Annotated in this window: 51 protein-coding genes and 2 pseudogenes (1 of these 53 cut by a window edge); 40 read left to right on the top strand and 13 right to left on the bottom strand. The window is 72.6% G+C overall.

The genetic code is table 11. The features are described from left to right. Positions 1-997: the 5' portion of an ABC transporter substrate-binding protein gene (locus ACFPZN_RS32210; protein WP_378286049.1), read on the bottom strand. It extends 92 nt beyond the left edge of the window; only the first 997 of its 1,089 coding nucleotides appear in the window; the start codon lies at positions 995-997; its stop codon lies beyond the left edge, outside the window. Between the two features lie 155 nt (positions 998-1,152). On the opposite strand from ACFPZN_RS32210, the gene ACFPZN_RS32205 reads away from it, so the two are divergent. Then, positions 1,153-1,704 (top strand): MarR family winged helix-turn-helix transcriptional regulator, encoded by a 552-nt coding sequence (locus tag ACFPZN_RS32205; RefSeq protein ID WP_378286048.1) that lies wholly within the window; start codon positions 1,153-1,155, stop codon positions 1,702-1,704. A 35-nt stretch (positions 1,705-1,739) separates the two neighbouring features. Here ACFPZN_RS32205 and ACFPZN_RS32200 read toward each other — a convergent pair whose 3' ends face one another. Further along, complete coding sequence (locus ACFPZN_RS32200) at positions 1,740-2,474, bottom strand: cache domain-containing protein (protein WP_378286047.1); 735 nt, start codon at positions 2,472-2,474, stop codon at positions 1,740-1,742. A gap of 5 nt (positions 2,475-2,479) precedes the next feature. Further along, positions 2,480-3,238, bottom strand: a complete 759-nt coding sequence (locus ACFPZN_RS32195) for a FadR/GntR family transcriptional regulator (RefSeq protein WP_378286046.1) — start codon at positions 3,236-3,238, stop codon at positions 2,480-2,482. Between the two features lie 328 nt (positions 3,239-3,566). On the opposite strand from ACFPZN_RS32195, the gene ACFPZN_RS32190 reads away from it, so the two are divergent. From ACFPZN_RS32190 to ACFPZN_RS32155, 8 genes are all read left to right on the top strand, one after another. Beyond that, the gene (locus ACFPZN_RS32190; protein WP_378286045.1) at positions 3,567-5,102 is read left to right on the top strand and encodes an APC family permease; all 1,536 of its coding nucleotides are present in this window, start codon (positions 3,567-3,569) and stop codon (positions 5,100-5,102) included. A 28-nt stretch (positions 5,103-5,130) separates the two neighbouring features. Further along, entirely contained in the window at positions 5,131-6,351 is a 1,221-nt protein-coding gene (locus tag ACFPZN_RS32185) for a cytochrome P450 (protein ID WP_378286044.1), read from the top strand. A 40-nt stretch (positions 6,352-6,391) separates the two neighbouring features. Next, a complete protein-coding gene (locus tag ACFPZN_RS32180; RefSeq protein ID WP_378286043.1) occupies positions 6,392-6,580 on the top strand; it encodes a ferredoxin in 189 nt (62 codons plus the stop codon). A 1-nt stretch (position 6,581) separates the two neighbouring features. Continuing rightward, positions 6,582-7,829, top strand: a complete 1,248-nt coding sequence (locus ACFPZN_RS32175) for an NAD(P)/FAD-dependent oxidoreductase (RefSeq protein ID WP_378286042.1) — start codon at positions 6,582-6,584, stop codon at positions 7,827-7,829. A gap of 30 nt (positions 7,830-7,859) precedes the next feature. Continuing rightward, a complete protein-coding gene (locus ACFPZN_RS32170) occupies positions 7,860-9,257 on the top strand; it encodes a glutamine synthetase family protein (protein ID WP_378286041.1) in 1,398 nt (465 codons plus the stop codon). Then, positions 9,254-10,003, top strand: coding sequence for a substrate-binding periplasmic protein (locus ACFPZN_RS32165; protein ID WP_378286040.1), 750 nt, complete (start codon positions 9,254-9,256; stop codon positions 10,001-10,003). The genes ACFPZN_RS32170 and ACFPZN_RS32165 overlap by 4 nt, the downstream gene beginning before the upstream one ends. Positions 10,004-10,078: 75 nt before the next feature. Beyond that, on the top strand, positions 10,079-10,726 hold the full coding sequence (locus ACFPZN_RS32160) for a TetR/AcrR family transcriptional regulator (protein WP_378286038.1): 648 nt from the start codon (positions 10,079-10,081) through the stop codon (positions 10,724-10,726). 13 nt (positions 10,727-10,739) lie between these two features. Next, positions 10,740-11,954, top strand: a complete 1,215-nt coding sequence (locus tag ACFPZN_RS32155) for a cytochrome P450 (protein ID WP_378286037.1) — start codon at positions 10,740-10,742, stop codon at positions 11,952-11,954. A 24-nt stretch (positions 11,955-11,978) separates the two neighbouring features. Here ACFPZN_RS32155 and ACFPZN_RS32150 read toward each other — a convergent pair whose 3' ends face one another. Beyond that, positions 11,979-12,458 carry a DUF3515 domain-containing protein gene (locus ACFPZN_RS32150; RefSeq protein WP_378286036.1) on the bottom strand — a complete coding sequence of 160 codons (480 nt, stop codon included), beginning with the start codon at positions 12,456-12,458 and terminating at the stop codon, positions 11,979-11,981. Between the two features lie 13 nt (positions 12,459-12,471). Further along, positions 12,472-12,705, bottom strand: a complete 234-nt coding sequence (locus tag ACFPZN_RS32145; RefSeq protein WP_131758312.1) for an Lrp/AsnC family transcriptional regulator — start codon at positions 12,703-12,705, stop codon at positions 12,472-12,474. A 127-nt stretch (positions 12,706-12,832) separates the two neighbouring features. Between ACFPZN_RS32145 and ACFPZN_RS32140 the strand changes: the two genes are divergently transcribed. The 3 genes from ACFPZN_RS32140 to thiD all read left to right on the top strand — a co-directional run bounded on the left by ACFPZN_RS32140 (position 12,833) and on the right by thiD (position 15,543). After that, positions 12,833-13,753 carry a thiamine-phosphate kinase gene (locus ACFPZN_RS32140; RefSeq protein ID WP_378286035.1) on the top strand — a complete coding sequence of 307 codons (921 nt, stop codon included), beginning with the start codon at positions 12,833-12,835 and terminating at the stop codon, positions 13,751-13,753. 111 nt (positions 13,754-13,864) lie between these two features. Then, positions 13,865-14,668, top strand: a complete 804-nt coding sequence (locus tag ACFPZN_RS32135) for a cellulose binding domain-containing protein (protein ID WP_378286034.1) — start codon at positions 13,865-13,867, stop codon at positions 14,666-14,668. Positions 14,669-14,727: 59 nt separating this feature from the next. After that, positions 14,728-15,543 (top strand): bifunctional hydroxymethylpyrimidine kinase/phosphomethylpyrimidine kinase, encoded by an 816-nt coding sequence (gene thiD, locus ACFPZN_RS32130; protein ID WP_378286033.1) that lies wholly within the window; start codon positions 14,728-14,730, stop codon positions 15,541-15,543. A 94-nt stretch (positions 15,544-15,637) separates the two neighbouring features. On the opposite strand, the gene rpmB is transcribed toward thiD, so the two are convergent. Continuing rightward, on the bottom strand, positions 15,638-15,832 hold the full coding sequence (gene rpmB, locus ACFPZN_RS32125; protein ID WP_026341916.1) for a 50S ribosomal protein L28: 195 nt from the start codon (positions 15,830-15,832) through the stop codon (positions 15,638-15,640). A gap of 239 nt (positions 15,833-16,071) precedes the next feature. Between rpmB and ACFPZN_RS32120 the strand changes: the two genes are divergently transcribed. From ACFPZN_RS32120 to ACFPZN_RS32100, 5 genes and pseudogenes are all read left to right on the top strand, one after another. Further along, positions 16,072-17,703 carry a DAK2 domain-containing protein gene (locus tag ACFPZN_RS32120; RefSeq protein WP_378286032.1) on the top strand — a complete coding sequence of 544 codons (1,632 nt, stop codon included), beginning with the start codon at positions 16,072-16,074 and terminating at the stop codon, positions 17,701-17,703. Between the two features lie 21 nt (positions 17,704-17,724). Then, a pseudogene (locus tag ACFPZN_RS32115) lies at positions 17,725-18,270 on the top strand (OB-fold nucleic acid binding domain-containing protein); the annotation flags it as partial. A gap of 1,071 nt (positions 18,271-19,341) precedes the next feature. Then, positions 19,342-20,988: pseudogene (locus ACFPZN_RS32110) on the top strand (ATP-dependent DNA helicase RecG); the annotation flags it as partial. Between the two features lie 229 nt (positions 20,989-21,217). Continuing rightward, the gene (locus ACFPZN_RS32105) at positions 21,218-22,198 is read left to right on the top strand and encodes a HEAT repeat domain-containing protein (protein WP_378286031.1); all 981 of its coding nucleotides are present in this window, start codon (positions 21,218-21,220) and stop codon (positions 22,196-22,198) included. Between the two features lie 265 nt (positions 22,199-22,463). Beyond that, on the top strand, positions 22,464-24,275 hold the full coding sequence (locus ACFPZN_RS32100) for a serine/threonine-protein kinase (RefSeq protein ID WP_378286029.1): 1,812 nt from the start codon (positions 22,464-22,466) through the stop codon (positions 24,273-24,275). Positions 24,276-24,611: 336 nt separating this feature from the next. On the opposite strand, the gene ACFPZN_RS32095 is transcribed toward ACFPZN_RS32100, so the two are convergent. After that, positions 24,612-25,568 carry a hypothetical protein gene (locus ACFPZN_RS32095; protein WP_378286028.1) on the bottom strand — a complete coding sequence of 319 codons (957 nt, stop codon included), beginning with the start codon at positions 25,566-25,568 and terminating at the stop codon, positions 24,612-24,614. Between the two features lie 213 nt (positions 25,569-25,781). Here ACFPZN_RS32095 and rsmD point away from each other — a divergent pair, with 213 nt between their 5' ends. The 14 genes from rsmD to ACFPZN_RS32025 all read left to right on the top strand — a co-directional run bounded on the left by rsmD (position 25,782) and on the right by ACFPZN_RS32025 (position 41,288). Further along, complete coding sequence (rsmD, locus tag ACFPZN_RS32090; protein ID WP_378286027.1) at positions 25,782-26,360, top strand: 16S rRNA (guanine(966)-N(2))-methyltransferase RsmD; 579 nt, start codon at positions 25,782-25,784, stop codon at positions 26,358-26,360. A gap of 100 nt (positions 26,361-26,460) precedes the next feature. Further along, complete coding sequence (coaD, locus tag ACFPZN_RS32085) at positions 26,461-26,940, top strand: pantetheine-phosphate adenylyltransferase (protein WP_378286026.1); 480 nt, start codon at positions 26,461-26,463, stop codon at positions 26,938-26,940. A gap of 78 nt (positions 26,941-27,018) precedes the next feature. Continuing rightward, positions 27,019-27,630 carry a YceD family protein gene (locus tag ACFPZN_RS32080; RefSeq protein ID WP_378286025.1) on the top strand — a complete coding sequence of 204 codons (612 nt, stop codon included), beginning with the start codon at positions 27,019-27,021 and terminating at the stop codon, positions 27,628-27,630. A 93-nt stretch (positions 27,631-27,723) separates the two neighbouring features. Continuing rightward, positions 27,724-27,903, top strand: coding sequence for a 50S ribosomal protein L32 (gene rpmF, locus ACFPZN_RS32075; protein WP_378286024.1), 180 nt, complete (start codon positions 27,724-27,726; stop codon positions 27,901-27,903). A 365-nt stretch (positions 27,904-28,268) separates the two neighbouring features. Further along, entirely contained in the window at positions 28,269-29,045 is a 777-nt protein-coding gene (gene rnc / locus ACFPZN_RS32070) for a ribonuclease III (RefSeq protein ID WP_378286073.1), read from the top strand. 2 nt (positions 29,046-29,047) lie between these two features. Beyond that, entirely contained in the window at positions 29,048-29,926 is an 879-nt protein-coding gene (gene mutM / locus ACFPZN_RS32065) for a bifunctional DNA-formamidopyrimidine glycosylase/DNA-(apurinic or apyrimidinic site) lyase (RefSeq protein ID WP_378286023.1), read from the top strand. Positions 29,927-29,931: 5 nt separating this feature from the next. After that, positions 29,932-30,225: an acylphosphatase gene (locus tag ACFPZN_RS32060; RefSeq protein ID WP_378286022.1), complete on the top strand. Its 294-nt coding sequence runs from the start codon at positions 29,932-29,934 to the stop codon at positions 30,223-30,225. A gap of 178 nt (positions 30,226-30,403) precedes the next feature. Then, the gene (locus ACFPZN_RS32055; RefSeq protein WP_378286021.1) at positions 30,404-30,604 is read left to right on the top strand and encodes a hypothetical protein; all 201 of its coding nucleotides are present in this window, start codon (positions 30,404-30,406) and stop codon (positions 30,602-30,604) included. A gap of 660 nt (positions 30,605-31,264) precedes the next feature. Next, positions 31,265-34,957: a chromosome segregation protein SMC gene (gene smc, locus ACFPZN_RS32050; RefSeq protein ID WP_378286020.1), complete on the top strand. Its 3,693-nt coding sequence runs from the start codon at positions 31,265-31,267 to the stop codon at positions 34,955-34,957. A gap of 106 nt (positions 34,958-35,063) precedes the next feature. Further along, positions 35,064-35,489: a globin domain-containing protein gene (locus tag ACFPZN_RS32045; RefSeq protein ID WP_378286019.1), complete on the top strand. Its 426-nt coding sequence runs from the start codon at positions 35,064-35,066 to the stop codon at positions 35,487-35,489. A gap of 79 nt (positions 35,490-35,568) precedes the next feature. After that, positions 35,569-36,732: a signal recognition particle-docking protein FtsY gene (ftsY, locus tag ACFPZN_RS32040; RefSeq protein ID WP_378286018.1), complete on the top strand. Its 1,164-nt coding sequence runs from the start codon at positions 35,569-35,571 to the stop codon at positions 36,730-36,732. 313 nt (positions 36,733-37,045) lie between these two features. Further along, complete coding sequence (locus ACFPZN_RS32035; RefSeq protein ID WP_378286017.1) at positions 37,046-38,392, top strand: ammonium transporter; 1,347 nt, start codon at positions 37,046-37,048, stop codon at positions 38,390-38,392. Beyond that, entirely contained in the window at positions 38,389-38,727 is a 339-nt protein-coding gene (locus ACFPZN_RS32030) for a P-II family nitrogen regulator (RefSeq protein WP_378286016.1), read from the top strand. The genes ACFPZN_RS32035 and ACFPZN_RS32030 overlap by 4 nt, the downstream gene beginning before the upstream one ends. An 8-nt stretch (positions 38,728-38,735) precedes the next feature. Next, positions 38,736-41,288 (top strand): [protein-PII] uridylyltransferase, encoded by a 2,553-nt coding sequence (locus tag ACFPZN_RS32025; RefSeq protein ID WP_378286015.1) that lies wholly within the window; start codon positions 38,736-38,738, stop codon positions 41,286-41,288. A 109-nt stretch (positions 41,289-41,397) separates the two neighbouring features. Here ACFPZN_RS32025 and ACFPZN_RS32020 read toward each other — a convergent pair whose 3' ends face one another. Together ACFPZN_RS32020 and ACFPZN_RS32015 are read right to left on the bottom strand one after the other, a co-directional pair. After that, on the bottom strand, positions 41,398-42,303 hold the full coding sequence (locus ACFPZN_RS32020) for a hypothetical protein (protein ID WP_378286014.1): 906 nt from the start codon (positions 42,301-42,303) through the stop codon (positions 41,398-41,400). Positions 42,304-42,369: 66 nt separating this feature from the next. Next, positions 42,370-43,632: an RNA polymerase sigma factor gene (locus ACFPZN_RS32015; protein WP_378286013.1), complete on the bottom strand. Its 1,263-nt coding sequence runs from the start codon at positions 43,630-43,632 to the stop codon at positions 42,370-42,372. Between the two features lie 248 nt (positions 43,633-43,880). Here ACFPZN_RS32015 and ffh point away from each other — a divergent pair, with 248 nt between their 5' ends. From ffh to lepB, 7 genes are all read left to right on the top strand, one after another. Continuing rightward, positions 43,881-45,455: a signal recognition particle protein gene (gene ffh / locus ACFPZN_RS32010; RefSeq protein ID WP_378286012.1), complete on the top strand. Its 1,575-nt coding sequence runs from the start codon at positions 43,881-43,883 to the stop codon at positions 45,453-45,455. A gap of 626 nt (positions 45,456-46,081) precedes the next feature. After that, positions 46,082-46,546 carry a 30S ribosomal protein S16 gene (gene rpsP / locus ACFPZN_RS32005; RefSeq protein ID WP_378286011.1) on the top strand — a complete coding sequence of 155 codons (465 nt, stop codon included), beginning with the start codon at positions 46,082-46,084 and terminating at the stop codon, positions 46,544-46,546. A 1-nt stretch (position 46,547) separates the two neighbouring features. Beyond that, positions 46,548-46,790: an RNA-binding protein gene (locus ACFPZN_RS32000; RefSeq protein WP_151568089.1), complete on the top strand. Its 243-nt coding sequence runs from the start codon at positions 46,548-46,550 to the stop codon at positions 46,788-46,790. A 2-nt stretch (positions 46,791-46,792) separates the two neighbouring features. After that, entirely contained in the window at positions 46,793-47,317 is a 525-nt protein-coding gene (rimM, locus tag ACFPZN_RS31995) for a ribosome maturation factor RimM (protein WP_378286010.1), read from the top strand. Continuing rightward, a complete protein-coding gene (gene trmD / locus ACFPZN_RS31990) occupies positions 47,314-48,102 on the top strand; it encodes a tRNA (guanosine(37)-N1)-methyltransferase TrmD (protein WP_378286009.1) in 789 nt (262 codons plus the stop codon). The genes rimM and trmD overlap by 4 nt, the downstream gene beginning before the upstream one ends. 131 nt (positions 48,103-48,233) lie before the next feature. Further along, the gene (gene rplS / locus ACFPZN_RS31985; protein WP_067461562.1) at positions 48,234-48,584 is read left to right on the top strand and encodes a 50S ribosomal protein L19; all 351 of its coding nucleotides are present in this window, start codon (positions 48,234-48,236) and stop codon (positions 48,582-48,584) included. Positions 48,585-48,736: 152 nt separating this feature from the next. Continuing rightward, on the top strand, positions 48,737-49,627 hold the full coding sequence (gene lepB / locus ACFPZN_RS31980) for a signal peptidase I (protein WP_378286008.1): 891 nt from the start codon (positions 48,737-48,739) through the stop codon (positions 49,625-49,627). A 118-nt stretch (positions 49,628-49,745) separates the two neighbouring features. On the opposite strand, the gene ACFPZN_RS31975 is transcribed toward lepB, so the two are convergent. After that, entirely contained in the window at positions 49,746-50,690 is a 945-nt protein-coding gene (locus ACFPZN_RS31975; RefSeq protein WP_378286007.1) for a helix-turn-helix domain-containing protein, read from the bottom strand. 1,585 nt (positions 50,691-52,275) lie between these two features. Here ACFPZN_RS31975 and ACFPZN_RS31970 point away from each other — a divergent pair. Continuing rightward, a complete protein-coding gene (locus ACFPZN_RS31970; RefSeq protein ID WP_378286006.1) occupies positions 52,276-53,016 on the top strand; it encodes a ribonuclease HII in 741 nt (246 codons plus the stop codon). Next, the gene (locus ACFPZN_RS31965; protein ID WP_378286005.1) at positions 53,013-53,327 is read left to right on the top strand and encodes a DUF2469 domain-containing protein; all 315 of its coding nucleotides are present in this window, start codon (positions 53,013-53,015) and stop codon (positions 53,325-53,327) included. The genes ACFPZN_RS31970 and ACFPZN_RS31965 overlap by 4 nt, the downstream gene beginning before the upstream one ends. Here the strand turns inward: ACFPZN_RS31965 and dprA are convergent. Genes dprA through ACFPZN_RS31950 form a run of 3 tightly spaced genes read right to left on the bottom strand, consistent with a single transcriptional unit; the run spans position 53,321 to position 56,382 of the window. After that, complete coding sequence (gene dprA, locus ACFPZN_RS31960; protein WP_378286004.1) at positions 53,321-54,472, bottom strand: DNA-processing protein DprA; 1,152 nt, start codon at positions 54,470-54,472, stop codon at positions 53,321-53,323. The genes ACFPZN_RS31965 and dprA overlap by 7 nt on opposite strands. Continuing rightward, positions 54,469-56,028 (bottom strand): YifB family Mg chelatase-like AAA ATPase, encoded by a 1,560-nt coding sequence (locus ACFPZN_RS31955; protein ID WP_378286003.1) that lies wholly within the window; start codon positions 56,026-56,028, stop codon positions 54,469-54,471. Before ACFPZN_RS31955 ends, dprA begins: the two co-directional genes overlap by 4 nt. Continuing rightward, positions 56,029-56,382 carry a YraN family protein gene (locus ACFPZN_RS31950; protein ID WP_378286002.1) on the bottom strand — a complete coding sequence of 118 codons (354 nt, stop codon included), beginning with the start codon at positions 56,380-56,382 and terminating at the stop codon, positions 56,029-56,031. Positions 56,383-57,019: the final 637 nt, after the last annotated feature.

Here is a 57,019-nt window from a genome sequence, read left to right as displayed (position 1 = left end):
ACTGCTCCATCACCTGGATGGTGCTCTTCCAGTCCGCCTCGGCCGTGCAGCCGAACGGCTGCCCCTTGGTGCGGTCGGTGGTCAGCAGCCCGGCCGAGGACTGCCACTGCTGCTTGACGACCTCCTTGGACAGGGTGCTCGTCGTGGCCACCTTGAAGAACGAGGCGACCGCGCCGTCGAGGTTCTGGTTGGTGGCCTGGACGGCCTCGGCGGTCGCGGCGAGGAACTTGCGGACGGCGTCCGGGTTCTCCTCGGCGAACTTGTCGGAGGTCACGATGCCGGAGCTGAGCACGTCCAGGCCGGCGTCGGCGTAGCCGAGCGCGACCAGGTCGCACTTGCACTTCTCCTTCATGTTCGGCTCGGTCACGTTGAGGAGGCCGAAGGTGAACTGCGCGGTGCCCTGGACGAACAGGCTGTCGCGGGTCGGCACGTCCACCTTGTTCAGCTTCACCGAGTCGGGGTCCAGGCCGGTGGCCTTGGCGAAGGCGGGGAAGACGGTCTCGGGCGCCGAGCCGGCGGTGAACCCGGCGGTCTTGCCGGCCAGGTCCTTGGCGGTGCGGATCCCGGAGTCCTTCTTGGCGAAGATCGCCAGCGGGGAGCGCTGGACCATCCCGGCCACCATCTGGACGGGCATGTTCTTGCCCGCCGCCTGCACGAGCGCGCCCGCGTCGGCGTAGCCGAGGTCGTCGGAGCCGTTGGCGACGGTCTGCAGCGTGGTGGCCGAGCCCTTGCCCGGGTTCAGCGTCACGTTCAGGCCGTGCTTCTCGTAGATGCCCTGGTCGACCCCGGCGACCAGGGGCAGGACGGCCCCGGTGTAGAAGACGTCGGTACGGACGTCCAGCTTGACCCGTCCGGAGGAGTCCTTGGTCTCGCCGGACCCTCCGCACGCGGTGAGCGCGAGGGCGGCGGCGGTGGCGACGGCGGCGCCCGCCAGGGAGCGGCTCCGCCGGCTCCGGCGCCGCGATCGCGTACGGAGCGTGGCAACAGGTGTGTGCATGGTGACCTCATCCAGGCGCTTTTACTTGGGGGGAAGTATCTGGGAGTTAAATTACTTGTGTCAAGGTATCTTAGAAGCGCGGCTTTTCCGCTAGGCTGCCCCCACCCCGGAGCCCACCCCGGAACCCCACCCCGGACAGATCCACGGACGGTGCCATGGACACGGTCGAGAAGGTCCTCGACGACTGGCGGCGCGAGCGCCCCGACCTCGACCCGTCGCCGATCGGCGTCTTCGGGCGCCTGCGCCGGGTCGCCGAGCTCTCCCGGCACGAGCTGGAGGGCTACCTCGCGCCCTACGGGCTGACCCCCAAGTCCTTCGACGTCCTGGCCAACCTGCGGCGCGGCGGGCCGCCGTACCGCAAGACCCCCTCGGAGCTGGCCGAGTCGTCCCTGCTGTCCAGCGGCGCCATGACCGGGCGGCTCGACAGCCTGGAGAAGGCCGGGCTGATCCGGCGCAGCCCGCACCCCGGCGACCGCCGGGTGATGTTCGCCGAGCTCACCCCGGCCGGGATCGAGCTGATCGACGAGGTGTTCGCGCTGCACCTGGCCAACGAGGAGACGCTGCTGGAGGGGCTCGACCGGGCCGCCCGCGAGGAGATCGCCGGGGCGCTGGCCCTGCTGGAGCGCACCATCCAGGACGCCGTCGCCAAGCGCGAGGCCGAGGCCGTCGCGGCGCGCGCGCCGCGCCCCCGCCGCCGCCCGCGCTGACCGTCCCCGCTGCCCGGTCCCGCTGCCCGGTCCCGCTAGGGGGTGAGCAGGTAGAGGCGGAGCTCGCCGCAGCGGCTCAGCGTGCCGCCGCCGCCCGGCACCTCCACCGGCGCCGCCGCGCGCTCGGCCGCCTCCATGTCGAGCCTGCGCAGCAGCGCGCCCGTCAGATGCCGGGCGGAACGGGAGATGATCACCCGCCCCTGCGAGTTGAGCAGGATCGCGCCCGGCGGCAGCAGCGGCAGCACGGTCTTCTCCACCCGCCGCAGGTAGAGGTCCGCGCCGGTGATCCCGAGGAACCCGCCGCCGTCCAGCACGGGCGTGGACATCGTCAGGATGTACTGGTCGGTGCCGTGGTAGTCGACGTACGGCCCGTGCACGTTCGGCCCGCCCGTGTCCCGCGGGACGGTGAACCAAGGCCGCCCGGTGTAGTCGTAGAAGCCGCGGCCGGCCGGATCGAGGTCCACGACCAGGCGCTCGGGATCGGGGCCGTCCCCGGCCTGCCACCACTCCAGCCACAGCGGCGCGTCCGCCAGCAGATCGGGCGCGGCGACGAAGCCGGTGCCGGTGACCAGCGGCGCGTGCTCGCCGAGGATCCCGAGGATCTCCAGCCGGAGCGGGGCCAGCTCCTCGTGCGCGGGACGCGCCCCGCGCGCGGCGGCGTCGTGGACGAGCCCGACCACGTGCGCGCTGAGCCGCTCCACGGACCGGAGCACGCCGTCGAACACCCGCCCGACATCCCGGGCGGCGGAGTGTGCGAGAGATTCGGTCACCGGGTTCACCCCAACGGTTCTACGAGACTCAGGTGGAGCTCCACAAGCCGTTCCAGCGACTCGTTCACGTGCCGCCGGGCGAGCCGGGCGGCCAGCTCGCCGTCCTCGGCGGCGATGGCCGCGACGATCTCGCGATGCTGCAGGTCGAGCCGCCGCCGGGTGTGGACGTCGGCGCCGGGCAGCCACAGCAGCGGCCCGATGTCGGTCTGCGTCCGGATCTCCTCGCGGGTGAGCCGGGCGGACTGGGCGGCCGCGGCCACCTCCACGTGGAAGCGGCCGTCGGTGTGGTGCTGCCGCTCGATCCCGGCGGCGCCCGCGAACGCCTCCGCGGCCTCGCCGAGCCGCTCCAGGTCGTCGGGGGAGGCCCGCTCGGCGGCCAGCAGCGCGGCCCCGGCGGCCAGCGTCGAGTAGTGGTCGCCGATGTCGCGCAGATCGGCCACGGTGAGGTCGCTCAGCCGGCGGCGCAGGCGCTCGGCGGTCTCCTCCTGCTTGGGGGCGCGCACGAAGCTGCCGCCTCCGCGCCCCCGCCGCGTCACGATCAGGCCCTGCTCGCGCAGCTCGCTCAGCGCCTCCCGGACCGTCACCGTCGCCACGCCCAGCCGGGCGGCCAGGTCCGGCTCGCTGGGCAGCTGCTCGCCGTCGGCCAGCAGCCCGAGGGAGATCGCGTCGGCCAGCCGGCGGGTGATCGTCTCGGCCCGGCCGCGGCTCTCCAGGGGCGCGAAGACGGCGAGCCGGGCGGTCGCGGCCGCGTCCGGTGCGGGCATCGTTCTCCCTTCCACGTTCTCGGGCGGTGGCATGCCGAAGAGATCTCGCCGGAGCCCTTGCCAGAAAATATCTGGCGCCATATCTTTTCGGCCAGAGGGTACCCGCGACTCTCGGCAGTGGCCTCGCCGACCGTCAGTTTCGCAGGCCGGGACCCGGACCACCGGGCCGCCCGGCCGGGACCGTCCACCGACACCGTCCGACCACCGAACACCGACCGTCCGCCGCCGCGCGACCGCTTGCGCGATGGGTTCCGCCCCCCTGTCGACAGGTGCCGGCGCACGGTGCGCGCACACCGCCGACAAGGCCCGCTGACAAGGGAGGACCCCGGTGTCCACCGCACGCGAACCCGCCGCGGCGCCCCCGGCCGCGGAACCCGGCGACGCCGACTCCGCACGCCTGGCCGCCCTCGGCTACGAGACCCACTTCAAGCGCGACATGAGCCTGTGGGCCAACTTCTCCCTCGGCTTCACCTACCTGTCCCCGGTCGTCGGCGTGTACGCGCTGTTCGCGTTCTCGCTGGCCACCGCGGGCCCGCCGATGATCTGGGCGTTCGTCATCGCCGGCGTCGGACAGCTGCTGGTCGCCCTGGTGTTCGGCGAGATCGTCTCCCAGTACCCGGTCAGCGGCGGCATCTACCCGTGGGCCCGCCGGCTGTGGGGCCGCCGCTGGGCCTGGATGAGCGGCTGGGTCTACCTGTTCGCGCTGCTGGCCACCATCGCCAGCGTCAGCTACGGCGCCGGACCCTACGCCGCCGCGATGCTCGGGTTCCGGCCCACCGCCACCACCACCATCGTGTGCGCCCTGGCCATCCTGGCCGTCGCCACCCTGATCAACCTCTCCGGCACCCGCTGGCTGGCGCTGGCCGCCATCATCGGGTTCGCCGCCGAACTGCTCGGCGCGCTGGCCGTCGGGATCTGGCTGCTGGCGACCGAACGGCACCACGGCCTCGGCGTGCTCTTCGACGGACAGGGCACCGGCTCGGGCGGCTCGTACGCGGCCGCGTTCCTGGCCGCCTCCCTCATCGGCATCTTCCAGTACTACGGCTTCGAGGCGTGCGGCGACGTGGCCGAGGAGGTCCGCGACCCGGCCCGCCGCATCCCCCGCGCGATGCGGATGACGATCTACGTCGGCGGCGCCGCCGCCACCTTCGTCACCCTCGCCCTGGTGCTGTCGGTGGCCGACTTCGGCGCCGTCATCTCCGGCGCCGACGCCGACCCCGTCACCACCGCGCTCACCGCCGCGTTCGGCTCCGGCATGGTCAAGGTGATCCTCGGCATCGTGCTGATCTCGTTCGTGTCGTGCGCGATGAGCCTGCAGGCCGCCGCCAGCCGGCTGACCTACGCCTACGCCCGGGACGACATGATCGTCGGCAGCCGGGTGCTGGCCCGGTTCTCGCGGGCCCGGCACGTCCCGCCGTACGCGCTGCTGCTGGCCGCCGTGCTGCCCGCCGTGCTGGTGATCGGCTCCAAGCTCTCCGCCGACGCCCTCACGAAGATCATCTCGTTCGCGTCGCTGGGCATCTACCTGGGCTTCCAGATGGTCGTGCTGGCCGCGCTGCGCGCCCGGCTCAGGGGCTGGCGGCCCGCGGGGCACTTCACCCTCGGCCGCTGGGGCCTGGCGGTCAACATCGCCGCGCTGGTGTACGGCGTCTCCGCGATGGTCAACATGTCCTGGCCGAGGACGCCCGAGGCGCCCTGGTACGACGACTACATCGTCCCGCTGTCCGGCGCGGTCGTGATCGTCCTGGGCCTGGTCTACATGGCCGCGACCCGCCACTACGGACGCGGTGACGCCCCGGCCGGAGACGCGATCCCCGCGGCCGGGCGCGCCGCCCCCGCCACCGATCCCCTCACGACCCCATGAGCGACCCCATGAGCACTTGGAGGAGGCCATGAGCCCGACCACCGCCGCGACCGCGCCGTACTTCAACATCGCCGACCCCGCCTTCTCGGTGCAGTCGGAGGAAGTGCGGCGGGCCCGCGAGGACGGCTGGTACGCGCGCACCAACTACGGCATCGCCGTCCTGCGCTACGACGAGGTCAGCCGTCTCCTCAAACACCCCAAGCTGCGGCAGGGCAGCGCCAAGTGGCCCGAGCACCACGGCATCACCACCGGGCCGTTCGCCGACTGGTGGTCCAACTGGGTGCTCAACAAGGAGGGCGAGGACCACCACCGGCTGCGCCGCCTGATGAACCCCGCGTTCTCCCGGCGCCTGATCAGCGGGCTGGTGCCGCGGTTCCGGGCGCTGGCCGGCGAGCTGGTCGACTCCTTCGCCGAACCGGACCGCTGCGAGTTCGTGTCGGAGTTCGCCGAGCCGTACGCGGCCAGGGTCATCGCGATCATGCTGGGGCTGCCCGAGTCGGAATGGCCGGTGATCGCCCGCGAGTCCGCGACCATCGGCCTGGCCATGGGCGTCACCATCGCCGAGGACCTGCCGAAGATCGAGGCCGCGCTGGACGGCCTGTACGGCTACGTCGACGAGCTGATCGACGACCGGCTGCGCGAGCCCCGCGACGACTTCGTCACCCGCCTCGTCCAGGCCGAGCGCGACCAGGACCGGCTCAGCCGCGTCGAGCTGCGCGACTCGATGATCCTGCTGATCTTCGGCGGGTTCGACACCACCCGCAACCAGCTCGGGCTGGCCATGCAGACCTTCCTGAGGCACCCGGACCAGTGGGCGTTGCTCGGCGAGCGGCCCGACCTCGGCGCCGCCGCCGTCGAGGAGGTCATGCGGGTCGCCCCCACCACCACCTGGGTGACCCGGGAGGCCCTGGAGGACTTCGAGTTCCAGGGCGTGGACATCGCCGGCGGCACCACCGTGCACCTCTTCACCGAGTCCGCCGGGACCGACCCGCGCGCCGTGCCGGACGGCTCCTTCGACATCACCGCCGAACGCCCGCCCCACTACGGGTTCGGCGGCGGCGCGCACCACTGCCTCGGCCACTTCGTCGCCCGCTGCGACATGAGCGAGGCGCTCCCGCTGCTCGCCCAGAGAATGCGCGACCCCCGACCCGGTGGCCAGGCCCGCTCCCTGCCGCTCAGCGGCAACACCGGCCCGATCACCCTGCCCATCGCCTTCACCCCGCCCACCCGCCAAGCCGAGGGAGGCTGACCACCCGCATGGCAGCCGCCCGCACGGAAGGAGTTCCCCGATGAAGGTCGTCGTCGACCTGGACCTGTGCCAGGACCACGGGCAGTGCGCCATCGCCGCGCCCGACGTCTTCAGCATCAACGAGGACGGGAGGCTGGAGTACGACGACTCGCCCGGTGAAGCCCTGCGCGGCGACGCCGAGGACGCCGCCGACGTGTGCCCCGTCCAGGCCATTTCGATCGAGGACTGAGATGGCCGGACACGTCGTCGTCGTCGGGGCCGGGATGGCCGGGCTGCGCGCCGCCGAGCAGTTGCGCGCCGCCGGATGGGACAGGGCGATCACCGTGGTCGGGGCGGAGGAGCACCTCCCCTACAACCGGCCGCCGCTGTCCAAGGAACTGCTGGCGGGCAGGATCGGGCGGGGCGGCGTCGCCGAGGCGCACGCCGCCACGGAGTTCCGGCGCCGCAAGAGCGTCGAGGACGTCACCTGGCGGCTGGGCACCCCGGTCGCGCGGGCCGCGCTGGGCTCCCGCAGGCTGACCCTTGCCGACGGCACCGACCTCACCTACGACGGGCTGGTCGTGGCCACCGGGCTGCGGCCGCGCCGCGCCGTCATCCCCGGGCCCGAGTTCGGCCGGCACGTGCTGCGCACCCTCGACGACGCGCTCGCGCTGCGCGAGCGGCTCGCTCCCGGCCGCTCCGTGGCCGTCGTCGGCGGCGGGTTCATCGGCTGCGAGGTCGCCGCCACCGCCCGGCTGGCCGGCTGCGACGTCACCGTGGTCGAGCCCTGCCACGAGCCCATGGAACGGTCGCTCGGCCCCGAACTGGGCCGCGTGCTGCGGCAGCACCATGAGGACCAGGGCGTCCGGTTCGTCACCGGCCGGATCGTCTCCGAACTGCTGTCGGACGGGCCGTGCGAGCGGGTCGCCGCCGCCGTCCTCGACGACGGCACCCTCGTCCCGGCCGACCTGGTCGTCGAGTCGGTCGGCTCCCGCCCCAACGTCGAATGGCTCCAGGGCAACGGGCTGGACCTGCACGACGGCGTCCTGTGCGACAACCAGCTGCGGGTGGAGGGACTGCCCGGCGTCGTCGCCGTGGGCGACGTGGCCCGCTTCCCCAACCCGCGCTACGACGACGTGCCGCGCCGGGTCGAGCACTGGTGCGTCCCCAACGACACCGCCAAGCGCGCGGCCACGACGCTGGCCTCGCACCTGGGCGTCCGGCCGCAGGACGACAGCCCCTTCACGCCGCTGCCCTCGTTCTGGAGCGACCAGTACGGCGTGCGCGTGCAGAGCTACGGTGCCCCCGCGCTCGGCGCCCGCTGCGTGCTCCTCGACGGCGGGCTCGACCACCCCCGGGCGCTCACCGGCGGCGTCGCGATGGCGTACTACAGCGACCGGCAGATGGTCGGGGTGGTGCTCGTCGGCATCCCCGCCTCCGAGCACCGCCGGTACCGCGAGCTGCTGAACGGCGGCCTCGCCCCCGCTGCCGCCGCCTGACCCCCACTCACCCCCCAGGGAAGGTTCCCGATGTCAACGACGACGGCTCTCGACGAGCACAAGGAACGCAACGCCGACGAGGCCGCGCTGCGCGACCTCACCGCGCGGGTCGAGGAGTCCGGGGTCGAGTTCGTCTACTACCAGACCGTGTCGCTGACCGGCCGCGTGGTGGGCAAGGTCGTCCCGGCCCGGCACCTGCGCCGCAACCTGGAACGCGGCGTCAACCTGCACCGCACCGCCATGTCCGACCTCCAGGTCGACCGGTTCGGCGCGCTGCTCGGCGGCGGCACCGAGGCCGCCGAGTTCACCGCGATGCCCGACCCCGAGACCTTCGCCGTGCTGCCGTGGGACACCACCGTCGGCCGGTTCCTGTGCCGCGTGTACGAGCCCGGCCACCGCCCCGAGGTCGGCGGCCGCCCGCTGGCCACCGACGCCCGCTCCAACCTGCGCCGGGTGCACGCGGCGTTCACCGAGGCGACCGGGCTGCGGCTGCGCAGCGGCTGCGAGCCGGAGATGACGTGGACCGGCCCCGGCCTGGACGTGCACGTCAAGCCCGGGTCGAGCCCCTCGTACCACGTCGACAGCCTGGAGGTGATGCGCCCGGTCTACCAGCGGGTGATCCGGTACGCGCAGGCGCTGGGCTTCGACATGATCGAGGGCGACTACGAGGACCCGGGGCAGCTGGAGCTGAACTGGCTGTTCGACGACGCCGACGCCACCGCCGACCGGGTCGTCACCTACCGGCAGATCTGCCGCCAGGTGGCGCGGGAGCTGGGCGTCACGGCCAGCTTCATGCCCAAGCCCGCCGCCGGGGTGATGGGCAACGGCTGCCACCACAACCTCAGCCTGTGGCGCGGCACCGGGGACGACGCGGAGAACGTCCTCGCCGACCCCGGGGTGACCGAGATGCACCTCACCGACCTCGGCAGGCACGCGGTCGGCGGGATCCTGAGCCACGCCGCCGGGATGATGGCGCTGATGGGGCCCACGGTGAACTCCTACAAGCGGTACTGGGACGCCGGCCAGTTCGCCCCCTCGCAGATCAACTGGGGCATGGACAACAAGACGTGCACGGTGCGGCTGTCGGCCAACGGGCGGCTGGAGTGCAAGCTGCCCGACGCCAGCGTCAACCCCTACCTCTCGCACGCCGCGCTGATCTCCGCGATCAAGGACGGCCTCGACCACGCCATCGACCCCGGCCCGCCGCAGGCCGGCAGCAGCTACGAGGGCGCCCCCGGCAAGTTCGAGCCGCTTCCCCTGACTCTCCGGGACGCGCTGGACGCCTTCGCCGCCGACTCGGTCGTCCGCGGCACCTTCCCCGAGGAGATGGCCGAGCTGTACCTGGAGCTCAAGGGCGACGAGTGGGCCCGGTTCTGCGGCCACATCACCGACTGGGAGCGCGAGATGTACACGGAGCACCTCCCGTGACCGACCGTCGTGTCGCCTGTGGGGGACGACCCCCCACACCCCCCGCGAGGCCGTTGCGCCTGGCCTGCATCGACGCCGAGGCGCCGCCGCTGTTCTCCCGCAGCCAGGACGGGGTGACCCGGCACGGCTACGAGCCGGACGCGGCGGCGCTGGTCGCGGAGGTGCTGGGCCGCCCGCTGGAGTGGGTGTTCACGCCGTGGGCCGAGTTCGTCCCGGCGCTGCGCGCGCACGAGGTCGACGGGGTCTGGTGCGGGCAGGGCATCACCGAGGCCCGCCTGCGCCAGGTCGACTTCACCCGGCCCTACGCCGTCTTCAACGAGTCGGTGCTGGTGCGGCGGGGCGCCGGGGTGACCGGGCCGGACGGGCTGCGCGGCCTGCGGGTGGCCGCGATCGACGGCAGCACCAACATGGCGCTGGCCGCGACGTTCGGCGGCGCCGTCACCGTCCCGTTCGGCGGCGAGACCGACGACGTCTTCGGCGACATGCTGGCCGCCCTGCGCTCCGGCGAGGTGGACGCGGTGGTCGACGACGACGTGGTGTTCGTCCCGCTGGGGGAGGACCCGGACTTCGAGCTGGCCTTCACCGTCCCGACCGGCAACCGCTGGGGCGTCGCCGTCGCCAAGGACCGGCCCGGGATCCGCGCCGACCTGGACGGGGCGCTGGCGGCCGTGATCGCCGACGGCCGCCTGGAGAAGGCGTGGCGCTCCTGGATGCCCGCCCTGCCGTACCCGTTCGGCAAGGACTGACCGCCGGAAGGGGCGGGTGGGTGTGGCGGCCGGGCGCTTGCCGGGCCCGCGGCGGCTGAACTAATGTCTGGACACGTGTCCGGAACACAGCGGCTGATCACCGAGCCCACCCGCCGCCGCCTCACCGAACGGCAGGCCGACACCGTCCGGCGGCTCACCGACGCCGCGGTCGAGGAGGTCCGGGGGACCGGCTACGACGGCCTCACCGTGCGGAACGTGGCCCGGCGCGCGGGCGTCGCCCCGGCCACCGCCTACACCTACTTCGCCTCCAAGAACCACCTGATCACCGAGGTGTTCTGGCGGCGGCTGTCGGCGCTGCCGCCGGTCGGCGCCGGCGGCGCGCTCCGCGACCGGATCGTCGCCGTGCTGCGCGAGACCGTGCTGCTGGTCTCCGACGAGCCCGAACTGGCCGCCGCCTGCACCACCGCCATGCTCGGCACCGACCCCGACGTGCGGGAACTGCGCGAACGGATCGGCCTGGCCATCCGGGAGCGGCTGCAGACCGCCATCGGCGACGGCCCGTCCGAGGGTGAAGGCTCGTCCGAGGGCGAGGGCGAGGGCGGCGGCATCGGCGATCCGGCCGCCCGCTCCCGGATGGTCCACGCGCTGGAGATGGCCTACACGGGGGCGCTGGTGCACGCGGGCATGGGCTACCTCTCCTACGCGCGCGTCGCCGACCGGCTCGCCGAGACGGTCGAGCTCATCCTGCCCGACCCCCAGTGAGGTGACGGCCACCGTGAAACCGTCCAGCAGCGACACGTCCAACAGCGACCTTGCCTACAGCCCCTTCGACTACGCCATCCACGAGGACCCCTACCCGACCTACGAGCGGCTGCGCGAAGAGGCCCCGCTCTACCGCAACGACGACCTCGGCTTCTGGGCGCTGTCCCGGCACGCCGACGTGTCCGCGGCCTTCCGCGACCACGCGACCTTCTCCAACTCCAACGGGGTCTCCGTGGAACCGAGCGCCTGGGGGCCCCACGCCCACAAGACCTCGTCGTTCCTCGCCCTGGACCCGCCCAGGCACACCCGCATGCGCGCCCTCGTCTCCAAAGGATTCACCCCGCGGCGGGTCAGCGCGCTGAGCGACGACATCCTCCGCCTCACCCGCCGCCACCTGGAACCCCTCCTGGACAGGCGCGAGGGCGACTTCGTGGCCGACTTCGCCGGGCTGCTCCCCATGGACGTCATCTCCGAGATGATGGGCGTCCCCGAGAGCGACCGCGCCGAGGTCCGGCGCCTCGCCGACCTGGTCGTGCACCGCGAGCGGGGCATCGACGACGTCCCGCCCGCGGGCGTGGAGGCCGCCCTCACCCTCGTCGGCTACTACGAGGGGATGCTCGCCGAACGGCGCGCCCGGCGCCGCGGCGACCTGACCTCCGCGCTGCTGGACGCCGAGATCGACGGTGACCGGCTCGCCGACCGCGAGATCATCGCCTTCCTCTTCCTCATGGTCGTGGCCGGCAACGAGACCACCACCAAGCTGCTGGCCAACGCCCTCTACTGGGGCCGCCGGAACCCCGACCAGGGCGCCAAGCCGTTCGCCGACCCCGACCGCGTCGGAGATTGGGTCGAGGAGACGCTGCGCTTCGACACCTCCAGCCAGATGCTCGCCCGCACCGCCGCCAAGGAGACCACCTGGCACGGCCAGGTCGTGCCCGAGGGCGGCCAGGTGCTGCTTCTGGTCGGCTCGGCCAACCGCGACCCGCGCGTGTTCGAGAGCCCCGACTCCTACGACCTCGACCGCGACACCTCGCGCCTCATCAGCTTCGGAGGCGGACGGCACTTCTGCCTGGGCGCCGGGCTCGCCCGCCTGGAGGCCCGCATCGCCCTGGGCGAACTGGTGCGGACCGTGTCGTCGTACGAGGTGGACCACGTGGGCGCCCGGCGCGTCCACTCCGCCAACGTGCGCGGCTTCGCCGCCCTCCCCGTCAGCCTGGACGTGCGATAGCGGCGGCGGGCGACGGGTCCCCGATCAGATCTGGCCCTCGGGCTTCTTCGGGATCGTCGCCGAGATCGCCTGGCCCAGCTCGATCAGCACATCGCCGGGCGGGCTGTACTTGCTCGGCACCGTCACCTCGACGTACGCCTGCCGGGACACCGCCGTGAACGTGACCGGACGGCCCGCGGGCTCCCCGAACCAGTCGACCTCGTTGATCGTCACCAGCTGCGAGGTCGGCTGCAGCGCCGCGGGCCGCGGCACCCCGCAGCGCAGCGCGATCGCCGGGGACCCCCACGCCGCCGTCAGCGGCGACTCGGGCGAGGTGTCGCGCCGGGACTGCCCGTGCACCTGCTCGGGCAGCCGCAGCCCCGCGCACAACCGCTCGCCCGCCGCGTCCGTGGACGGCACCGGCACCTGCACCGCCCCCTCCGCGCACCCGGCCGGCAAGGCCCCGGCCAGCAGCGCCGCCAGGACGAGCGGCAGCGACCGGGAACGCACGAACCTGGAACGCATTGGGAGAAGACGGTCAGATGTGGACGATGGGGCAGGTGAGCGTGCGGGTGATCCCTTCGACCGCCTGGATCTGCGCGACGACGAGCTTGCCCAGCTCGTCGACATTGCGCGCCTCCGCTCGGACGATCACGTCGTACGGCCCCGTCACGTCCTCCGCCAGGGTGACACCCGGGATGCCGGCGATCTCGCCGGCCACCTCGGCAGCCTTGCCGACTTCGGTCTGGATGAGGATGTAGGCCTGCACCATCACGTCCTCCCCGGGCGGAGAAAAAGCCGTCGGACGGTCACCGTATCGTGTTACGCGGCCCGGCGGGCGCCGGGGGTTGGGCGAACGGCGCGCGGCGGCCGGCCGGCGGGCGAGAGATCGGGGGCGGATGAGCAGCATCGGGGAGCTGGGCGAGTTCGGGCTGATCACACGGCTGACCGACCGCCTGCCGCAGGGGCCTGCCGTCGAACTCGGCCCCGGCGACGACGCCGCGGTCGCCCGCGCGCCCGACGGGCGGGTGGTGGCCACCACCGACCTGCTCGTGGAGGGCCGCCACTTCCGCCGCGACTGGTCCGGGCCGTACGAGATCGGCTGCAAGGCCGCCGCGCAGAACCTCGCCGACGTCATCGCGATGGGCGCCCGGCCCACCGTGCTGCTGGTCGGGCTGGCCGTCCCGGCGGAGACCCCGGTGGAGTGGGCCGAGCAGCTCTACGCCGGGCTCGGCGAGGAATGCGAGATGACCGGCACCTCCGTGGCCGGCGGCGACGTCGTGGCCGCCCCCCGGATCCTCCTGGCGGTCACCGCGCTGGGCGACCTGGGCGGCGAGCCGCCGCTGACCCGGTCCGGGGCGCGCCCCGGCGACCTGGTGGTGGTGCGGGGGCGGCTCGGCCACTCCTCGGCCGGCCTGGAGCTCCTCGAGAACGGCCGCGACGAGCCCGCCGAACTGGTCGAGGCCCACCGGCGGCCGCGGCCCCCCTACACCGCCGGAGCCGAGGCCCGCGCGATGGGCGCGACCGCGCTGCTGGACGTCAGCGACGGCCTTCTCCAGGACCTCGGCCACATCGCCAAGGCCAGCGGTGTGCGGATAGAGGTCGACACCGCCGAGGTGCCCGTGCCGGCGGTGCTCGGCCCGGGTGGCCTTCGCCACGTCCTCACCGGCGGGGAAGACCACGGTTTCGCCGCCACCGTGCCCCCGGGGGCCGCGATCCCGTCGTCCTGGACGGTGGTCGGCAGGGTCACCGAGGGTGCGGGAGTGCTGGTCGACGGCGGTGCCTACCGGGGTGCCGGCTGGGATCACTTCCGTGACTGATCGGGAGGGAATCCTTGCCGGAGCGTGCGGGACGCCGCGCGCGCCTTTGCCGGTCTGGTAGGCATGCTTGGTGCGTGTTTGGTATACATCCTGTGATCGAAGAGGGATGGGATGGGACGACACACCAGGCTTGAGCGAAGCGAGGACGAGACCGCCCCGGACGAGGCGGAACCCCCCTCCGGCTCCATGAGCCCGTCCGCCTACGGCCCTCCGCCCCACGGCTCCGCGCCGTACGGCGTCCCGCCGCAGGCTCCTTACGGGCTCCCGCCGCAGGCTCCCCACGGCGTCCCGTCACATGCCCCACACGGCGTCCCGCCGCAGGCGCCCCCCGGCCCCCGTCCCCCGGTCGCCCCCGAACCTTCCGGATCCTCCAAAGGATCGTCCAGGCAATCCCCGCTGCGGGTGCTCTCCTCGGTCCCGGTGCCGCTGCTGCCGATCGTCGCGCTGGTCCTGGCGGTCGGGGTGGTGTCGTACGCGCTGAGCACCCAGCAGATCTCCCTCAACTTCGCCGGCGGCGCCCCCAAGGAGCCGGCCCAGGCCCGCGAGGGCCAGGTCTCCCAGCGCGGCCCCGGCGACCGCGCCAGCCGCGGCGCCCAGCGCGCCGACGGGCTGGTCGTCCGGTTCAAGATGGGCACCGTCTCCTCGACCGGGTTCCGGTTCACCGCCACGATCGCCAACCGCGGGCAGCGCAGCGTGCCGAAGTGGGCGATGGCGTTCCGGATCCCCGGCGCCACGATCGTCTCCGCGAGCGGCGCCACCGTGGTCCGCACCGGCGAGCTCGGCTGGGTGCGCAGCCCCACCGGCGCTCCCGCGCTCGGCCCGGGCCAGTCGGTGAGGATCACCTTCGCGGCGCAGGGCAAGGCCGGCGGGCCCTCCTCGTGCACGATGAACAGCCTGCCCTGCGCGCGCGTGTGACCGCGCGGGCCCGCGGGCCGCGCAGGTCCCCGGGCCGCGAACGGCCTTAAAGTGGCGCTATGACGCAGAATTCGCCGCAGGCCCCGCCGCTCGTGCTCACCATCGCCGGATCGGACTCCGGCGGCGGCGCTGGGATCCAGGCGGACCTGAAGACCATGCTGGCCCTGGGCACCCACGGCATGAGCGTCATCGCGGCAGTCACCGCGCAGAACTCCCTCGGCGTCCAGGGCTACTGGGAGCTGCCGCCCGAGGCCGTGCGGGCCCAGCTCGACTCGGTGCTGTCCGACATCGGGGTGCACGCGATCAAGACCGGCATGCTGGCCTCGACCGCCCTGGTCGAGACCGTCGCCGAGGTGCTGGCCGGCGCCACCGCGCCCGTCGTGGTCGACCCGGTGGGCGTCTCCAAGCACGGCGACTCGCTGCTGGCCGCCGACGCGGTGGACGCGGTCCGCACCGTCCTGCTGCCCACCGCGACCGTCGTCACCCCCAACCTGTGGGAGGTCGAGCAGCTCACCGGCGTCAAGGTGGTGGACGAGTCGCAGCTGCGCGAGGCCGCCGAGGCGGTCCTGGCGCTGGGCCCGCGGTGGGCGCTGATCAAGGGCGGGCACCTGCCCGGCGAGGCCGCCGACCTGCTCTTCGACGGCGAGCACGAGCACCGCTTCACCGCGCCCCGCCACGACAACCGGCACACCCACGGCACCGGCTGCACGCTCGCGTCCGCGATCGCCTCGCAGCTGGCGCTGGGCGACGACGTGCCCACGGCGGTCGGGAAGGCCAAGGAGTACGTCACCGGCGCGATCGCCGCCGGCTTCCCGCTGGGCTCGGGCATCGGCCCGGTCGACCACGGCTGGCGCCACCGCGCCGGCACCGGCTGACCGGCGCCGGGAACGCAGAAGGCCGGCTCATCGGAACGCGATCCGATGAGCCGACCGGTGGCCTGGCGGTGCCGCCCCCGCGGGGCGGTGCGCGTCAGACGGTGGGCTTGACGACCTTGCCGGCCTTGATGCAGGACGTGCAGGCGTTGATCCGCTTGGTGCCACCGTTCACGACGGCGCGCACGCGCTGGATGTTGGGGTTCCAGCGGCGCGGGGTGCGGCGGTGCGAGTGGGAGACGCGCATGCCGAAACCGGGTCCCTTGCCGCAGACGTCGCAGACGGAAGCCACGGGTAACTCCAAGTGGGTGTCGATGCTCTGAACCGGAGCGACCGCCGTGCCGGATCGGGCACCGGGGGCGCGCAGGAAGCGTTCCGGAAGAAACGCAGAACTCAGATTAGCCCACCGCTCGTTCCCTACGCGAATCGGCCCGCGGGCGCAAGCGCCCTTCCGGTTCCCCTGGGACCGCTCCGCACGGTACAGAGGTATCCGCGGAAACGGCGGCGCGGGATCGGCGAGCGGAGCTGATTGTGGGCGAAGTCCTCGACGGGGCGGCGGTACGGCGGTGGAGCAGGCTCGCGGCGGAGGCGCTGGGCCGCACTCGGGGGGAGATCGACGCGCTCAACGTGTTCCCCGTGCCGGACGGGGACACCGGCACCAACCTGCACCTGACCCTGCTGTCGGCGGCCGACGCGGTGGACGAGCTGCCCGAGGGCGCGGGCACGGCCGAGACGTGGCGGGCGCTGACCCAGGGCGCGCTGGTCGGCGCCCGGGGCAACTCGGGGGTGATCCTGAGCCAGTTCCTCCGCGGCCTCGCCGAGATCGTGGGCCGGCCTGAGACGGCCGGGGACGGCCTCGCGTTCGCCGAGGCCCTCGGGTACGCGTCCGTGCTGGCCCGGAACGCCGTGGAGCGCCCGGTGGAGGGCACGATCCTGAGCGTCCTGGAGGAGGCGGCGGTCGCCTGCTCCGACGCGGCGGCCTCCGGCCCGGCGATCGACGCGGACTCCCCGGGGCCGGGGCTGGCCGGGGTGGCGCGGGCGGCGGCGGCCGGGGCGCGGCAGGCGCTCCGGCGCACCACCGGGCAGCTGGAGGTGCTGGCGCGCAGCGGCGTGGTGGACGCGGGCGCGGCGGGGCTGTGCGTGGTGCTGGACGCCCTCACCGCCGTGCTCACCGAGGAGTATCCGGAGCGGTACGAGGTGCCCGCGCGGGCGGCGGGCGAGGCGCCCGTCCGGGAGCAGCGGGCCGAGGGGGCGGGGCCGGGCTACGAGGTCATGTACCTGCTGGACGCCCCGGACGAGTCCGTCCCGGACCTGCGCGAGGTCCTGGACGGGCTGGGCGACTCGCTGGTCGTGGTGGGCGGCGACGGGCTGTGGAACGTCCACGTGCACGCCGACGACGCGGGCGCGGCGATCGAGGCGGGGCTGGCGGCGGGCCGTCCGCACCGGATCCGGGTGACCTACCTGCACGCGGCCGAGGGCGAGCAGCAGCCGCAGGCGCCGTGCACGGGCCGCGCGGTGGTGGCGGTCACGGCGGCGGAGGGCCTGGCCGCGCTGTTCGAGAGCACCGGGGCCCGCGTGGTGCTGCGCGAGCCCGGCGCGGTGCCGCCGCTGGCGGTGCTGGCCGAGGCGATCCTGGCCGCGGGCGACGAGGTGACCGTGCTGCCCAACGAGCCCGAGGTGGTGGCGCTGGCGGAGGCGGCGGCCGAGCGGGCCCGCGACACCGGGGCGCGGATCGCGGTCGTCCCGACCAGGGCGTCGGTGCAGGGCCTGGCCGCGCTGGCGGTGCACGACCCGCTGCGCCGGTTCGCCGAGGACGTGATCGCGATGACCCGGGCGGCGGGCGCGACCCGGTTCGGGCATCTGGAGGTGGCCGCGGAGGAGGCGTTCACCAGCGTCGGGCTGTGCCAGCCGGGGGACGTGCTGGGGCTGATCGAGGGGGACGTGGCCGTGATCGGGACCGGGCAGGCGGAGGTGGCCCGGCAGGTCCTGGACCGGATGCTGTCGGGCGGCGGCGAGCTGGTGACGCTGATCTCCGGCACGTACGCGCCCGCGGGCCTCACCGGGGAGCTGGAGGAGCACCTGCGGGTCCGGCACCCGGACGTGGAGGTGGGCGTGTACGACGGCGGCCAGGTCCGCTACCCGCTCCTCATCGGCGTGGAATGACGGGTCCCGCGCATAGGGTCGGTGGTGCGCGGTAGAAAGGTCGACGTGGCGAAACTCGACGAGTCGTTGCACAGGGTGCTGGGGGACAGGACCGCCAAGGTGCTGGCCAAGGGCCTCGACCTGCACACGGTCGGCGACCTGCTGCACCACTACCCGCGCCGCTACGCGCACCGGGGCGAGCTGACGCCGCTGAACGAGCTGGAGGACGGCGAGCACGTCACGGTCATGGCCGAGGTGGTCAAGGTCCAGGGCCGCACGCTCAGCCGCAGCCCCGGCTACGTCCTGGAGATCACCGTCACCGACGGCACCGGCGAGCTGAAGCTCAGCTTCTTCGGGCGCAAGGGCTCCTACCGGCCGGAGAAGGACCTGGCGCCGGGCACCCGCGGCCTGTTCGCGGGGAAGATCAGCACCTACCGGCCGCGCAGCGGGCGCGGGCAGCGGCAGCTGGCCCACCCGCAGTACAAGGTCGTGCCGGACCGGGCGGGCCAGGACGCCGCGGACGCCGCGCAGGAGTGGGCGGACGAGATCATCCCGATCTACCCGTCCACCAAGGGCCTGGACATCGAGACGATCGGCAAGTCGGTCGGGATGGTCCTGGACGGCCTGGAGCCGGGCGCCGACCCGATGCCGGAGCTCACGCTCAAGCGGCACGGCTTCGTCGGGCTGCGCGAGGCGTACGAGGGCATCCACCGTCCGCGGTCCTGGGAGGAGCTGGGGCGCGCCCGCAAGCGGCTGAAGTGGGATGAGGCGTTCGTGCTGCAGGTGGCGCTGGCGCAGCGGCGGATGGCCGCCGCCGCACTGCCCGCCAAGGCGCGGCCCGCGATCGAGGGCGGCCTGCTGGACGCGTTCGACGCCCGGCTGCCGTTCGAGTTGACGGCGGGCCAGCGCGAGGTGGGCCGCGAGATCGCCGAGGACCTCTCTCTCGAGCACCCGATGCACCGCCTCCTGCAGGGCGACGTCGGCGCGGGCAAGGCGCAGCCTCTGGATGCCCGGATCCTGACGCCGACCGGCTTCCGTCAGATGGGAGATCTCGCCGTCGGCGACGAGATCATCACCCCGTCGGGGGAGGTGACGGTGGTGACGGGTGTGTTTCCGCAGGGGGCGCGCGAGGTGTTCAGGCTGGTCTTCTCGGACGGGACGGCGGTCGAGTGCGATGACGAGCACCTCTGGGCCGTCAAGACGGACACGGGCTGGCACCGGGGCAGCGCCCTCAAAGTCCTCACCACTCGCGAACTACGTCATGACCTGCTGCGGAAGTCCGGAAACGCCAAGTGGTACGTGCCGCTGATCGAGCCGCCCGAACTGGATCGTCCGGAGGGGCCGGAGGGGCGCCCCGTCGATCCCTACCTCCTGGGCGTGCTGCTCGGCGATGGCTGCCTGCTGTACGGGCGGGTCACGATCAGCACTCGTGACGACGAGATCCTCCGAGCCGTTTCGGAGTCGATGCCGGACGCCTGCCGGATTCGGCAGAGCGAGAGCCGTCCACTGGACTGGTTCGTGCTCGGTGAGCGCCGGGGCGCCGGAAATCCTCTACTCGCTGCCTTGCGTGAACTCGATGTCTACGGAAAGGGCTCGTACGAGAAGTTCGTCCCGGCCTCGTATCTGGTCGCTCCCGTCAAGGAGCGGCACGCGCTGCTCCAAGGTCTGCTGGACACCGATGGGACTTTGCGAGCCGAAGGGCGCGACGTCAGCTTCACCTCGGCCTCCAGGAGGCTCGCCGAGGATGTCGCATGGCTGACCCGCTCGCTGGGCGGGTACGCGCGGTGCAGACCGGTCACCAAGGTGGGGAAGCGGTTCTGGATCACCTCTGTCAAGCTTCCGAATGCCTTCCCGCCATTCAGGTTGGCACGGAAGGCCGACAAGGTGCGGCCCCTTTCCAAGTATGAACGCAGGCGCAAGGGGCTCCGCTCGATCGAGCATGTGGGGCGCAAAGAGGTGCAGTGCATATCTGTGGCGCACCCCGACCGCCTTTATGTGACGGACGGCTGGACACCGACCCACAACACCGTGGTCGCGCTGCGGGCGATGCTGCAGGTGGTGGACGGCGGCGGGCAGGCCGCGATGCTGGCGCCCACCGAGGTGCTGGCCCAGCAGCACTACCGCTCGATCACCGGGATGCTCGGCGAGCTGGCCCAGGCGGGGCAGCTGGGCGGCGCCGACACCGCGACGCGGGTGGCGCTCCTCACCGGTTCGCAGGGGGCCAAGGCGCGCAAGGCGACGCTGCTGGAGGCGGCGTCCGGCTCGGCCGGGATCGTGGTCGGCACGCACGCGCTGCTGGAGGACCACGTCCAGTTCGCCGATCTGGGCCTGGTGGTGGTGGACGAGCAGCACCGGTTCGGCGTCGAGCAGCGGGACGCGCTGCGCGAGAAGGTGGCGGGCGGCCGCCCGCACGTGCTGGTCATGACGGCCACGCCGATCCCGCGCACGGTCGCGATGACGGTCTTCGGCGATCTGGAGACCTCGGTGCTGGGCCAGCTCCCGGCGGGGCGGGCGAAGATCAACACGCATGTGGTGCCGCCGGAGAAGCCCGCGTTCCTGGCCCGCACCTGGGAGCGGATCAAGGAGGAGGCCGCGCAGGGGCGGCAGGTCTACATCGTCTGCCCGCGGATCGGCGGGCAGGAGGGCGACGAGGGCGACGTCCGCGACGCGGCGCCGCCCGAGGACGGCGAGCGGCGCTCCCCGCTGGGGATCATGGAGCTGCTGCCGCACCTGGAGGAGCTGCTGGCGGGGCTGCGGATCGGGGTGCTGCACGGCAAGCTGCACCCCGACGAGAAGGACGCGGTGATGCGCCGCTTCGCCGCGGCGGAGCTGGACGTCCTGCTGGCCACCACGGTGATCGAGGTCGGGGTGGACGTGCCCAACGCCACCGGCATGGTCATCATGGACGCGGACCGGTTCGGGGTCTCGCAGCTGCACCAGCTGCGCGGCCGGGTGGGCCGGGGCACGCTGCCGGGGCTGTGCCTGCTGGTCACCGACGCCGAGCCGGAGAGCAAGGCGCGGGAGCGGCTGAACGCGGTCGCCTCCACCACCGACGGTTTCAAGCTGTCCCGGCTCGACCTGGAGCAGCGCCGCGAGGGCGACGTGCTCGGCGCGAGCCAGGCGGGCCGCTCCTCCAGCCTGCGGCTGCTGACGCTGCTGCGCGACGAGGAGGTCATCCGGCACGCCAGGGACGAGGCCGCCCTGCTGGTCGAGGCCGATCCCGACCTGGCGGAGCACCCCGGGCTGGCGGCGGAGCTGGCGGCGCTGCTGGACGACGAGCGCACCGATTTCCTGGAGAAGACCTGACCTTGGCGTCGGTCAAGGGCGGGCGGGGAACGTGACATGGTTCTCGTCAAGTTCCCTACTATTTCGGTTGACTAAATAGGGAACTGCGCGCACGATGAAGGGGTGAATCCGGTCCAAGCCCTCACCGTGCGCCGCCACGTCGACTTCCGTCGGCAGGCGAGCGCGCTGTGTTCCGCTCGTTGATCCGCTCTTTCCCCAGGATCCGACGGCTTCCCGGAGGCACATCGTCATGACCGTCACCCACGAGAACGACCAGACCCGCCAGAACGACGCTCCCCGCACCGACGGCGAGACGCGCCGGACCGACCGGACTCCCCGCACCCGCGTGGACGAGCTGCACGCGGGCGCGGGGGCCCTCGGTCCCGCCGCCATCGAGGACCACCTGCGCGACCCCGAGCCCGAGGTCCGGGCCGCCGCGGTCGACGCCCTGGCCGGGGCCGCGCGACGGGGCGACGACGTCCCGCGCGGCACCGGCGACGCCCTCGCCTGGGCCCTCGCCGACGAGCACCGCGACGTGCGCCGCGCCGCCGCGGGCCTGCTGCGCGACCTCCCCGAGGTCTACTTCGGCGACGACGGAGTCAAGGCGCTCCTCCTCGCCGCCGCCCGCGGCCGCGAGGAGGACGTCCGCGCCACCGCCGCCGAGCTGCTCGCCGGGCTCACCGCCGGGGCCGGCGAACTGTACGCGCAGGGCCTGCACGACGGCGAGGCCCACCTGCGGGTGCAGGCCGTGCTCGGGCTGATCTCCCTGCACGCGGTCGACCAGGTCGCCGAGGCCGCCGACGACCCCGCCCGCGAGGTGCGCGTCGCGGTCGCCGAGGGCCTGGCCAGGCTGGCCCGTCCCGCCGGGCTGCCCGCCCTGGAGGGCCTCCTCGCCGACCACGACCCGGTGGTGCGGATGGCCGCGCTCGACGCCGCGGCGGAGCTCGGCGTGCCCGAACCCCTGGAGGGCCGCGTGGTGATCTCCATCGCACATTCGAGTTGGCAGGTTCGGCGCCGCGCCGCGTTCGCGCTGGCCGAGGCCGATCCGGACACCGCCGTCCAGCCGCTCGTGAGTGCTCTGCGCGACCGCATCGTGGACGTCCGGCGCGCCGCCGTCCAGGCCCTGGAACAATGGGCTTCGGATCGGCCCGAGGTGGTCACCGCCTTGACCGAGGCGTTGACCGATCCCGATCCGGGTGTGCGCACGCAGGTACGCTGGGCGCTCGCCTAGCAGGCCGCGGCACCGCGAGGAGCCACGGCGGGCCGCACAGGCCGCGCCGTCACAGACGCGGGCGGGACGTTCCGGGGTGGGGGCGTCCCGCCCGCTTCGCCGTTCAGCGCCTTCTTTCTCCGTGTTCGCGGCGGTACTATCCGCGAGAATCCGTGAGAACCAGGCAGTCGATCACAGACGTCTAACGAGTTACGGCCGATGATGGGCCCCGGAGCCCGTGCGGGTAGAGGTCTCGTGGCGGCTTCGCGGCGTACGGAGGACATCGATGACGGCGGTTCGCCCCCTCCTGCCGAGCGATCCGGTGAGGCTGGGGCCCTACGACCTGGAGGGGCGGCTGGGCGAGGGCGGCCAGAGCGTCGTCTTCCTCGGCCGCGGTGAGAACGGCCGCGAGGTGGCGATCAAGCTGCTGCGGGCGGCGCTGAGCCAGAACCCCGAGTGGCGGGCGCGGTTCGAGCGGGAGCTGCGGCTGATCGGCCGGGTCGCCGGGTTCTGCACCGCCCAGGTCGTCGACCACGACGTCGCCGGCGAGCTCCCGTACGTGGTCAGCGAGTACGTGCCGGGCCCCTCGCTGACCGAGCTGGTCACCGGCACCGCACCGCGCACCGGCACCGACCTCGACCGGCTGGCGATCGGCACCGTCACCGCGCTGGCGGCCATCCACCGCGCCGGGATCCTGCACCGCGACTTCAAGCCGGCCAACGTGCTGATGGGCCCGGACGGCCCGCGCGTGATCGACTTCGGGATCGCGCGGGTGCTGGGCGCGGCGGCGGCCAAGGGCAGCGGGGTGGTGGGCACCCCCTCGTACATGGCGCCCGAGCAGGTCACCGACACCGAACTGGGCTCGGCCGTCGACATGTTCGCCTGGGCCTCGACCATGCTGTTCGCGGCGACCGGGCGGCACCCGTTCGGGAACGACACCATCTCCGCGGTCTTCCACCGGATCCTGCACTACGAGCCCGACCTGTCGCCGCTTCCCGACACGCTGCGCGCGATCGTCTCCGCGTGCCTGGCCAAGGACCCGAGGCACCGTCCCGAGGCCCAGCAGGTGCTGCTCGACCTGCTCGGCCGCCAGGACACCCTGTCGGACGAGCCCGACGGCGCGCTGACCACCGGCGCCTCGTTCGCCGGCGGCGTCGCGGGCGCGGGGTTCCCGGGCCTGCCGGGCGTCGGCGGCACCGGACCCGGCGGGGGAGCGGGCCGGCCCGGCCCCGGACCCGCGCAGCCCGTCACCCATCCGCCGGTCCACACCATGTCGCCGGGCGGTCGCGGCGGGCGCTGGCGGATCGCCGTCGCCGTCGCGGCGCCGCTGCTGCTCCTGGGCGCCGGCGGCACCGCCTACGCGCTGATGTCGGGCGGCGGGGGCACCACGCCGAAAGGGCCCGCCCCCTTCGCCGACACGCCCGCGCCGCCCGGCGAGGCGGCGGCCGTGCTCGGCACCACCGGCGAGTCGCTCAAGGCGGTGCTCAGCTTCGACTACCGCCGGATCGACCAGGACGTGGCCGGCGCGCACGCCCGCGTCACCCAGCGCTACCGCGCCGAGTACGACCGCCAGCTGGCCGCCGACAGCTGGCGGGTCCAGCTGCGCAACAACCGCAGCACGGTCGGCACCGAGGTCACCGACTCGGCGGTCGTGGCGGCCACGCGCGACACCGTCACCGTCCTGTCGAACGTGAAACGGACGGTCAGCTCGGCGAACGCCCGGCCCACACTGCTGAACGAGCCGATGCGGGTGACCATGGTGCGCCAGGGCGGCTCCTGGCTGCTGGACACCCTGTACCTCCTCAAGGCGGACTCCGTGCCGGCCCTGACCGCGGGCGGCGGCGCCACCGGCGGCTGGCCGGGCGCCCAGGGCCGCGGGGTGGCCGACGCGCTGGGCCGGCACCAGACCCTCAAGGAGGGCTCGGTCGTCGAGACCGCACTGCGTCCCGGCGCCTCCGCCGGGCAGCTGAACGCGCTGGTCACCGTCGCCGAGTGCGACAGGGCCGCGTGCAAGGCCACCGACAAGGTCTCCATGTACCGCTTGGTGGCCCACCAGTCCAACGGAGCCTGGCAGGTCATCAAAAGTGAACGCCTCTGAAGGGGGGACCACCGAAAACCAAGAGGGGCCGCGCGGCACGAAACCGCGCGGCCCTTCCCTTGCCTCCCAAGTGACAAGCTCAACCGTCAGCCCAACCCCGAACGGACGCTCAAGCGCTGCGATCGCGTCCGAAGGCAGTTCCGAGCCTGCGAGGAACTGATCGCGGAGCGAGCCGCCAGGCGAGTTCGAAGCGATGCAGCGATCGCCGCATGCGCGACAAGCGACGAGCCGCCAGGCGAGGAGCGCAGCTCGCGCATGCAATAGACAAGGGTTAGTCCTCTTGCGCCCTGCGGCGGCGTGTGGACGCGACGGCGACGCCGCCGGCCGCCACCGCGGTCAGGCCGAGGAGGGCCAGGGGGATGCTGTCGGTCCCTGTGATGGGCAGGTCCTTCGGCGGTGCGGGAGCGGCCCCGGCCGCCGTGCCCGAGCCGATGCCGGCCACCGGGAGGTCCGGGAGCAGCGGCGAGGACGGCGGGAGGTCGGGCAGCCCCGGTGACGGGCTCGGCTGGCCGGGCCCCGGCGGGACGGCGGGCTGGGCGGCGTGGGGGGCGTGGGGGGCGTTGGCGGGGTCGGGGGAGTGGGCGGCGTGGGCGGTGCGGGAGAGTCGGCGCAGTTCGCCGCGCCGACGCACACGTCCACCGAACCGTCCGCGTCGACCCCCGCGGGCGTCGCCTTCAGGGCGCCGCGGGTGGCGACGCCGAGGCCGGCGTCCCCGAGCCGGGTGCCGAGCTTCAGCCCGCCCTCGGCCTCCGGATCGCCGATCGAGATGTCCTCGGCGGAGAGCCTGCCGTCGGCCTCCAGCTTGAGCCCGGCCGGGCCGAGCAGGGTGTTCAGGCCCGCGTCGACGACCAGCTTGCCCTTGGCCGTCTTGCGCTCCACGTCCAGGTCGGGCGTGATCTCGACGCGCAGGTGCCCCGGCGCCTGCCCGCTCTTGGCCTTCTTGGTGGACGCGGCGCCCTTGCCCTTCTTGCCCTTCTTGGCGGGGGTGGTCTTGCCGCCGGATCCGGACGTGGTCTTGGTGACCGTCCGCTTGGCGGCCGGCTTGGTGGCGGGGGGCGTGGAAGAGGCGGACGACGAGGTGGAGCGCGACGTCTGACCGGACGGCGACGAGCCGCCGCCCGTGAGGGCGCCGGTGAGCCCGTCGAGGGTCCCGGTCAGGGCGCCGGTCAGATCGGCCAGGGGGGAGCCGGTCCTGGTCGAGGCCCCGGTGTCGGCATGGCCGACCCCGCTCATGGCCACCAGACCCAGCACCGTCGCGCCCGCCGTCACCGCCAGTCTTCTACCGTGGTGCACGAGGTACTCCTGGGGGGTATCGTGTTCGACAACCTGCGTTCACATTTGCACGCGACGTAGCGAATGTGAACCGCATTCGCTTGTTTTGGGCGCACGTTCACAACGTTGCGCCTGGATAACTGTGTATTTATTTCCCAAAAGGCGCATAAGGGGATTTATCGCTATCTCTGGGGTCCGGGTCGGGGCGCCCCGCGCCGCCCCGATACTTGAGCAATGACCAGGGTCATCGCGGGAAGCGCGGGCGGGCGGCGGCTGGCCGTGCCGCCGGGACGCGACACCCGTCCCACCAGCGACCGCGCCCGCGAGGGCCTGTTCTCCACCGTGCTCGCGCTGCTCGGCCCGCTCGACGGGCTGCGCGTGGCCGATCTGTACGCCGGGTCGGGCGCGGTGGGGCTGGAGGCCCTGTCGCGCGGCGCCGCGCACGCCCTGCTGGTGGAGTCGCACCCGCGCGCCCTCAAGGTCATCCGCGAGAACGTCCGGTCCCTCGGCCTGCCCGGCGCCCTCGCGCGGGGGGACAAGGTCGAGCGCCTGGTCCGGCGCGCGCCCGACGCGCCCTACGACCTGATCTTCGCCGATCCGCCCTACGCCCTGGGGGACGCCGCCGTCACCGCGCTGCTGGAGTCGCTGCGCGACCACGGCTGGGCCGCGCCCGACGCCCTCGTGGTGGTCGAGCGCGCCTCGCGCGGGGCGCCGCTGCGCTGGCCCGACGGCTACGCCGCCGAGCGCGACCGGCGCTACGGCGAGGCCGTCTTCTGGTACGGGCGGGCGGCCACCGAACGGTCTTCGGCTTGACGCGAGCCCGGTGCCGGACCGCTCCGGACCGGTTTGGTACGTTCACGGCGCAGGGCCCCACCTGCACGGAAAAGCCCAGACGCAAGGATGGAGCCACCTCGTGCGCCGTGTCGTTTGCCCCGGCTCGTTCGATCCCGTCACCAACGGCCATCTCGACATCGTCAGCCGGGCCTCCCGCCTGTTCGACGAGGTGGTGGTCGCCGTGATGATCAACAAGACCAAACAGGGGCTCTTCACCGTCGACGAGCGGATCGAGATGCTGGAGGAGGTGACCAAGGAGTACGGCAACGTCAAGATCGACAAGTGGCACGGGCTGCTGGTGGACTTCTGCCGGCAGAACGACATCCCGATGATCGTCAAGGGGCTGCGCGCCGTCAGCGACTACGAGTACGAGCTGCAGATGGCGCAGATGAACCACCGGATGGCCGGGGTCGAGACGATGTTCATGTCGACCAACCCCCTGTACTCCTACCTCTCCTCCAGCCTGATGAAGGAGATCGTCAAGTACGGCGGCGACGTCTCCGGGCTCATCCCCGAGGCGGTGCACGCCCGGCTGGCCGAACGGCTCCAGGAGACCTGACCGACCGGCCGCGAGTTGGGGAGAGGTCCGTGCGTTCGGTACCCTGGGACATCGGCCTGACCGACGGCCGCGATCCCCATGGCTCACGAAAGCAGGATTCCGCTGTCTCGCCTCGATCCGAACGCTCCGCTCGTGCTCGACACCCGGGCTCTGAGCAGGCAACCCGGATCGTCCCGCGAGCAGGTTCTCCGCGTTCCGGCCCCGGAGGATTTCGGCATCGAGATGGTGGGCGTGCCCGCGGGCGCCGCGATCGAGCTCGATCTGAGGTTCGAGGCGGTGCTGGAGGGCGTGCTCGTCACCGGAACGGCGCGGGTGCCCCTCAAAGGGGAGTGCGCGCGCTGTCTGGACCCGATCGCCTCGACCTTCGAGGCGGACTTCCAGGAGCTCTTCGTCTATTCTGACACCCGCTCCGGCGGGCACGCGGACGACGACGAGCTCCGCCTCGAGGACGATCTGATCGATCTCGAGCCTGTGCTCCGGGACGCGGTGGTGCTCGCACTGCCGCTGTCGCCGCTGTGCCGGGACGACTGTCCCGGCCTGTGCCCGGAGTGCGGCGTCCGGCTGGCGGACGCCGAGCCCGACCACGGCCACGCCGTCGCCGACCCTCGCTGGGAGGCGCTGCGGGGCCTGGCCGGCGGCGGACCGTCCTCCGACGGGGGTGCCCCTGGCGGCACCTCTTCCGGGGGCTAGCGGGCGCCGTCGCTGACATCCCCCTCGGGGGCGGTGGAGGTACGCGCCCCCACCGGGCATTCGACCGACGAGAACGAAAGCAGGAGGGCTGACGTGGCCGTCCCCAAGCGTAAGAAGTCGCGCAGCAACACGCGGCACCGGCGTGCGCAGTGGAAGGCCACCGCGCCGACCCTGGTCGACTGCCCGACGTGCCGCGACAAGAAGCTGCCGCACACGGCCTGCTCGACGTGCGGGACCTACGACCGGCGGCAGGTCATCGCCCCGTCGTCCTGAGGTAGGACTGATCCCGGCACCGGGGGGCGGATCCGCGCACGGCGCGGCCGCCCCTTCCGTGCCGGGACCGCATCCATCACCCAGCACACGATCACCCGACCATCCGGCGGGTGGCACCGGTGCGGTGAACGGCGGAGGGCCGGCGCCCGAGGCCGTGGTGCACGCCGGGGATGTCGATCGTCCGGCGCGCACCTCGTCTTCGTGGACCCTCTCCTCGGCCGCGCGACCGCGCCGTCCCGGGCTCCCGGCCGTTCCGGGCGTCCCGGCGCCGTCCGCCGCCATCGGCACCGCCGCGCGCGGTGCGAGGCCTCCGAGGAGGGCCTGTGAGCGGTAAGAGGACCGAACCGGCGCCCGACCGCGCGGAACTGACCCGCGCGCTCGGCGTCGAGGTCACCGACGACCTTCTGGAACGCGCGCTGACGCACCGTTCCTTCGCCTACGAGAACGGCGGCCTGCCCACCAACGAGCGCCTGGAGTTCCTGGGCGACTCGGTGCTCGGCCTGGTCGTCACCGACACCCTGTACCGGGGGCACCCAGACCTGCCCGAGGGGCAGCTGGCCAAGCTGCGCGCCGCCGTGGTCAACATGCGCGCCCTCGCCGGGGTCGCGCGCGCCCTGAGCGTGGGCGACCACATCCGCCTCGGCCGCGGCGAGGAGGGCACCGGGGGCCGCGACAAGGCCTCCATCCTCGCCGACACGCTGGAGGCCCTCATCGGGGCGGTCTATCTCGACCGCGGCCTGGACGAGGCGTCCGCGCTGGTGCACCGGCTGTTCGACGCGCTGATCACCCGTTCGGCCGGGCTGGGCGCGGGGCTGGACTGGAAGACCTCGCTGCAGGAGCTGACGGCCGTCGAGGAGCTCGGCGTCCCGGAGTACCACGTCTCCGAGAGCGGCCCCGACCACCAGAAGACCTTCCGCGCCGCGGTGCGGGTCGGCGGCACCACCTACGGGTCGGGCGAGGGCCGCAGCAAGAAGGAGGCCGAGCAGCACGCCGCCGAGGCCGCCTGGAACGCCATCCGCGAGATGGTCGTCGCGCGCGAGTCCGCGGCCGCCGGCGGCGCCACCACGGGCACGGACGGCGCCGAGGCCGGTGCCGGCGACGGCGGCGCGGACGGTGCCGCGCCGTCCGGCCAGGGGGCCTGACCGTGCCGGAGCTGCCCGAGGTCGAGGTCGTCCGGCGCGGCCTCGACCGCTGGGTCACCGGCCGTACCGTCGCGTCCGCCGAGGTCCTGCACACCCGAGCCGTGCGGCGGCACGCCGAGGGCCCGGCCGACTTCGCCGGGCGCCTGGCCGGGCGCACCATGCAGGCCCCGCGCCGCCGCGGCAAGTACATGTGGATCCCGCTCGACTCCGGCGAGGCGCTGCTGGCCCACCTGGGCATGAGCGGGCAGCTGCTGGTGGGCGAGCCCGACCGTCCCGACGAGAAGCACCTGCGCGTCCGCGTCACCTTCACCGAAGGCGGCGCGGGCGGCTTCGACCTGCGCTTCGTCGACCAGCGCACGTTCGGGCACCTGCTGGTGGCCGAGGAGGCGGCCGGGACGGCGGGCACGCCCGTTCCCGAGCCCATCGCCCACATCGCGGCGGACCCGCTCGAAGAGGTCTTCGACGACGAGGCGTTCTACCGAGCGCTGCGCCGCCGCCGCACCGGCGTCAAGCGCGCGCTGCTCGACCAGTCCCTGATCAGCGGCGTCGGCAACATCTACGCCGACGAGGCCCTGTGGCGGGCCAGGCTCCACTGGGCGCGCCCCACGGAGACGCTGACACGGGCCGAGGTCACGCGGGTCCTGGAGGGCGTGCGAGAGGTCATGGCGGCGGCCCTGGCCGTGGGGGGCACGTCCTTCGACAGCCTCTACGTCAACGTGAACGGGGAGAGCGGCTACTTCGACCGCTCGCTGGACGCCTACGGGCGCCGCGACGAGCCGTGCAGGCGCTGCGGGTCCGCCATCCGCCGCGACGAGTTCATGAACCGCTCCTCCTACAGCTGCCCCACCTGCCAGCCCCGTCCCAGGAGAGCGAGATACTAGGCGTGATGGACGACGTGGACGCCGGCGAGGCCGTACGGCTGACCGCCTGGGCGCGCGGGCGGGTGCAGGGCGTGGGCTTCCGCTGGTGGGTGCGGTCGCGCTCGCTCGAACTCGGCCTGGTCGGCAGCGCCACCAACCTCGCCGACGGCCGGGTGGAGATCGTCGCCGAAGGGTCGCGGCCGGCCTGCGAGAGGCTGCTGGAACTGCTGCGCGGGGAGGGGACCCCGGGACGTGTCGCGGGCGTCGCCGAGCGCTGGAGCGAGCCCCGCGGAGAAGGCCCCGGTTTCCAGGAGCGGTAGCCGGGTAGGGGTTTCCGGTTTGTACCTGCTAAACTAGTGAGGACAGGTTGTTACCGGCCTGTGATGTGCGTCTTGACCAGGACACCGGCCGGTGCGACTCTAGACGATACGCGCACCCGTTTGAGTTGATTCTCGTGCGCGATCCCTGCTGGTTACTCAGCGTGGAGGACCCTTAGTCATGGCGAAGGCTCTACTCGGCCACGTCGGCGGTCCCGACCCCCGTATGGTCGCGGAGATGCGGCGCCTTCAGCAGCGCGTACGTGATCTGGAAGCCGAGCTCGTACGGCTTCAGGCAGAGAACGACGCGCTCGCTACGGAGGCGACCGACGACGACGTATTGTCGCTCGGAGTGAAGGACCGCGAACCGGCGCTGACCTGATCGGCGCCTTCTTTCGAGGAACAGACAGGGACGCCCGTCCGCGGCGTCCCTTACGTTTTGTCCTCTTCCCGGTGATCGATCGGTCCTGCCCGGCGTGACCGTACAGTCGATCTTGGGTTCGCTCTTATCGCGCTGTCCTGCGGAAACCGGCATGTTTCACCTCGCGTGACACGCCGTGGCACCGTCGGTGCAGTGCCCGGGCGGCTCTGAACGGCCGCGAAACGTTTCGTGAACGGCACTTCCGGACTCCCGGACCGCGGACCGCCGTGCGGATCCCCGGTGGTCGCGTGCGGCCGTGCGCGCCCCGAGAGGCTCGCTCGGCGTCGCGGCCGTCCCCGCGCGGTTCGCGTATCGGCGACGGCCCCGTCGAGGGCCCAGCGGAGCTCTGAGGGCCTCCTGCCATGCCCGGACGCTCCCTTTTCGTCCGCCGGCGGGCGTCGCCGTCGGCGACCGCGGGGCGCATCGGGGCAGATCATGGCACATTGGAGGGGAACGGCTGCGCGGTTGCCGGGTCCTGACGGGGGCGGCCGGTATCGTTCGACCCGTTCCCGGAGGCAGCCGGGTCGAGGCGGGGGCGGGGGCTCCGGCCGGGCGGCCGGGCGGCCGGGGCGGCCTGGGAAGCAGGCCCCGTGCGCATCCCTTGGAGGAGGACGCGAGCGCGTGTACCTGAAGAACCTGACGCTGCGCGGCTTCAAGTCCTTCGCGTCCTCCACCACCCTCAAGTTCGAGCCCGGCATCACCTGCGTCGTGGGGCCCAACGGGTCGGGCAAGTCCAACGTCGTCGACGCGCTCGCCTGGGTGATGGGGGAGCAGGGCGCCAAGTCGCTGCGCGGCGGCAAGATGGAGGACGTGATCTTCGCCGGCACCGCCAGCCGGCCGCCGCTGGGCCGCGCCGAGGTCGTCCTCACCATCGACAACGCCGACGGCGCGCTGCCGATCGACTACACCGAGGTGACGATCAGCCGGCTGATGTTCCGGTCCGGGCAGAGCGAGTACGCGATCAACGGCGACTCCTGCCGGCTGCTGGACATCCAGGAGCTGCTGTCGGACTCGGGCATCGGCCGCGAGATGCACGTGATCATCGGCCAGGGCCAGCTCGACCGGGTGCTGCACTCGGGGCCGGAGGGCCGCCGCGCCGTGATCGAGGAGGCGGCCGGCGTCCTCAAGCACCGCAAGCGCAAGGAGAAGGCGCTGCGGAAGCTGGACGCGATGCAGGCCAACCTGACCCGCGTCCAGGACCTCACCGGCGAGCTGCGGCGCCAGCTCAAGCCGCTGGGCCGGCAGGCCGAGATCGCGCGGCGGGCCGCGGTGATCCAGGCCGACCTGCGGGACGCGCGGCTGCGGCTGCTGGCCGACGACCTGGTCACCCTGCGCACCCGGCTGGACCAGGAGGCCGCCGACGAGGCCGCCGTCCGCGAGCGCCGCACCGAGACCGAGCGGGCCCTGCAGGAGGCGCAGGAGCGCGAGGCCGCGCTGGAGGCCGAGGAGGCCGAGCAGGCGCCCAAGCTGGCGCAGGCGCAGGACACCTGGTTCAAGCTCTCGGCGCTGAAGGAGCGGCTGCGGGGCGTGGCCGACCTGGCCGCCGAACGGCACCGCAACGCCGCCGAAGCGCGCGACGAGGAACGCCGGGGCCGCGACCCCGAGGACATGGAGCGCGAGGCCGTCGCCGTCCGCGAGCAGGAGGAGATGCTCCGCGCCGCGCTGGAGGAGGCCCAGGACGGCCTGTCGACGGCGGTGGAGGAGCGGTCCGGCGCCGAGGAGGCCCTCGCGGCCGAGGAGCGGCGCCTGCAGGCCGCCGCCCGCGCCGCCGCCGACCGGCGCGAGCAGCTGGCCCGGCTGCGCGGCCGCGTCGAGGCGCTGCACAGCAAGGTCCAGGCGGGGCAGTCGGAGATCGGGCGGCTCCGCGAGGCGCGCACGGAAGCCGAACAGCGCGTCCACTCCGCGCAGGCCGAGTTCGAGGCGTTCGAGGCAGAGGTCGTCGAAGACCCCGAACTGATGGCCGAGCACGAACTGGCCCAGGAGACCCTGGCCACCGCCAAGGAGGCCGTGGAGGCCGCCAGGGCCGCCGTGGACGCGCCCAAGCAGGCGCTCAAGGAGGCCCGCACCGCCGTGGCCGCGGCGCGTTCCGCCGACCAGGCCGCGCAGAAGCAGGTCGCCGCGTTGCAGGCGCGCATCGAGGCCCTCAACCTGACCCTGGCCAGCGCCGCGGAGGGCGGCGAGGCCGTTCTGGCGGCGGGCGCCGACGGCTCCCTGGAGGGCGTCCTCGGCACGGTCGCCTCGCTGCTGACCGTACGGCCCGGCTACGAGACGGCGGTCGCCGCGGCCCTGGCCGGCACGGCCGAGGCCATCGCCGTGGGCTCCCTGGACACCGCGCAGGCCGCCCTCGAACTGCTGCGCGCGCGAGACGCGGGCCGCGCCGGACTGCTGATCGGCTCGGGCGACTCCGGTCCGGAGCACGCCAGGATCGACGGGATCGACTACGCCGCCGACGCCGTGACCGTCCCCGACACCCTCGGCGCCGCCATGAGCGAGCTTCTGCGCGACGTCGCCGTCGTGGACGACGTGGCCGCCGCCGTGGCCCTCGTCCGGCGCGAGCCCCGTCTGCGCGCCGTCACCCGCGACGGCGACCTCGTCGGCGCCCACTGGGCCCAGGGCGGCGCCGCCGGGGGAGCGCAGAGCCTCCTCCAGATGCGCGCCACCCTCGACCAGGCCAGTGAGGACCTCGCCGCCGCCGAGACCGCCGCCGAGCAAAGCGCCGAGGCCCTCACCGAGGCCACGGAGGCAGAGCACCGCACCCAGGCCGCCCTCGACGAGGCCCAGGCCGCCGTCAACCAGGCCCAGGGCGGGGTCAACCAGGCCCAGGCCGACCTCGACCGCGTCCGGGGAAGGCTGCGCGAACACGAGGCCCAAGCCGCCCAGGAGGCCAAACGCGCCGCCCGCCTGGAGGCCGACGTCCGCGCCGCCAAGGGCGAGGTGGAGCGCCTCACCAAGGCCCTGGACGCGGCCGGCGAGTCCCTGGAGACCGACGCGCAGGCCGCCGAGGAACTGGCCGCACGGCTCGCCGAGTCCGAGGAGGCCGCCGAGGTCGCCGACGAGGCCGGGCACGACACCGAGGCCCGCGACGAGCTCAACGCCCGCTGCCAGGAGCTGCGCGCCGCCGAGATGGAGTCCCGGCTGACCGTCCGCACCGCCGAGGAGCGCGTCCAGGCCATCGCCGGCCGCGCCGACGCCCTCGAACGCGGCGCCCGCCGCGAGCGCGAGGAGCGGGCCAGGGCCGCCGAGCGCCGCGCCCGCCGCGAGCGGCAGGCCCGCGTCGCCGAGGCGGTGCACCGGGGCGCCCGGACCGCGCTGCGCCGCATCGAGACGTCCCTGGAGTCCGCGGTGACGCAGCGGGAGGCGGCCGAGCGCGCGCGGGCCGAGCGGGAGGCCGAGCTGAAGGTCGTCCGCACCCAGGTCCGCGAACTGTCCAGCACCCTGGAACGCCTGGTCAACGTCGTGCACGGCAGCGAGGTCGCCCGCGCCGAGCAGCGCCTGCGCCTGGAGCAGCTCGAACAGCGCGCCCTGGAGGAGTTCGGCCTGGAGGTCGAGGCCCTGGTGTCGGAGTACGGCCCCGACCAGCCCGTCCCGCCCGGCCCGGAGGAGGCAGGTTCGGGCGGTGAAATGGATGGAGACGCGCAACCCGCGCCGTATGACCGCCGCGAGCAGGAGAAGCGCGCCAAGGCCGCCGAACGCCAGCTCAACCAGCTCGGCAAGGTCAACCCCCTAGCCCTGGAGGAGTTCGCCGCCCTGGAGGAGCGGCACGCGTTCCTCACCTCGCAGCTGGAGGACCTCAAGAAGACCCGCCGTGACCTCCTCAACATCGTCAAGGACGTCGACGACCGGGTGCAGCAGGTGTTCGCCTCCGCCTACGAGGACACCGCCCGCGAGTTCGAGCGGATCTTCGCCCGGCTGTTCCCCGGCGGCGAGGGCAGCCTGTCGCTGACCGAGCCGGAGGACATGCTGGCCACCGGCGTCGAGGTCGCGGCCCGCCCGCCGGGCAAGAAGGTCAAGCGGCTGTCGCTGCTGTCGGGCGGCGAGCGCTCCCTGGTCGCGATCGCGTTCCTGGTCGCGGTGTTCAAGGCCCGGCCGTCGCCGTTCTACGTCCTGGACGAGGTCGAGGCGGCCCTGGACGACACCAACACCCAGCGGCTGCTGCGCGTCTTCGAGGAGCTGCGCGAGTCGTCCCAGCTCATCGTGATCACCCACCAGAAGCGGACCATGGAGGGCGCCGACGCCCTCTACGGCGTCAGCATGCGCGGCGACGGGGTGACGCAGGTGGTCAGCCAGCGCCTCCGGGAACACGAACCGGCCTGAGCCTTGTGCCGGGAGGGGGCCATCCACTACTCATGGGCACCGGTCGTTCTCCGACCCCGCTCCGGGCAGCCTGCCCGGACGGAGACCGGCTTCTGAGAGGTATCCCATGGATCCCGAGCGGCTCAAGGCCAACTTCGCCGCGGTGGCTGAGAACGGCGAGGGCCTGATCGCCTACTTCTACGCCGACCTCTTCCAGCGCGAACCGGGGCTGCGCGACCTCTTCCCCGCGTCGATGGAGAAGCAGAACCGCAGGCTCCTTGAGGCGCTGTCGCACATCGTGTCCCTGGTGGACGACCCGCCCGCCCTCGTGCCGTACCTGTGGGAGCTGGGCCGCCGGCACGCCGGCCACGGCCTCGCCAACGACCACTTCCCGCGGTTCGGGGTGAGCCTGCTGACGGCCCTCGCGCACTTCACCGGGCCCGGCTGGGACGAGGATCTGGAACGCGACTGGGCCGCCGTCTTCAGCTTCACCGCCCAGATCATGGCCGAGGCGGCCGCCGAACGGGGCTCGGCGCAGCAGGCCGTGGGATGACAAGACCGCAGGTGGGCGGCTCGCCTGCCACGGGACGGGGTTCGGCGCATCGGCGCCGGTCTGGAAAACTGGATGCGCTATGGACTATCTGATCCTCATCGCCGGGCTCGCCGCCGTCGTCCTGATCATCGGCGGCGTCCTGTTCCTGCGGCCCGGCCGCCGCAAGCCCCGGCCGCCCGCCGAACCCGCGGAGCGGCCCGCCGACCTGCAGCCCGGCGGCACGACCACCGTCGAGGAGGAGGAGGAGCGGGCGGCGCCCGCGGCCGAGCGGGCGCCACCGGTCGAGAAGGTCCCGCCCAAGGTCGAGATCGAGGTCCCGCCGCCCTCCGCCGGCCGGCTGGTGCGGCTGCGCGCCCGGCTGGCCCGCTCCCAGAACACCTTCGGCAAGACCCTCCTGGGCCTGCTGTCGCGCGAGACCCTCGACGACGACGCCTGGGAGGAGATCGAGGACACCCTGATCGGCGCCGACATCGGCGTCTCGGTGGCCCGGCAGATCACCGAGGACCTGCGCACCCGCGTCCAGGTGCTGGGCACCCGCAGCCCCCAGGAGGTGCGGGAGCTCCTGAAGGAGGAGCTGGTCAAGCAGATCGGCGCCGACCTGGACCGGTCGCTGCACACCGCGCCGCACGGCACCCGTCCCGCCGTGCTGATGGTCGTGGGCGTGAACGGCACCGGCAAGACCACCACCTGCGGCAAGCTCGCCCGGGTCCTGGTCGGCGACGGCCGCACCGTGGTCCTGGGCGCCGCCGACACCTTCCGCGCCGCCGCCGCCGACCAGCTGGAGACCTGGGGCGCCCGCGTGGGCGCGCAGGTCGTGCGCAAGGACGAGGGCGCCGACCCGGCCAGCGTCGCGTTCGAGGCCGTCAAGCAGGGCCTCGACGCCAAGGTCGACACCGTGATCGTCGACACCGCTGGCCGCCTCCACACCAAGACCGGCCTCATGGACGAGCTCGGCAAGGTCAAGCGGGTCATCGAGAAGCAGGCCACGGTCGACGAGGTCCTCCTGGTCCTGGACGCCACCACCGGCCAGAACGGCATGCAGCAGGCCCGCGTGTTCGCCGAGGTCGTCAACGTCACCGGCATCGTCCTGACCAAGCTCGACGGCACCGCCAAGGGCGGCATCGTCGTCCAGGTCCAGCGCGAACTGGGCGTCCCCGTCAAACTGGTCGGCCTGGGCGAAGGCCCGGACGACCTGGCCCCCTTCGAACCCGAAGCCTTCGTGGACGCGATCCTGGGCGACTGACCCACCTGGCTGGAGCGAGGCGCGTCCGTTTGTGGACGCGCCTCGCGCCGTCCCGGGGGGCGTGAGGGCGTCCCCCTGCAATGAAACAACCCCTCCACATTGGTGCCTTTCGACCACCCCATGGGAAGCAAAACGCCCATCTCGCCAGGGGAGCCGTCCCGAACGGACGGAGTGTGAGGATTCCGAAACATCGCGGAAACAGTTCGCGATGGGGTTTCACACCGTAGAAACACAAGGGCCTTTCAGGTGAAACCGCCAGCCCAGAGTCTCTGAGGAATCCGAAGTTCCCGGTCGAGGAGGGGCTCTCCCCACGATGAAGATCGATAGCGGTAGTACCGCGTGGATGCTGACGAGCGCGGCGCTCGTCCTGCTGATGACACCGGGTCTGGCCTTCTTCTACGGGGGGATGAGCCGGGCCAAGAGCGTGCTCAACATGATGATGATGAGCTTCGTCAGCATCGCCATGGTGGGCATGATCTGGGTCGTCTACGGCTACTCCGTCGCCTTCACCGAGGCCGGGGGGCTCAGCTCCTTCATCGGCGGTCTGAGCGACTGGGGACTGGTCGGCCTGGAGACGGTCGCGACCGCGGACGACGGGAGCGGCATCCCGCAACTGGTGTTCGTCGCCTTCCAGGCCACCTTCGCGATCATCACGGTGGCCCTCATCAGCGGCGCCGTGGCGGACCGTGCCAAGTTCGGGGCCTGGGTGGTCTTCACCCTGGTCTGGGTGACCCTGGTGTACCTGCCCATCGCGCACTGGGTGTGGTGGTCGGACGGTCAGGACGGCGGCAAGGCCGGCTGGATCTTCGAGCTGGGCGCGCTGGACTTCGCCGGCGGCACGGTCGTCCACATCAACGCCGGTGTGGCGGCGCTGGCGCTGGCGCTGGTGCTGGGGCGCCGCAAGGGCTGGCCGAAGGACCCGATGCGCCCGCACAACCTGCCGTTCGTGCTGCTGGGCGCCGGTCTGCTGTGGTTCGGCTGGTTCGGGTTCAACGCCGGCTCGGCGCTGTCGGCCGGTTCGACCGCCGCGGTCGCGTTCATCAACACGCTGGTCGCCACCTGCGCCGCGGCGTTCGCCTGGATCGTGGTGGAGAAGCTGCGCGACGGCAGCTCGACCACCCTGGGCCTGGCCTCCGGCATCGTGGCCGGCCTGGTCGCGATCACCCCGGCGGCGGCGTTCGTCACCCCGCTCGGCGCGATCGCGCTGGGCCTGGTCGCCGGCGCGGTGTGCGCGTTCGCGGTCGGCCTCAAGTACAAGCTGGGCTATGACGACTCCCTGGACGTGGTGGGCGTGCACATGGTCGGCGGGATCGTCGGCGCGCTGCTGATCGGCATCCTCGCCACCACGTCGGTCAACGACGCCGGCGCGGACGGGCTGCTGGCCGGCGGCGGGCTGTCGCTGCTGGGCAAGCAGGCGGTCGCGGTGGTCGCCACCCTCGTCTACTCGTTCGTGGTCACCTTCATCATCGCCAAGCTGATCGACCTGGTGATGGGCTTCCGGATCAGCGAAGAGGACGAGGTCTCCGGCATCGACAGCACGGCGCACGCGGAGACGGCCTACGACTTCGGCAGCGTGCACGCCGGGGTGGGCGCCTCGCTGCCCTCACCCGCCCGTAAGGTCACCGGCGGAGCCGACAAGAAGGTGGAGGCCGACGCATGAAGCTGATCACGGCGGTGATCAAGCCGTTCAAGCTGGACGAGGTCAAGGCGGCCCTGGAGACCTTCGGGGTCAAGGGGATGACCGTGAGCGAGGCCAGCGGGTACGGCCGCCAGAAGGGGCACACCGAGGTCTACCGGGGCGCCGAGTACAAGGTCGACCTGGTGCCCAAGCTGCGGGTCGAGGTGCTGGTCGACGACGAGGACGCCGAGGACATCATCGACGTCATCGTCAAGGCTGCGCGCACGGACAAGATCGGTGACGGCAAGGTGTGGGCCGTTCCCGTCGAGACCGTGATCCGGGTCCGGACCGGTGAGACCGGCGCGGACGCGCTGTAGGGAACGGAGTGGCTCTGGTTCACGGATCGGTCGGGGGAGAGACCCGTACGGCCCGCGCAGCCCTCGTGGCGGCGCGGGCCGCACGGGCCGACGAACTGGATCGCTGGCTCGCCGGTCTGCTCGGCGTCCGGCGCACGGGTTTCGGTGACGACGGCGCGGGCGGCCTTCCGGCCCGCGGGAGAACAACGCGATCGACCGCGGGTCTCACGGCCGATCTGAGCGGCACGGACGGCGCGGATCAGGCGGGCCACGCGGCCGGCACGACCGCCCTGGGCGCCGCGGACGCCGCAGAGAACGAGAGTGCCCCGGGATCGCCGAACGTGCGTCGGGGCCGGCCGCTGGTCCCGAGCGGCGCGGACGGCGTCGCCCTGGTCGCCGTGGGCAGCCACGCCCGCCGGGAGCTGACTCCGGGCGGCGATCTCGACCTGGTGCTGCTCCACCGCGGCCGCCCGGACGTGGCGGAGGTCGCCGACCGTGTCTGGTACCCCGTCTGGGACTCGGGCATCCGGCTCGACCACTCCGTCCGCACGGTGCAGGAGGCCCGCGAGGTCGCCCGTACCGACATGAAGGCGGCCCTGGGCCTGCTCTCGGCGCGCCGCATCGCGGGAGAGCACACCCTGGTCGACGAGCTGCGCGCGGCCGTCCTGGCCGACTGGCGCGCCGACGCCAGGCGCAGGCTGGCCGAGCTGGGCGAGATGTGCCGGCGGCGCTGGGAGTCCAAGGGGGAGCTGGCCTTCCTCCTGGAGCCCGACCTCAAGGAGGCCCACGGCGGCCTGCGGGACGTCAACGTCATGCAGGCGGTCGCCGCGTCCTGGGTCGCCTCGGCCCCCGACGCGCGCGTGCGGGCCGCGCATGACTTCCTCCTGGACGTGCGGCACGTGCTGCACGAGGTGACGGGCAGGGCCAGTGACCGGCTCGTCCTGCAGGAGCAGGAGGCCGTCGCGGGCGCGCTCGGCCTGCTGGACGGCAACGTGCTGCTGCGCACGATCGCCGAGGCCGCCCGCACGATCACCTATGCGGGTGACCACCTCTGGCGGCGCGTCGAGCGTTTCTGCGCCCCGCGCCGTACACCTCTGGCTCGCGGTGCGCGGGGCCCCTCCGGGAGACGCGGCGTGGAACGGAGCCCCGTGGGAGACGGGGCCGTGGAGCAGGAGGGCGAAGTCGTCCTCGCCCGGGACGCGAACCTGGACGACCCGGCACTCGTGCTCCGCGTGGCCGCCGCCGCCGCACAGGCGGGCCTGCCCCTGGCCCCCGCCACCGTAGACCGTCTCGCCGAGCACGCGACGCTTCCGCCCACGCCCTGGCCCGCCCAGGCAAGGGACGCCCTGGTCTCTCTCCTGGGAGCGGGGCCGGCGGCCATCGGCGTATGGGAGGCCCTGGACCAGGCGGGCCTGATCGTACGGCTCCTCCCCGACTGGGAGAGGGTCCGCAACCGCCCCCAGCGCAACCCCGTCCACCGCTTCACGGTCGACCGCCACCTCGTGGAGGCCGCGACGGGCGCCGCCGCCCTCACCCGCGAGGTGTCCCGTCCCGACCTGCTGATCATCGGGTCGCTGCTGCACGACATCGGCAAGGGCTGGCCCGGCGACCACTCGGTCGGCGGCGCGGTCGTGGCCCGCGACCTGGGCGTCCGGATGGGCTTCGCCGACGAGGACGTGCGGGTCCTGGAGACCGTCGTGCGCTACCACCTGCTGCTCCCCGAGACCGCCACCCGCCGCGACATCGACGATCCCCGGACCGTCGAGGCCGTCACCTCCGCGGTCTCCGCCGTCCCCGGCCGGGAACGCGAGATCGTCGAGCTGCTGGCCGGGCTGGCCATCGCCGACGGCCTGGCGACCGGGCCCGGCGCCTGGGGCACGTGGAAGGCCGGGCTGATCGCCGAGCTCGCCCGCCGCGCCTCCGCCGCCCTCGCCGGCGGCACCCCGCCTCCACCGCCCGCCCTGAACCCCTCCCAGCTGGCCCTGGCGCGCCACGACGGCGGTTCGGTGCGCATCACCGGGTCGCACGTCACCATCGCCGCTCCGGACCGCTCAGGGCTCCTCTGGAGGGCCGCCGGGGTACTGGCCCTGCACCGCCTCGCCGTCCGGACGGCCCGCGTGTCGTCCCCGGCGTCCTCGGGCGGGTCCCGCCCGAGCACGGCCGTCCTGGAGTTCACCGCCGTGCCGGAGTACGGCAACCCGCCCGACCCGGCCGCGCTGGAGGCGGACCTGCGCCGCATGCTCGCCGACCGCCTCGACGTGGCCGCACGGCTGGAACGCAGGGCCCGGTCCTTGCGCGTCCGGCCCGGCGTGCCCGTCCCGCCGCCGCGGGTGACCATCGTGGACGACGCGTCCAGCACCGCCACGGTCGTCGAGGTGCGCGCCCACGACCGTCCGGGGCTCCTGTGGCGCGTCGGGCAGGCACTGGGGGAGTGCGGCCTCCAGGTGCGCGCCGCCCAGGTGGACACCCTGGGCGCCGACGCCGTGGACGTCTTCTACGTCGTCGACGCCTCAGGACTGCCCCTGACCGAGCCCGCGGAGCTCTCACGCGTGCGGCTGCACGTCCTGACCGCGCTGGGCTAGGAGAAACCTGGAAAAGAAGGCGGAGAGACGGTCACGGGGGCACAACCGTCTCTCCGCCGCTTATGTGGCCGGGACCCGTGGTCTGCGGGATCCGGGCCGGTCTGTGGGGTCAGGGGGCCGACGTCTGCGTCGAGGTGGGCGAAGGGGCGGTCGGCCTCTGCCGGGGCGCCCCTGAGGACTGCTCGTTCATGTCGCCGTCGGAATCCTGCTTGTCAGGCTTGGAACCGGCACCCTTGGAAGGCCTCGGGCCGTTGCCGTTGCCGTTGCCGTTGCCGTTGCCGTCGCCGTTGTCGTCATCGCCGCCGGAGCCCTCGTCCTCGCCCTGGCCGTCATTCCCCCTGTTGGGCCCTTTCGTGGACTTCTTCTTGTTGCCGTCGCCGGTTGCGGTGTCGTCCCTGCCCTGGGTCTTCCCAGGGGACGGTGTGAGCGCGGCGCAGTACCCCGGGACGCGATTGGCGCCGCCCGCCGCGTCCACCAGGGCACGCAGGGTCGGCTTGCCCAACTCCTGAGCGCGCCTGGGCGGGTCGACGGCCAGGTAGACGCGGCACAGGTTCACGAGGGCGGGACGCGAAGACTTGGGTGAGGCGGTACCGGACTTGGCGTGCGGCTCCGAATCGGGCCTCGCCGTGGACGTGCTCCGGTCCAGGGGGATCGAGGGCGGCGGGCTTTCCCGTCCGGACGACAGCGGGCCGACGGGCAACCCCATGGCCCCGCCCGCCAGCACCATGCCGCTCGCGGCGGTCGCCGTCCCCAGCACCACCGCCGCGATCTTCAGCGGCACCAGCCGCACGAACACCGACCCGCGCCGGCGTGCCGCGGCCGACCGCCGCACGGTCGCCACCTGGAAGGCCGAGACGGCCGCGTCCTCCCCGGCGAGCTCCCCGGCCCGCGCGGGCGCCGAGGCGGCGGCGAGAACGCCGGCGAGCGCCCCGGACCCGCTCCGGGGATCGCCGGGACCGCCGTCGAGCAGGCGCTCGGCGGCGTCGCGATCCAATCCGTGGCCGTAGGTGTTCATCTCACCCTCTTCAGCGCCACGGCCCCCGAACGTGTCACACCCGGCCCCCTGTTCCGTCACCGCGCCTCAACGAGAAGCATCCGCCGCTCCGCCAGGAAAGCATGGGCCGACGAGGCCGAGGCGTCCGCGCGAGCTTCCCAAGAACGTTCCATCGACCGGGAACCCGGCAGCCCCACCCCACCGGACGCTCCGGCGCCGCCAGCCGTCAATCCAGCGCCTGCCCGGCCCCTTCGGCACTTCGGAGGGGTCAACCCTCGGCATCGGGTCGGCCAAGGCGCCGCCGGGACCCTGCCAACCCTCAGAAGCGTCCACGGACGCGTGCGAGTCGGCGCCGCCCCGCGGATTCGCGCCATTGCACCCGTCGACGTTCGAGGCGGCGCTTCCTGTGGATGAGCCTTCCGGGAGGCGCATCTGCATGCTCACACCCGAGCCCTGTCGGTTGGTCTGGGGCGCAGTCGAAACCCCAGGAACATGGGCGCGGACCTTGGACGCTTGCCGTTCACTGGCCGGAGAACCGCCATCCCGGGTCCGCGCTGTGTCTCCAGATGCCGCGTTGGGCGGGTTGGACGCCGGCGAGTTCGTTGCGGAGTCCGAGACGGCCTGCGTTCCCGCTGCCGACTCTCGGGATCCCGCCGCGCCACCCGGTTGCGAGGCCTCGCGTGGGACCTTCCGCGAACGGCCTTCTCCCGCCTGCCCGGCGCCGGACGCAGGCGTATCGGAACGGTCCTCTACGGGGGGTGGAGACCCGTCCGAGTCATCGTTCACCGACGTGTTCAGGCGTTCGGACAGCCGGCGGAGCCCTCGGTAGGCGGCGGTCCGCACCGCGCCAGGACGCTTGCCCAGCACGCGCCCGGCCTCCTTCGCGTCCAGGCCGACCACCACGCGCAGCAGCACGGCCTCGGCCTGATCCCTCGGCAGACCGCAGATCAGGGCGATCGCCGAGTCGGTGGAGAGGCGTTCCAGCGCGTCCCGCTCCGGATCGTCCCGGCCCACCAGGTCGGTGAGGTCCTCGACGCGGACGCTGGTGTCGGGCCGGCGGCCGACCCGCCGCAGATGGTCCAGCGCCCGGTGCCGCGCGATCGTGGACGCCCACCCGCGGAACCGGTCGTAGTCGCCGCTGAACGAGCCGAGATCGCGGGCGATCTGCAGCCAGGCGTCGGCGGCCACGTCCTCGGCCTCGGCGCCGACCAGGGCCCGCAGGTAGCGCAGCAGCCGGGGCTGCAGGTCCCGGTAGAGCAGCCGGAACGCCTCGTCGTCTCCGGCCTGGGCGGCCCGCAGGGCCGTTTCGAGAGCCTGGTCGTCGGCCCGGGGCATCGCGCGTTCGCTCATGCGCCTCCGTCGTGCGGCCGCGGCCACGTGTTCACCTGGTGGTCCTCGGTGGGTGGGGGGATTCGGTCGGTCACAGGGGCCATGCCGGGTCGCCGCAGGGTACCCCTGAAGCGTTCAGCGTACGTAGCGGCACGAATGTCACACTCCGAACGGGAGAACCACCGTGAACTCGTCCAGGGTGGGACCTGCCCGCCGAACCGATACCCTGAGAGTTGATCCCAGAAGCTTCCAAGGACGGGTCCAGACACGTGTTCGAGACGCTCTCCGACCGGTTGACGACGGTCTTCTCGTCGCTGCGCAGCAAGGGCCGGCTCTCCGAGGCCGACATCAACGCGACGGCCCGCGAGATCCGTGTCGCGCTGCTCGAGGCCGACGTGGCCCTGCCCGTGGTGAAGGACTTCATCGCGCAGGTCAAGGAGCGGGCCCGGGGCGCGGAGGTGTCCCAGGCGCTGAACCCCGCCCAGCAGGTCGTCAAGATCGTCAACGAGGAGCTCATCAACATCCTCGGCGGCGAGACCCGCCGGATCCGCTTCGCCAAGAACCCGCCCACCGTGATCATGCTGGCCGGTCTGCAGGGCGCGGGCAAGACCACGCTGGCCGGGAAGCTGGCCCGGTGGCTCAAGTCCGAGGGCCACGCGCCCCTCCTGGTCGCCGCCGACCTGCAGCGGCCCAACGCCGTCCAGCAGCTCCAGGTGGTCGGGGAGCGCGCCACGGTGCCCGTGTTCGCGCCCGAGCCGGGCAGCGGCGTGGGCGACCCGGTCGACGTCGCGCGCCGCTCCATCGAGCAGGCCAGGCACGCCCAGCACGACGTGGTCGTCATCGACACCGCCGGCCGCCTCGGCGTGGACGCCGAGATGATGCAGCAGGCCGCCGACATCCGCGACGCGGTCAAGCCGGACGAGATCCTGTTCGTGGTCGACGCGATGATCGGCCAGGACGCGGTCACCACCGCCGAGGCGTTCCTGGGCGGCGTCGGGTTCGACGGGGTCGTCCTGACCAAGCTGGACGGCGACGCCCGCGGCGGCGCCGCGCTGTCGGTGCGGCACATCACCGGCCGGCCGATCATGTTCGCCTCCACCGGTGAGAAGCTCGAGGACTTCAGCGTCTTCCACCCGGACCGGATGGCCGGGCGCATCCTCGACATGGGTGACATCCTCACCCTGATCGAGCAGGCCGAGCAGGCGTTCGACACCGCTCAGGCCGAGCGGATGACCACCAAGTTCGCCTCGGGCGAGGACTTCACCCTCGAGGACTTCCTCGAGCAGATGATGATGATCCGCAAGCTCGGGCCGATCGGGAACCTGCTCGGCATGATGCCCGGCATGGGGCAGGTCCGCGACCAGGTCAGCCAGATCGACGACAAGGACCTGGACCGGGTCGCGGCCATCATCCGCTCGATGACCCCGCAGGAGCGGAGCAACCCCAAGGTCATCAACGGCTCCCGCCGGGCCCGTATCGCCAAGGGCTCCGGCGTGACCGTCGGCGAGGTCAGCAGCCTGGTCACCCGCTTCTTCGACGCCCAGAAGATGGTCCGGCAGATGGCCGGCGGCATGGGCATCCCCGGCATGCCGGGCCGCCGCAAGGCCGCGAAGGCGGCCAAGGCCAAGAACAAGAAGGGCAAGCAGCGCAGCGGCGACCCCCGCAAGCGCGCCGCCCAGCGGGACGGTGCCGACCTGGAGCCGCAGCAGCCCGCCGTCGACGGCGCCCCGCAGGGCCTGCCCCCCGGCCTCGGCGGCCAACTCCCCCCGGGCCTGGGAGGCCAACTCCCGCCCGGCTTCCAGATGCCCGACCTGAACAAGCTCCAAAGCCGCAAAAAGAAGTAACCCCGGCAACGCCGAGTCCGGACCAGCACCGCGTCCCGCACCAGCACCGCACTCCGCCCCGGTGTCGGCGCCCCACGTCGGCCCGGCACCCGGGGCCGGAGCTGCGCCCCGGCCCCGCAACGTCGAGTCCAGCCCGGCGACCCGGACCGGCCCGGCACCCCACCCCGAACCGGAAGCCGGGATCGGCACCGCCGGGCGGCGGCCGGCGCCCGGCGGTGCCGTCCTGGGCCGCCTAACCGGCGGCCTCAAGTCCGGCTCCGGACACATCAGTGGGTGAGTGTCACGCGCACGGCTGGGCGCCGGAACCGGGAGTGCTCGTCAGGTTGTAGTCAGATGTCCGAGTCAGAGCCGTCATGGCGGTGTCTGGTGTGGTTGGTGGGCCTGCGGTGGTGTTCCGTCAGGTTCCGCGGGACGGCTCCGCGGGCGGCGACGCGCGGAAGCGGCGCGTGTCACGGGGCGATTGCGCTTTTCTCGCGATCGTCTGGCAGAATGGCACGCTGGAAACCCGGAGTCGCCAGGCGCCCTCTCTCGTCCTGAGTGTCCGGAGTCCATCGAGTGGCCGATCGCCGGTGTCCCCACCTGGTAAGGCCCGCTCACCTGTATTCAGTCTGGAGAACACCACACCCGTGGCAGTCAAGATCAAGCTCAAGCGTCTGGGGAAGATCCGGAACCCGCAGTACCGGATCGTCGTCGCCGATGCCCGCACCAAGCGTGACGGTCGGGCCATCGAGGAGATCGGGCTCTACCACCCCAAGGAAGAGCCCTCGCGCATCGAGGTGAACTCCGAGCGCGCCCAGTACTGGCTGGGCGTCGGAGCGCAGCCGACCGAGCCGGTCCTCAGCCTGCTGAAGATCACCGGCGACTGGCAGAAGTTCAAGGGCGAGCCCGGAGCCGAGGGCACGCTCAAGGTGGCCGAGCCCAAGGCCGACAAGAAGGCCGCCTTCGAGTCGGCGGTCAAGGAGTCCATGGGCGACGTCGAGACCCCCGCCACCGCCACCAAGGCCAAGAAGAAGGCCGAGCCGAAGAAGGCCAAGGGCGAGGACGGCGCCGCCAAGGCCGACGAGAACACCGAAGTCAAGAGCGAGGGCTGACGTGCTCGAAGAAGCGCTCGAGCACCTGGTGCGCGGGATCGTCGAGCACCCGGACGACGTCCGGGTGCGCGCCCGCCGGATCAGGGGCGGCCGGGTCCTGGAGGTGCGCGTGCACCCCGAGGACCTCGGCAAGGTCATCGGCCGAAGCGGGCGTACCGCCAAGGCCCTGCGCACGGTCATCAGCGCCCTGTCCGGGGGCCGGTACGTGCGCGTCGACCTGCTCGACGTCAACGAGGTCCGCTGATCATGACCTCCCGCGGGCCGTCCGATCGGCTCGTGATCGGCCGGATCGGACGGCCGCACGGCGTCCGTGGTGAGCTCACCGTCGACGTCCGCACCGACGACCCGGATCTCCGGTTCGCGGCGGGCGCCGTGCTCGCCACCGACCCGGAGGCCGCCGGTCCGCTGACCATCGAGCGTGCCCGCCGGCATTCGGGCCGCCTGCTCGTGCGCTTCGCCGGGGTCGGCGACCGCGACGCCGCGGAGGAACTGCGCGGCGCCTGGCTGGTCGTCGACCCCGAGGACATCATCGACTCCGACGATCCCGACGAGTTCCACGACCAGGAGCTGGTCGGGCTCCGGGTCGTCACCGTCGCGGGGGAGGAGATCGGCGAGGTCGCCGAGATCCTGCACACCGGGCAGGACCTGCTGGTGATCGGCCGTTCCGGCGGGGGCGAGGCGCTGGTGCCGTTCGTGGCCGCGCTGGTCCCCGAGGTGGACGTCCCCGGCGGCCGCCTGGTGATCGACCCCCCGCCCGGCCTGGACCTATGAGACTCGACATCGTCACGATCTTCCCGGACTACTTCGCCCCGCTGGACGTCTCCCTGCTCGGCAAGGCCCGCCGGGCCGGCCTGCTCGACGTCCACGTGCACGACCTGCGGGAATGGACGCACGACCGGCACCGCACGGTCGACGACACCCCGTACGGCGGCGGACCGGGCATGGTCATGAAACCCGAACCCTGGGGCGAGGCCCTCGACACCGTCGCGCCCCCGGACGCGCCCCGCACGCCCCGCCTCCTCGTGCCGACGCCGAGCGGGCGCCCGTTCACCCAGGCGATGGCGGCCGAACTCGCCGCCGAAGAGTGGCTGGTGTTCGCCTGCGGCCGGTACGAGGGCATCGACACCCGCGTGGTCGAGGACGCCCGGACCCGGATGCGAGTCGACGAGGTCAGCCTCGGCGACTTCGTGCTCGCCGGCGGAGAGGTCGCCGTCCTGGTGATCGTGGAGGCCGTCGGACGGCTGCTGCCCGGCGTCCTGGGCAACGCCGACTCGGTGGCCGACGACTCGTTCGCCCCCGGCGCGATGGAGTCCCTCATCGAGGGCCCCGTCTACACCAAGCCCCCGATGTGGCGTGAACGCGCCGTTCCGGACGTCCTGCTGTCCGGCAACCACGGGGCCATCGCCCGCTGGCGCCGCGACGAGGCCCTGCGCCGTACCGCGCGCAACCGCCCCGAGCTGCTCGTCCGGCTGGATCCGGCCCTGCTCGACAAGCATGATCGGCGGGTGCTGGAAGAGGCCGGTTTTCCGGTCGACGGCGAACCTATGGCACACTAGAGCGTCACCGTGCGCGCTGCTGTGCGGTGCCCAGACTTCGAAGAAGATCCATTTCGCGCGGCGCGACGCCCCCCGCACCATCCTGACGGGGCCTCTCGACGTCCGCGTTCGACCTGCGAGGAACCGCTGCGATGCACACCCTGATCCAGGAGATCGAGAAGGCCGCGATGCGCGCCGACGTCCCGGACTTCCGTCCGGGCGACACGCTCAAGGTGCACGTCCGCGTCACCGAGGGCAACCGGAGCCGGATCCAGGTCTTCCAGGGCGTGGTGATCCGGCGGCAGGGCGGCGGCGCCCGCGAGACCTTCACCGTCCGCAAGGTCAGCTACAGCGTCGGCGTCGAGCGGACCTTCCCGCTCAACAGCCCCTCGATCGACAAGATCGAGGTCGTGACCCGCGGTGACGTGCGCCGCGCCAAGCTCTACTACCTGCGCAACCTGCGGGGCAAGGCGGCCCGCATCAAGGAGAAGCGCGACTTCTGAGTTTCGGCCTCCAACGCCCCGGGAACCCTCTGCGGTCGCCGGGGCGTTGCCCGTTTGAGGCGGGGTTGTACGTACGAAGCCCGACTCGACAGGGGACGACACGGGCCGCGGACGCGGTGCCGGGGCTTCCACGCCGATAGGCTTTCGTTCTGATGGACGATGAGGACGATCGGAGAAACGTGCGATCCGAGGCCGAGGGCGCGGTGCCCGACGAAGAGCAGACCGTGACCTCCGACCAGGAGCGCGACTCCTCCGATGGCAAGAAGAAGAAACAGGGGTCCTTCTGGAAGGAGCTCCCGATCCTGATCGGGGTCGCTCTGGTGCTCGCCCTTGTCATCAAGGCCTTCGCCGTCCAGGCGTTCTACATCCCGTCGGGGTCGATGGAGAACACCCTGCAGATCGGCGACCGGGTGCTGGTCAACAAGATCGTCTACCACACCCGGGACATCAAGCGCGGTGACATCGTCGTCTTCAACGGCCTCGACTCCTGGGACCCGGAGACGCAGGTCCAGGAGCCGAGCAACCCCGTCTCCAAGGTGCTCCGCGCCATCGGCGGCGCCTTCGGTGTCGCGCCCAACGAGAAGGACTACATCAAGCGGGTCATCGGCATCCCCGGCGACCAGGTGAAGTGCTGCGACGCCCAGGGCCGCGTCACGGTGAACGGCGTCCCCCTCAACGAGAGCTCCTACCTCTACACCGACCCGGTGACCCAGGAGCAGAACAAGCCGTCCAACGACCCGTTCGAGGTCACCGTCAAGGACGGCCAGCTCTGGGTGATGGGCGACCACCGCGAGCTCTCGTACGACTCCCGTTCCCACCGCGGCGACCCGGGCGGCGGCACCATCCCCACCAGCCGCGTGATCGGCCGAGCCTTCGTCATCGTCTGGCCGCTCAACCGCATCGACACGCTCCCCATCCCCAAGACCTTCGAACAACCGGCCATGAGCGCCGCCTCCGTAGCCCTCCCAGCCACCCCCATGGCCCTGGGCCTGATAGGCGCCGTCCCCATCACCTACCTGACCCGCCGCCTCCGCAACCGCTAGGACGCAGCGGTTCCCGCTGGCCGCCCACACCATCGAGCCCGAGCAATCACTGCCGCAAGACCCCGTCCGAGGTAAGCGGCACGGCTCCAAGCAATCGGAACCCAGCACAAGGCTCTCCTCACAAAAGCCGGTCCGCTAGCCACCGATATGCGGGGCGCATCTCCAGGTGCGAAAAGTGATCTTGCTGAACCAAGTGATCTGTAGGTGAGCACCCACGCCGGCGAGGTACGACCGGTCGCTGCCGTGCGATGCCCGGCTCCTCCAAGCCGCCGAAACAACACCAGCAGCACCCCCGCCACAGCGCATAGGAAAGATCGTCCGGAGCGGAACGCCGAGTGAAGGCTCCCCAGCCACCCGTGCGATGCCGCCGGCCCGCACCAGCAGCGCCCCCGCCACAGCGCACTGGAACGATCATCCGGAGCGGAACGCCGAGTGAAGGCTCTCCAGCCACCCGTGCGATGGCTGGCAGCACCGATACGGGTCCTGCCCGGCGAGCGCGAGGGTGCGGTTGAAGCGCTCGGCCCTGCCATGTGGGCACCGGATCCTCCTGGCCGCGTTCGACAGGCTGGAGCCGCACCGGCGGACAGCGGGGGGACACAACTGCGATGAGGCGCGTGGGCCAGGCTCTTGACTTGTTCAATCGAGGCCAGGTGCACGGTCTGCAGCCGTAGCGTCCAGGGTGCCGGTCGGCACTGGTCCGCAGTTTGACGTCCAGATGGATCATCTCGCCCGGCGCCGCGTGCTCATAGCGTTGCGGGCTCATGCGCGAGGCGCGGATCTGCTGCCCGGTGCCCGGGTCGCAGGCCGCCAGGGCGGGGACGCCGTGGCGGTGCAGGGTCCTGGTGACCGTGCGGGCTGGCCCCGGTCGCGCGGGCGTGCGGTCGGGCCCGGCACGCAGCTCGCGTCGGACCGCCGGCACCCGCTCGTCGACCTGGGCCGGGGTCCGCGACGGGCAGAAACGGGGTCCGCTGCGCCGATCGGCCAGCCCGTCCCAGCCCTGGTGGCGGAACCGGCCCATCCGCCGGTGCGCGTACTGGCGCGAGACCCCCAGCTCGGCCGCCACGTGCGCGTCCCTTCAGCACGACACGGCGAACCAGCAGGCATCTGCCGCGGAACGTCAGCCGGGCGTTAGCGTGACCCATCAAGACCCCAGGTCGTCGGTGAAGCGTGTAACTCCGCTACCGCCCGGAGGTCTTCTTGCTGATCAAACATCCACCGGTCACGTGTCACCAAGATCATGGTCAAGTCAGGTGGCGCGGGTGGGCTGCGCATCCCCCCGGTTGGTCAGGGCGCTGCGTCCGCGCCCGCGCCCGGTCGGGGCGCGCACGCGGAAGAGCTGGGACGTGCCGGCCGGGGACGCAGGGCGTCCCCGGCCTGGACGACGCCATGTACCGAGGAGCAGCAGGGATCTCGACGGGCGCCGTCGCAACCGGCCGTTCCCCCGGAGGGGCCCGCCGCCGACTAGCGCTGGATGGATATCCGCGACGAGTGCGAGCGGTCGCTGGTATCCACGCCCCGTGCGAGAGGCAGCGGCATCCGTATGGGTTTGAATGCCGGCCTGGGCTCGGATTCCCCTCCCGGGCGGCGATGCGCTGCGGCCGTCTGGCATGTGCGGGCGAGGGCTTGACGGGCACATACGCATGCAGTTTGACCCGGTTGCTGGTGCGCGGGGCCGTGTGGGGTTGGAGAGCGGGTGCAAACCGGGCGCTGCGGATGGGGCGGCGACCTCCCTCTGGATCACGTTGTATTGCCCGCCGCTGCGGATCGAGGGGTCTCCAATCGGTCAGGGACGCGGCATGGCTGCCGACGGCGGGCTCGAACGCGGCCGCCGCGACCAAGGTGGGCACCACCGCAACGGGCGCGCCGGGCGTCGTCAGCGCCGCCCAACGCATCGTGCTGCTGGACGCGGCGCTCTGCGGCTGGTGTGGCAATGCAGGTGGTGGGTTGCTCGGCACTCGCGCGGGCCTTTGAGCGGTCTGGCGCGCTGGAGCTGGTGGCGGCGCGGTCACCGCTGATGTGACACGTGCGGGTGGTGGCCGCATGGATGTCCGCGACGGGAGCGAGCGTGGTCGCTGGTGTGCGAGGCAGCGCAAGGGCGGCGACGTTGGTATGCCTGAATAGGGGGTTGGGCGCGAGTTTCCTCCCGGGGCGGTGGTGTGGCTGGGACGGTGTCGTGCCTGCGGGTGGTGGGGCGTGCTTGCTGGCGCGGGCCGGGGGGCTGCTTGCAAGTGGCGGTGGCTGGTGTGGCATGTGCGTGTGCTGGGGTTGATCGCACTTGCCCTTGAGTGGTCTGGTGCGAGGGTCCTTTTGGGGGGCACGGGGTAAGGCGTTGAGTCGCGGGCTGGGCGCGGGCTTCTTGCTGCGGTGGTGGTGTGGCTGCGGATGGTGTCGTGTGTGCGGGTGGGGCCGGGCGGCGCGGGTTGGTGGGGGCGCGCTGGGCGGGGCATGGGGTGGTGTTGCTCGTGTGTGGAGGAGCGGGGGCGGGGGCAGGGGTGTTGATCGGGTGGGGGCGTTGGCTTGTGAGGCGGGTTACTTCGTGGGATGGGGCCGGGTGTGGGCTGGTGATTCTTTCGGTGGTGGCATGGTGGGGTGCCCGAAGGGGGGATTCGGGGCGCCTTGAGGGGCTTCGGCGACGTACGCTGCGGAGCATGAAGGGTCGTCCACTCCGTTACACGCCGCGACGAGACGCAGGTTTGCACGCCTATGAGCGCGTCTTGGAGCATGCCGGATTGAGCCCGGTCGCGGGTGTCGACGAGGCGGGGCGCGGGGCCTGTGCGGGGCCGTTGGTGGTGGCGGCGGTGATTTTGCGCGGTGGACGGCGCGGCAGAATCGAAGGGTTGGCCGATTCCAAGTTGCTCACGCCTGCGCGGCGGGAGGTGCTGTACGAGCAGATCGTCCAGCGGGCGGAGGCGTGGAGCGCCATCGTCGTCCCGTGCCATGACATCGACCGGATCGGTGTGCATCGCTGCAATGTCACCGGGATGCGGCGGGCGCTGGCTGCGCTGGAGCGGCGGCCCGCGTACGTGCTGAGCGACGGGTTCAGGGTGCCGGGGGTCGGGGTGCCGGCCCTGGCGGTGATCAAGGGGGATCAGGTGGCCGCGTGCGTGGCCGCCGCGTCCATCGTGGCGAAGGTGACCCGAGACAGGATCATGGTGGAGCTCAATGGGCGCTATCCGCAGTACGGCTTCGATGTGCACAAGGGCTATGTGACGCGGGAACATTCGGCGGCGCTGGCCGAACACGGTCCGTGTCCTGAGCATCGGTTCTCCTTTGTCAATGTGGGGCGGGCCTTGCGTAAGAATGGGGAGGTGGCCTTGGGGGAGGAAACCGGGGGCGACCTCGTGGAAGAGGTCCCCGGCGACGGCCGGACGGAAGGGGCACGAGCGTGAGCGCCGAGGATCTCGAGAAGTACGAGACCGAGATGGAGCTGCAGCTCTATCGCGAGTACCGGGACGTCGTCGGCCTGTTCACCTATGTGGTCGAGACCGAGCGGCGCTTCTACCTCACCAACTCGGTCGACCTGCAGGTGCGCGACACCGAGAACGGCGAGGTCTTCTTCGAGGTCACGATGCAGGACGCCTGGGTCTGGGACATGTACCGGCCAGCCCGTTTCGTCAAGAACGTCCGTGTCGTCACCTTCAAGGACGTCAATGTCGAGGAACTGGCCAAGAGCGACTTCGAGCTGCCCTCCGATCAGTAGTCCCGGGATTTCGCCGCGCGGGTGAGGCGCCAGCCCTCGGGGGTGCGCTCGATGAAGCCTCCCGCCGACAGCAGCCCCAGCTTCCCGTTCACCGTGGGAAGGTCCATTCCGGCCTTGGCGGCGAGCTGCGCCGGGCCCGCCGCTCCGCGTGCCGGGAAGGCCTCCAGGACGCCCCGGGTGAGCCGGTCGAGGCGGTCGCGCGGTAACACCGGGGCCGAGGGACGCTGTGCCAGATCGGCGCCTATCCGCCCCACCATTTCGATGACCTCGTCGGAGCAGGTGACCAGTGTCGAGTCCGGGTCTTCTCGGAGCAGACGGAGGCATCCCGCGGACGAGCGGGAGTCCACCTGGCCCGGCACCACCATCAGGGAGCGGCCGAGCTTGCGGGCCCAGGCGGCGGTGTTGAGCGCCCCGCTGCGCTGCTCGGCCTCGACGATCACCGTGCCCCGCGACAGCGCGGCGATCACCCTGTTCCGGACGAGGAAGCGGAGCCGGTGCGGCGGGGTGCCCGGCGGTGACTCGCTGATCAGGAGGGCGCGCCGGGCCATTTCGGCGAAGAGGCCGTCATTGCCTCCGGGGTAGGGGACGTCCACGCCGTTCGCGAACACCGCCACGGTCATGCCGTCGGCGGCCAAGGCGCCGCGGTGGGCGGCCGCATCGATGCCGAGGGCGCCGCCGGAGACCACGGTCCAGTCGCGTTCGCTCAGTTCGGAGGCCATCTCGGCGGCCACGCGCAGCCCGTACCCCGATGCCGCGCGGGATCCCACCATGGCCACCGAGCGCAGGCAGTGGTGGCGAAGGTCGGCCGGGCCGCGCAGCCACAACGCGTAAGGGCGGGCCGCCTGGAGATCGTCGAGAGTGGTGGGCCATTCGGGGTCGCCGGGGCACACCAAGCGGATGCCCATCTCCTGACACACGGCCATATCCTCCTCGGGCGCGTTGGCCCGCAACCGGATCCGCCAGTGCTCCAGGCGCCGTATCTCACCTTCGGTGGCGGTCAGATCGGCGGGGAGCCGGCCGGTGCGGATCGCCTCGAGCGCGGCGGACGCGCCCACGTGATCGATGATCTGGTTGAGGAATGTGTCGCCCGGCTCGGCGATCCCGCACAGGGCCGCGCGCGCCGCACGCTCGTCGTCGCCGGTCATGGTCTCCTCCCGGTCCACAGGGCGAGGGCGCCGCCGATGTCGTCCTCGCCGGGTTCGTCGCGTCCTGCCAGGTCGGAGATCGTCCAGGCGACCCGCAGGATCCGGTCCAGGCCGCGGGCGCTGAGCGAGCCGTTCTGGAGCGCCTCGTCGGCGGCCATCATCGCCTCCGGCCGGGGCGTGTACCTGCGGCGCAGCTCGGGCCCCGGGATCTCGGAGTTGGACCGCCAAGGCGTGTCCGCCAGGCGTTTGAGGGTGCGTTCGCGGGCCAGCAGCACGCGCTCGGCGACCACGTCGCTGCTCTCGGCGAACTCCAGGTCGTAGCGGAGCTCGGCGCGGGTGGCGGGTGTGAGCTCCAGTTTGAGGTCGATCCGGTCGAGCAGGGGACCGGAGATCCGGCTGAGATATCTGCGCCGGATGTTCGGGGCACAGGAACAGTTGATCGTTTTGGCGGCCGCGCACGGACACGGATTCGCGGCCAGGACGAGGGTGAAGCGAGCGGGAAAGCTGGCCGTTCCCTCGGTGCGGGAGATCCGGACCTCGCCTTCCTCCAGGGGCTGGCGGAGCGCGTCGAGAACCCCGCGCTGGAACTCGGGCGCCTCGTCCAGGAACAGGATGCCGCGGTGGGCGAGCGAGACCGCTCCGGGCTGGAGCATCCGTCCGGAACCGCCGCCGACCATCGCGGGCGTGGACGCGGTGTGATGCGGCGCGTAGAAGGGCGCCTGGACGATCAGCGGCTGCCCCAAGGGCAGCGTGCCGGCCACGGAATGGATGGTCGTGACCTCCAGGGCCGCGTCCCGGTCCAGCGGCGGGAGTAGTGTCGGCAGGCGCTCGGCGAGCATCGTCTTCCCGCAGCCGGGAGGGCCGCTGAAGAAGAGGTGGTGCCCTCCCGCCGCGCTGATCTCCAAGGCGTGACGTGCCTCGGCCTGGCCTCGCACATCAGCCAGGTCGAGATCGCCACGGTGGCCCTGGTTGCGCAGCACCAGGCCGTCGGCCGACCGGCGCGGCGTCATGAGCTCCTCTACGGGCTCCTCGACCGGCGGCGGCTCGTCGCGCAGAAGGCAGAGCAGACCGCGCAGCGTCCCGGCCGAGATCACCTCCATATCGGGGACCAGTCTTGCTTCCGCGCTGTTGGCATGGGGGACGACGACCTTGCGGCAGCCCGTGTTGGCCGCCGCCAGGACGGCGGGCAGCACGCCCGGAATGGCCCGCAGCCGCCCGTCCAGGCCCAGTTCGCCGATCACCACCAGACCCGCGCAGGAAGTCGGCGGGACCGCCTCCGCGGCCGCCATCAGCGCCACCGCGATGGCCGTGTCGAAGATCGAACCCCGTTTGGGGAGGCTTGCCGGGAAGAGGGAGACGGTGACATGGCGGTTGGGCCAGTCCTCGCCGGAGTTGTAGACCGCGGCCCGGACCCGGTCGCGGGCCTCGTTGAGCGCGGCGTCCGGCAGGCCGACCAGATGCAGGCCCGGCACACCGCTGGTGATCGCGGCCTCGACGTCCACCACGAAGCCCTCTACGCCGACCAGTGAGACCGAACGCGTTCTGGCGAGGGCCATTCAGCACACCTCCCGCAGGTGCTGGATCGTGAAGCCGTCCCGGTCGATCACCAGGCCGAGCACATCGACGCCGACATTGGCCCCGGACACGCCGTTCTCGGCGGCCCACCGCCAGGCCAGCCGCCGTAAACGGACGGCCTTCTCCGGCGTGATCGCCTCCAGGGGGTCGCCGTAGTCGGTGGAACTTCGGGTCTTCACCTCGCAGACGACATGCCGCGTCCCGTCGTGCGCCACGATGTCGAGCTCGCCGTCGCGGCAGCGCCAGTTGCGCTCCAGGACCGTCCAGCCCAGGCGGGCGAGGTAGTCGGCGGCGGCACTCTCACCCCGCGCACCGAGGCTTTGGTTGGAGTTCATGGACCTCATCACCTCCGCCTACGAAGCTGCCGGAGGGGCGACGCGGCCAACAGTGGAATCCCGTTCTGTGGATAACTTTGCGTAGCGATGTAGGTGCGTAGAGTTTCGGTCGAGGCGACTTCGGTCTGAGTGCTGGTGCTTGGCACTGGTGGTTCTGCGACCGTGCGGCGCGCGGCCCTGTGCGCGGCCGCACGCGCCGCGCACGCGCTCGGGCGGTTCGCGCGACCGCCAGGGGAGACCGGTCCGCGCTCCTGCGTGATCAGGGCGTGAGCCGAGGTGAGGGGGGCGAAGTACGTCCGGGCAGCCGTGGAACTCCGCCGAAATGATCGTCTTGGCGAGGACCAAGGGAGTTGAGGGTGATGGCCGGGGTTGGCCGCCCCCGCTCTGGCCAGGCTGCTGCCGGCGGCCAGGAATCCGGCGGCATGGATACGCGGTGGCATGGATACGCGGCGGGGTGGGATACGGGGCCGGTTTGGATGCGCGCGGGGATGCGCGGAAGTTGGGATGCGCGGAAGTTGGGATGCGCGGGGGCTGGGATGCGCGGGGGCTGGGATGCGCGGGGGATGCGCGGCGGGTTGGGGTGCGCGGGGGATGCGCGGCGGGTTGGGGTGCGCGGGGGGATGCGCGGGGGGTTGGG

It is taken from the genome of Actinomadura rugatobispora (assembly GCF_042656285.1).
Lineage (GTDB): Bacteria > Actinomycetota > Actinomycetes > Streptosporangiales > Streptosporangiaceae > Spirillospora > Spirillospora rugatobispora.
This window is presented reverse-complemented; position numbering and strand designations above follow the sequence as displayed.

Excerpts from the sequence above, each read along its gene's own strand:
- ACFPZN_RS32015 (WP_378286013.1), bottom strand. The coding sequence starts at position 43,632 with ATGAGCGAACGCGCGATGCCCCGGGCCGACGACCAGGCTCTCGAAACG.
- lepB (WP_378286008.1), top strand. The coding sequence starts at position 48,737 with ATGGACGATGAGGACGATCGGAGAAACGTGCGATCCGAGGCCGAGGGC.
- ACFPZN_RS32030 (WP_378286016.1), top strand. The coding sequence starts at position 38,389 with ATGAAGCTGATCACGGCGGTGATCAAGCCGTTCAAGCTGGACGAGGTC.
- ACFPZN_RS32035 (WP_378286017.1), top strand. The coding sequence starts at position 37,046 with ATGAAGATCGATAGCGGTAGTACCGCGTGGATGCTGACGAGCGCGGCG.
- ACFPZN_RS32020 (WP_378286014.1), bottom strand. The coding sequence starts at position 42,303 with ATGAACACCTACGGCCACGGATTGGATCGCGACGCCGCCGAGCGCCTG.
- ACFPZN_RS31970 (WP_378286006.1), top strand. The coding sequence starts at position 52,276 with ATGAAGGGTCGTCCACTCCGTTACACGCCGCGACGAGACGCAGGTTTG.
- ACFPZN_RS32205 (WP_378286048.1), top strand. The coding sequence starts at position 1,153 with ATGGACACGGTCGAGAAGGTCCTCGACGACTGGCGGCGCGAGCGCCCC.
- ftsY (WP_378286018.1), top strand. The coding sequence starts at position 35,569 with ATGGACTATCTGATCCTCATCGCCGGGCTCGCCGCCGTCGTCCTGATC.
- thiD (WP_378286033.1), top strand. The coding sequence starts at position 14,728 with ATGACGCAGAATTCGCCGCAGGCCCCGCCGCTCGTGCTCACCATCGCC.
- ACFPZN_RS31950 (WP_378286002.1), bottom strand. The coding sequence starts at position 56,382 with ATGAACTCCAACCAAAGCCTCGGTGCGCGGGGTGAGAGTGCCGCCGCC.
- dprA (WP_378286004.1), bottom strand. The coding sequence starts at position 54,472 with ATGACCGGCGACGACGAGCGTGCGGCGCGCGCGGCCCTGTGCGGGATC.
- ACFPZN_RS32055 (WP_378286021.1), top strand. The coding sequence starts at position 30,404 with ATGGCGAAGGCTCTACTCGGCCACGTCGGCGGTCCCGACCCCCGTATG.
- ACFPZN_RS31955 (WP_378286003.1), bottom strand. The coding sequence starts at position 56,028 with ATGGCCCTCGCCAGAACGCGTTCGGTCTCACTGGTCGGCGTAGAGGGC.
- ACFPZN_RS32185 (WP_378286044.1), top strand. The coding sequence starts at position 5,131 with ATGAGCCCGACCACCGCCGCGACCGCGCCGTACTTCAACATCGCCGAC.
- ACFPZN_RS32100 (WP_378286029.1), top strand. The coding sequence starts at position 22,464 with ATGACGGCGGTTCGCCCCCTCCTGCCGAGCGATCCGGTGAGGCTGGGG.
- ACFPZN_RS32180 (WP_378286043.1), top strand. The coding sequence starts at position 6,392 with ATGAAGGTCGTCGTCGACCTGGACCTGTGCCAGGACCACGGGCAGTGC.
- rimM (WP_378286010.1), top strand. The coding sequence starts at position 46,793 with ATGACCTCCCGCGGGCCGTCCGATCGGCTCGTGATCGGCCGGATCGGA.
- ACFPZN_RS32060 (WP_378286022.1), top strand. The coding sequence starts at position 29,932 with ATGGACGACGTGGACGCCGGCGAGGCCGTACGGCTGACCGCCTGGGCG.
- ACFPZN_RS32175 (WP_378286042.1), top strand. The coding sequence starts at position 6,582 with ATGGCCGGACACGTCGTCGTCGTCGGGGCCGGGATGGCCGGGCTGCGC.
- ACFPZN_RS32145 (WP_131758312.1), bottom strand. The coding sequence starts at position 12,705 with ATGGTGCAGGCCTACATCCTCATCCAGACCGAAGTCGGCAAGGCTGCC.
- ACFPZN_RS32080 (WP_378286025.1), top strand. The coding sequence starts at position 27,019 with ATGGCTCACGAAAGCAGGATTCCGCTGTCTCGCCTCGATCCGAACGCT.
- ACFPZN_RS32170 (WP_378286041.1), top strand. The coding sequence starts at position 7,860 with ATGTCAACGACGACGGCTCTCGACGAGCACAAGGAACGCAACGCCGAC.
- rsmD (WP_378286027.1), top strand. The coding sequence starts at position 25,782 with ATGACCAGGGTCATCGCGGGAAGCGCGGGCGGGCGGCGGCTGGCCGTG.
- ACFPZN_RS32105 (WP_378286031.1), top strand. The coding sequence starts at position 21,218 with ATGACCGTCACCCACGAGAACGACCAGACCCGCCAGAACGACGCTCCC.
- ACFPZN_RS32140 (WP_378286035.1), top strand. The coding sequence starts at position 12,833 with ATGAGCAGCATCGGGGAGCTGGGCGAGTTCGGGCTGATCACACGGCTG.
- ACFPZN_RS32045 (WP_378286019.1), top strand. The coding sequence starts at position 35,064 with ATGGATCCCGAGCGGCTCAAGGCCAACTTCGCCGCGGTGGCTGAGAAC.
- ACFPZN_RS32135 (WP_378286034.1), top strand. The coding sequence starts at position 13,865 with ATGGGACGACACACCAGGCTTGAGCGAAGCGAGGACGAGACCGCCCCG.
- ACFPZN_RS32195 (WP_378286046.1), bottom strand. The coding sequence starts at position 3,238 with ATGCCCGCACCGGACGCGGCCGCGACCGCCCGGCTCGCCGTCTTCGCG.
- trmD (WP_378286009.1), top strand. The coding sequence starts at position 47,314 with ATGAGACTCGACATCGTCACGATCTTCCCGGACTACTTCGCCCCGCTG.
- ACFPZN_RS32150 (WP_378286036.1), bottom strand. The coding sequence starts at position 12,458 with ATGCGTTCCAGGTTCGTGCGTTCCCGGTCGCTGCCGCTCGTCCTGGCG.
- rplS (WP_067461562.1), top strand. The coding sequence starts at position 48,234 with ATGCACACCCTGATCCAGGAGATCGAGAAGGCCGCGATGCGCGCCGAC.